Annotated in this window: 42 protein-coding genes and 4 pseudogenes (1 of these 46 only partly in view); 34 read left to right on the forward strand and 12 right to left on the reverse strand. The window is 60.4% G+C overall.

The genetic code is table 11. From position 1 onward, the window contains the following. The 5 genes and pseudogenes from H5P29_RS32090 to H5P29_RS32105 all read left to right on the forward strand — a co-directional run. Window positions 1–681, forward strand: the 3' portion of a protein-coding gene (locus H5P29_RS32090; RefSeq protein ID WP_154386546.1) for a TniB family NTP-binding protein. The gene continues 249 nt to the left of window position 1, outside the view; the window shows 681 of its 930 coding nt (coding positions 250–930); the start codon falls outside the window, past its left edge; it ends in the stop codon at window positions 679–681. A 62-nt stretch (window positions 682–743) separates the two neighbouring features. Further along, window positions 744–1052: pseudogene (locus H5P29_RS33070) on the forward strand (hypothetical protein); the annotation flags it as partial. A 293-nt stretch (window positions 1053–1345) separates the two neighbouring features. Next, window positions 1346–1852: a hypothetical protein gene (locus H5P29_RS32790; RefSeq protein WP_246670852.1), complete on the forward strand. Its 507-nt coding sequence runs from the start codon at window positions 1346–1348 to the stop codon at window positions 1850–1852. A 369-nt stretch (window positions 1853–2221) separates the two neighbouring features. Then, entirely contained in the window at window positions 2222–3262 is a 1041-nt protein-coding gene (locus H5P29_RS32100; protein ID WP_154386543.1) for a DUF1403 family protein, read from the forward strand. Window positions 3263–3264: 2 nt separating this feature from the next. Next, window positions 3265–3987, forward strand: a complete 723-nt coding sequence (locus H5P29_RS32105; protein WP_093037012.1) for an SMC-Scp complex subunit ScpB — start codon at window positions 3265–3267, stop codon at window positions 3985–3987. 929 nt (window positions 3988–4916) lie between these two features. Here the strand turns inward: H5P29_RS32105 and H5P29_RS32115 are convergent. Further along, window positions 4917–5207 carry a hypothetical protein gene (locus H5P29_RS32115; RefSeq protein WP_139274564.1) on the reverse strand — a complete coding sequence of 97 codons (291 nt, stop codon included), beginning with the start codon at window positions 5205–5207 and terminating at the stop codon, window positions 4917–4919. Window positions 5208–5281: 74 nt separating this feature from the next. Between H5P29_RS32115 and H5P29_RS32120 the strand changes: the two genes are divergently transcribed. From H5P29_RS32120 to H5P29_RS32125, 3 genes and pseudogenes are all read left to right on the forward strand, one after another. Then, the gene (locus H5P29_RS32120) at window positions 5282–6070 is read left to right on the forward strand and encodes a MaoC family dehydratase (RefSeq protein ID WP_093037332.1); all 789 of its coding nucleotides are present in this window, start codon (window positions 5282–5284) and stop codon (window positions 6068–6070) included. 155 nt (window positions 6071–6225) lie between these two features. Continuing rightward, window positions 6226–6498 (forward strand): hypothetical protein, encoded by a 273-nt coding sequence (locus H5P29_RS33075; RefSeq protein WP_245414195.1) that lies wholly within the window; start codon window positions 6226–6228, stop codon window positions 6496–6498. Continuing rightward, window positions 6498–6994, forward strand: a pseudogene (locus H5P29_RS32125) (aldehyde dehydrogenase family protein). Before H5P29_RS33075 ends, H5P29_RS32125 begins: the two are co-directional and overlap by 1 nt. A gap of 233 nt (window positions 6995–7227) precedes the next feature. On the opposite strand, the gene H5P29_RS32130 reads toward H5P29_RS32125, so the two are convergent. Next, window positions 7228–8028, reverse strand: coding sequence for a FadR/GntR family transcriptional regulator (locus H5P29_RS32130; protein WP_217649894.1), 801 nt, complete (start codon window positions 8026–8028; stop codon window positions 7228–7230). Window positions 8029–8405: 377 nt separating this feature from the next. On the opposite strand from H5P29_RS32130, the gene H5P29_RS32135 reads away from it, so the two are divergent. Continuing rightward, entirely contained in the window at window positions 8406–8720 is a 315-nt protein-coding gene (locus H5P29_RS32135; protein WP_093037020.1) for an EthD family reductase, read from the forward strand. Between the two features lie 534 nt (window positions 8721–9254). Here H5P29_RS32135 and H5P29_RS32140 read toward each other — a convergent pair. The 4 genes and pseudogenes from H5P29_RS32140 to H5P29_RS32155 all read right to left on the reverse strand — a co-directional run bounded on the left by H5P29_RS32140 (window position 9255) and on the right by H5P29_RS32155 (window position 13820). Continuing rightward, window positions 9255–9686: a heme-binding protein gene (locus H5P29_RS32140; RefSeq protein ID WP_093037026.1), complete on the reverse strand. Its 432-nt coding sequence runs from the start codon at window positions 9684–9686 to the stop codon at window positions 9255–9257. A gap of 4 nt (window positions 9687–9690) precedes the next feature. Beyond that, window positions 9691–11883: a malate synthase G gene (locus tag H5P29_RS32145; protein ID WP_093037335.1), complete on the reverse strand. Its 2193-nt coding sequence runs from the start codon at window positions 11881–11883 to the stop codon at window positions 9691–9693. A 45-nt stretch (window positions 11884–11928) separates the two neighbouring features. After that, window positions 11929–12352 (reverse strand): annotated as a pseudogene (locus tag H5P29_RS32150) (FAD-binding oxidoreductase); the annotation flags it as partial. A 250-nt stretch (window positions 12353–12602) separates the two neighbouring features. Then, complete coding sequence (locus tag H5P29_RS32155) at window positions 12603–13820, reverse strand: CaiB/BaiF CoA-transferase family protein (protein WP_093037338.1); 1218 nt, start codon at window positions 13818–13820, stop codon at window positions 12603–12605. A 242-nt stretch (window positions 13821–14062) separates the two neighbouring features. Between H5P29_RS32155 and H5P29_RS32160 the strand changes: the two genes are divergently transcribed. The 11 genes from H5P29_RS32160 (at window position 14063) to H5P29_RS32210 (ending at window position 28857) form a co-directional block, all read left to right on the forward strand. After that, the gene (locus tag H5P29_RS32160) at window positions 14063–15181 is read left to right on the forward strand and encodes an ABC transporter ATP-binding protein (RefSeq protein WP_093037028.1); all 1119 of its coding nucleotides are present in this window, start codon (window positions 14063–14065) and stop codon (window positions 15179–15181) included. Window positions 15182–15390: 209 nt separating this feature from the next. Then, window positions 15391–16740, forward strand: coding sequence for an ABC transporter substrate-binding protein (locus H5P29_RS32165; protein ID WP_154386605.1), 1350 nt, complete (start codon window positions 15391–15393; stop codon window positions 16738–16740). 58 nt (window positions 16741–16798) lie between these two features. Further along, window positions 16799–17671 carry a carbohydrate ABC transporter permease gene (locus tag H5P29_RS32170; RefSeq protein ID WP_093037034.1) on the forward strand — a complete coding sequence of 291 codons (873 nt, stop codon included), beginning with the start codon at window positions 16799–16801 and terminating at the stop codon, window positions 17669–17671. Between the two features lie 3 nt (window positions 17672–17674). Beyond that, a complete protein-coding gene (locus H5P29_RS32175; protein WP_093037037.1) occupies window positions 17675–18625 on the forward strand; it encodes a carbohydrate ABC transporter permease in 951 nt (316 codons plus the stop codon). Window positions 18626–18700: 75 nt separating this feature from the next. After that, the gene (locus tag H5P29_RS32180; RefSeq protein WP_093037040.1) at window positions 18701–20350 is read left to right on the forward strand and encodes a GMC family oxidoreductase; all 1650 of its coding nucleotides are present in this window, start codon (window positions 18701–18703) and stop codon (window positions 20348–20350) included. Between the two features lie 88 nt (window positions 20351–20438). After that, window positions 20439–21821, forward strand: a complete 1383-nt coding sequence (gene gorA, locus H5P29_RS32185) for a glutathione-disulfide reductase (RefSeq protein WP_093037043.1) — start codon at window positions 20439–20441, stop codon at window positions 21819–21821. Between the two features lie 797 nt (window positions 21822–22618). Then, window positions 22619–22885, forward strand: a complete 267-nt coding sequence (locus H5P29_RS32190; RefSeq protein WP_139274565.1) for a hypothetical protein — start codon at window positions 22619–22621, stop codon at window positions 22883–22885. A 270-nt stretch (window positions 22886–23155) separates the two neighbouring features. Continuing rightward, window positions 23156–24808, forward strand: coding sequence for an FAD-binding oxidoreductase (locus H5P29_RS32195; protein WP_093037046.1), 1653 nt, complete (start codon window positions 23156–23158; stop codon window positions 24806–24808). Between the two features lie 13 nt (window positions 24809–24821). After that, entirely contained in the window at window positions 24822–25511 is a 690-nt protein-coding gene (locus tag H5P29_RS32200; protein WP_093037049.1) for a glutathione S-transferase N-terminal domain-containing protein, read from the forward strand. Between the two features lie 269 nt (window positions 25512–25780). After that, window positions 25781–27295, forward strand: a complete 1515-nt coding sequence (locus H5P29_RS32205) for a class I adenylate-forming enzyme family protein (RefSeq protein ID WP_093037052.1) — start codon at window positions 25781–25783, stop codon at window positions 27293–27295. Between the two features lie 125 nt (window positions 27296–27420). Next, on the forward strand, window positions 27421–28857 hold the full coding sequence (locus tag H5P29_RS32210; protein WP_093037055.1) for an aldehyde dehydrogenase family protein: 1437 nt from the start codon (window positions 27421–27423) through the stop codon (window positions 28855–28857). A 332-nt stretch (window positions 28858–29189) separates the two neighbouring features. Here the strand turns inward: H5P29_RS32210 and H5P29_RS33080 are convergent. Beyond that, window positions 29190–29324, reverse strand: a pseudogene (locus tag H5P29_RS33080) (hypothetical protein); the annotation flags it as partial. 50 nt (window positions 29325–29374) lie between these two features. Between H5P29_RS33080 and H5P29_RS32220 the strand changes: the two are divergent. From H5P29_RS32220 to panC, 4 genes are all read left to right on the forward strand, one after another. Further along, entirely contained in the window at window positions 29375–30535 is a 1161-nt protein-coding gene (locus H5P29_RS32220; protein WP_093037061.1) for an iron-containing alcohol dehydrogenase, read from the forward strand. A gap of 109 nt (window positions 30536–30644) precedes the next feature. Beyond that, entirely contained in the window at window positions 30645–30905 is a 261-nt protein-coding gene (locus H5P29_RS32225; RefSeq protein WP_334155710.1) for a thioesterase family protein, read from the forward strand. 441 nt (window positions 30906–31346) lie between these two features. Further along, a complete protein-coding gene (gene panB / locus H5P29_RS32230; RefSeq protein ID WP_093037064.1) occupies window positions 31347–32192 on the forward strand; it encodes a 3-methyl-2-oxobutanoate hydroxymethyltransferase in 846 nt (281 codons plus the stop codon). Further along, a complete protein-coding gene (gene panC / locus H5P29_RS32235) occupies window positions 32189–33055 on the forward strand; it encodes a pantoate--beta-alanine ligase (protein WP_093037067.1) in 867 nt (288 codons plus the stop codon). Before panB ends, panC begins: the two co-directional genes overlap by 4 nt. Before the next feature lie 71 nt (window positions 33056–33126). On the opposite strand, the gene H5P29_RS32240 is transcribed toward panC, so the two are convergent. Further along, complete coding sequence (locus H5P29_RS32240) at window positions 33127–33702, reverse strand: SOS response-associated peptidase family protein (RefSeq protein ID WP_093037070.1); 576 nt, start codon at window positions 33700–33702, stop codon at window positions 33127–33129. A gap of 751 nt (window positions 33703–34453) precedes the next feature. Between H5P29_RS32240 and H5P29_RS32245 the strand changes: the two genes are divergently transcribed. The 5 genes from H5P29_RS32245 to H5P29_RS32265 all read left to right on the forward strand — a co-directional run bounded on the left by H5P29_RS32245 (window position 34454) and on the right by H5P29_RS32265 (window position 42262). Next, on the forward strand, window positions 34454–34639 hold the full coding sequence (locus H5P29_RS32245; RefSeq protein WP_093037073.1) for a hypothetical protein: 186 nt from the start codon (window positions 34454–34456) through the stop codon (window positions 34637–34639). Between the two features lie 283 nt (window positions 34640–34922). Further along, window positions 34923–35915, forward strand: coding sequence for a DUF3991 and toprim domain-containing protein (locus tag H5P29_RS32250; protein ID WP_154386603.1), 993 nt, complete (start codon window positions 34923–34925; stop codon window positions 35913–35915). Between the two features lie 115 nt (window positions 35916–36030). Continuing rightward, window positions 36031–36633 carry a DUF1419 domain-containing protein gene (locus tag H5P29_RS32255; RefSeq protein WP_185910483.1) on the forward strand — a complete coding sequence of 201 codons (603 nt, stop codon included), beginning with the start codon at window positions 36031–36033 and terminating at the stop codon, window positions 36631–36633. Between the two features lie 12 nt (window positions 36634–36645). Further along, a complete protein-coding gene (locus H5P29_RS32260; RefSeq protein WP_154386601.1) occupies window positions 36646–37044 on the forward strand; it encodes a DUF3085 domain-containing protein in 399 nt (132 codons plus the stop codon). Window positions 37045–37129: 85 nt separating this feature from the next. Next, window positions 37130–42262, forward strand: a complete 5133-nt coding sequence (locus tag H5P29_RS32265) for a helicase-related protein (RefSeq protein ID WP_185910475.1) — start codon at window positions 37130–37132, stop codon at window positions 42260–42262. A gap of 27 nt (window positions 42263–42289) precedes the next feature. Here H5P29_RS32265 and H5P29_RS32270 read toward each other — a convergent pair whose 3' ends face one another. From H5P29_RS32270 to H5P29_RS32280, 3 genes are read right to left on the reverse strand one after another with little or no spacing between them, the layout of a single operon-like run. Then, window positions 42290–42865, reverse strand: coding sequence for a hypothetical protein (locus tag H5P29_RS32270; RefSeq protein ID WP_154386600.1), 576 nt, complete (start codon window positions 42863–42865; stop codon window positions 42290–42292). A 49-nt stretch (window positions 42866–42914) separates the two neighbouring features. Continuing rightward, window positions 42915–43868, reverse strand: a complete 954-nt coding sequence (locus H5P29_RS32275) for a ParB/RepB/Spo0J family partition protein (RefSeq protein ID WP_185910476.1) — start codon at window positions 43866–43868, stop codon at window positions 42915–42917. Further along, window positions 43861–45468, reverse strand: coding sequence for a DUF2130 domain-containing protein (locus H5P29_RS32280; protein ID WP_154386598.1), 1608 nt, complete (start codon window positions 45466–45468; stop codon window positions 43861–43863). Before H5P29_RS32280 ends, H5P29_RS32275 begins: the two co-directional genes overlap by 8 nt. Window positions 45469–45585: 117 nt before the next feature. On the opposite strand from H5P29_RS32280, the gene H5P29_RS32285 reads away from it, so the two are divergent. After that, window positions 45586–45774, forward strand: a complete 189-nt coding sequence (locus tag H5P29_RS32285; RefSeq protein ID WP_154386597.1) for a hypothetical protein — start codon at window positions 45586–45588, stop codon at window positions 45772–45774. Between the two features lie 34 nt (window positions 45775–45808). On the opposite strand, the gene H5P29_RS32290 is transcribed toward H5P29_RS32285, so the two are convergent. After that, window positions 45809–46459, reverse strand: coding sequence for a hypothetical protein (locus H5P29_RS32290; protein ID WP_154386596.1), 651 nt, complete (start codon window positions 46457–46459; stop codon window positions 45809–45811). A gap of 429 nt (window positions 46460–46888) precedes the next feature. Between H5P29_RS32290 and H5P29_RS32295 the strand changes: the two genes are divergently transcribed. From H5P29_RS32295 to H5P29_RS32310, 4 genes are all read left to right on the forward strand, one after another. After that, window positions 46889–48610, forward strand: coding sequence for a ParB N-terminal domain-containing protein (locus H5P29_RS32295; protein WP_154386595.1), 1722 nt, complete (start codon window positions 46889–46891; stop codon window positions 48608–48610). Window positions 48611–48703: 93 nt separating this feature from the next. Then, on the forward strand, window positions 48704–49177 hold the full coding sequence (locus H5P29_RS32300; RefSeq protein ID WP_154386594.1) for a hypothetical protein: 474 nt from the start codon (window positions 48704–48706) through the stop codon (window positions 49175–49177). Continuing rightward, window positions 49174–49806, forward strand: a complete 633-nt coding sequence (locus H5P29_RS32305; protein ID WP_154386593.1) for a hypothetical protein — start codon at window positions 49174–49176, stop codon at window positions 49804–49806. The genes H5P29_RS32300 and H5P29_RS32305 overlap by 4 nt, the downstream gene beginning before the upstream one ends. Next, window positions 49803–50189, forward strand: a complete 387-nt coding sequence (locus H5P29_RS32310; RefSeq protein ID WP_185910477.1) for a hypothetical protein — start codon at window positions 49803–49805, stop codon at window positions 50187–50189. Before H5P29_RS32305 ends, H5P29_RS32310 begins: the two co-directional genes overlap by 4 nt. Window positions 50190–50641: the final 452 nt, after the last annotated feature.

Here is a 50641-nt window from a genome sequence, read left to right on the forward strand (position 1 = left end):
GCGCATCCGCCCACATTGTGTCAGTCGACGGGCGTGACCAACAGGCCGGTCGTCGTGGCCCAAGTACCCTCGGAGCCGGTCGAGCGCGACCTCTATCGGGAACTGCTGGCCAGCCTGCAGGCTCCAGCGCTCGTCGGCGGCGCGCTTGCCCGGGAGAAAGACATCTGCCGCTCGCTGCTGCGCACCGTCGGCGCCAGAATGATCGTGCTCGACGAGGTCAACGGCATGCTGGCGGGGACCTATCGGCAGCAACGGATTTTCCTGAATGCGCTGCGGTTTCTCGCAAACGACCTCAGAGTGCCGCTTGTCTGCGCCGGTACCGACCTGGCGCGCCAGGCCTTGCTCACCGACGCGCAGCTTGCCGAGCGCTTCGAGGCGTTTCATCTCAAGCTCTGGAAGAACGATCACGCCTTTGCGCGGCTCTTGAAAAGCCTCGCTGGCATCCTGCCGCTGCGCGCTCCGTCCGATCTCGAAACGGACGCGGTTCGTGAAAGGATCCACACGCTCACCAGCGGCGTCACGTTCAGGATTTTCCAGCTGATCGAGACGGCAGCCGAGGAGGCGATCCGGTCGGGGAAGGAACGGCTCGACCTGATGAGCTTCGGCGATGATCTTGTCCTTCCGCTTGTGTCGATGACGCAATCGGCACGCCGGCGGATGCCGCAGCCGGCGGCCGGGTGATGGAGCCGGATCGTCTGCCCGTGGCGCCGCGGCCCTTTCGCGACGAATTGCTGTCCTCCTGGATGGCGCGGGTGGCATGCCGCTACGGCCTTACGGCGCAGCAACTAGCCGGCTATTTCAGTGGCCTGTCGTCACCCCTGCCGATAGACGACGGGGCTCCGGCGGCCGGGCAGACGAGGGTTTGGGCACAGATCTGCAGTGTCGACCCCGATCGGTTGCATCGCCTGTCCCTGAGCTGGCGCTACCCGCGACGCGCTCGAGCCTGGTACGTAAGCAGGGGACCGGAATGGACGCCGTCGGCGATGTCCGGGTCTATCCCAGTCTGTCTCGCTTGCTTCGCTGCCGATCGCGCTGCGGGCCACGACGCGCATCTTCGAGCCGGCTGGATGCTCGCCGAACGCTGTATCTGCCCAACTCATGGCGAGTTGCTGCACGATCACTGCGTATCGTGCCACTGGCGTCTTTCCGTGGCTTTCCACCTGCACGACGGAAGCGCGCGGCCTGTCTGCAGCCATTGCGCGCGGCTTCTCACCGATAGGGGAGGGAGGGCGGTCAGCCACAGGATCCCGCCCTCCTGGCGACGGCGCTGGCCACCCAGCAGCGGATCACGGCAAGCGTCAACGGTGAAAATCCCGAGGGCGACAGGCTCGAGAAGGCGCTCTCAGTGCTCTGGGCGCCGCTCGACCATCCGGCAGCAGCGCGGCCGGTGCTGGCGCTGTGGTTCAACGAAGCCGGCTGGCGCTGTCCCTATGAAGCCAGGCATGCCGTCGGCGCCAAAACTCCGCTCGGCCAGTTGCCGGTGCGCTGGCGCTTCCTGACGCTGCTGGCTCTGGACGACGTTTTCGGTACCGATCCGCGCGTGGACGGTGCAATGCCGCCTGTCGCCGCTCATCTCGCCCGGCGGGCCGCGCCACGACCGATCCGCCTCTCAAGGCCAAGCCGACGGCCGCACGTCCAGCTGCTGAAGCGCTCGGCGGCCGAGTACGAGCGCCTGGCACGTCAAATTCTGGCTGATCCGAACTGGACCGCAGCGGAAGAGCTGCCCCCGCGAAAGCGAGAGCGTGTCCGGGCTCGGCTGATCGATGCTGCGCTTGCCGGGAATCCGGCGTCACCCGGGGCATGGTTGTCGCCCAAACTATCGAGCGACGAGCAGGCGATTCAGAAATGCTGAGACTGCGTGCTGCGGGGCGTAGTCTCACGAATTTCGATTCATCCGGCCGTACAAGGATGCACGAGATTTCGTCCGCAAGCCCGATTGACGTCGATATCGGCATTCTGCTCGACGAGAGAGGCTGCCCGCTGCCGCTGTCCGGGGATTAAGCGCAAACCCGGTCCGCTCAATGAACGCGAATTCTCGTCGATCTGACGCCTAAAGGAGACTGTCCGCCGGTGAAAAGCGAGCCACAAGGCCATTTTTTAAGGGGTCTCACAAAACGAGCGATAATGCAAGATTATCATTCATTATTGTTTGCCGACAGGCAGGGCGCTTTAGGCATATTATCGTTGTCAAAAGCGCCGCCGTGATTCATCCTGCTTTTCGATGATTCTGCGGCCCAAACTCCTCTCGCGCCACCCCGGCAAGCTTCTTGACGCGGTGGCCGTCGCTCCGTGGGCCCTGGTCCCGGCCTGGCTGCGCCGGGCAATCCCGGATGCGCAAAGCGTTGCGGGAAAGGAAGTTGAGGAGGTCGCGCTTGCTGCCGGTGCTGCTATCGGCGCCCTCGATGCGGTAGTCCGCCGGCAGGAACGGTGGGCCGGGGTCTGGCGGCAGCGCCTGGCGCTTGTCGCGGCCGCGGTGACGGCACGACAGGCCGGCCGCGTCGAGGATTCTTTGGCATTGCGCGACGCCGTGCTGCTGACACGCCCCGGCGATTTTTTGTCCGTTGGCCCGGCCGGGCTTTTGCTGCTCGCCTGGCGCCGGTTGGTCGACACGCCTGCCGAGAAACTGCTGACCGAGCGGAGCATCGGCGCGGTGTTGGAAGAACTCGGCTACGCCCCGGATGAAGAGGTGGTCAGCGCTCTGGTGGGGGAACTCGGTCAGATCGGCGGCGGGGCAGAGACGGTCGGGATGCTGACCGGTGCTTTTGTGGCCGCCGAACGCTATGGTTTTGGGCCGGCTTTCGGCGCCTGGCTCGCCGACGGTCTGCTGGCGCAGCGGCTGGCGTGGCCGCATGCAATACCGCTGCTGGGCACCGAAGCTGCTTTTTTTGGCATGCGTGCCGGGCATTCACGTCGGGCGGCGACCGGTATGGCGGCAGCGGGCCCTGAGACAGAGCCGGAGCGTGCCAAAAAACTGCTGGCGGCACAGGCGCGGGCGGCGCTGCGCGCCATCGATCTTTTTGCTGAGCTCGGCCGCCGTGCCGAAAAACTGCTGGCCGTCGCGCCGAAACTCAGGGCCAAGGGAGCGGACGCGATCGTCGACCGGTTGTTGAACGAAGACGCGCTCATGGCCTCGCGCGGGGACAAAAAAATGGACAAAAAGATGAGTGACCGGGGGCTACGCCGCCTGTTCGACCGGCTTCTTGTCCTGGGTGCCGTGCGTGAGCTGTCCGGTCGCCCGACCTTCCGCACCTACGGACTGTGACGATGGCGGCTCGTTCGACCAAAACTCGGCGAGACAATGGGGATGGGCAACGACCGTTGCTTGACCGGGAGCTGGATCACCTGCCGCCGGAGGCGCGCTGGCGCGAATGGATGCAGCGCGTTGAGGCAACCATTTTTGCCGCCAGCGAGCCGGTGACACGTAGTGTCCTCGCGCGGGTGGTTGGCGCGGATTGCAACCTCGATCTCTTGATCGACGACATTCGCGAGGAGCTGCGCGGGCGGCCTTACGACCTGGTCGCCGTCGCCGGCGGCTGGAAACATTTGACCCGGCCGACCTATGCCGACGCCATCCGCGCCGCTATGGGCGGCAGTGAGAAGGCGATGGATCTCACGCAATCCGAGGTGCTGGTGCTGATGTGCGTGGCGTATTTCCAGCCGATCACCCGCGCCGAGTTGTCGTCTTTCTTCGGCAAGGAGATCAGTCGTGATTTTATTGGTCATCTGCGCGGCGCGAAGCTGATTGCGTCCGGCCCGCGCAGCCCGACGCCCGGCGCGCCCTACACCTACGTGACGACCAAAGAATTCCTGTTGGAGTTCGGCCTCGACACGCTGCGCGACCTGCCGGATTTCGAGGCGCTCGAAGACGCCGGGTTGCTGTCGAAGGAGAAGCTGCTGGCAGGGGATATTCCGATGGGGATTGCGGGCGGTGAAGATGATGGCGAGGACGAGCAGCCGAGCGTCGGTCTCGTCGACGACGCGATGTGATGAACGGATCATCCTGGTTTTCCTGCGCCCGCCGATGAGAACTCATGACCATGACGACTGATCGTGCGACAGGCGATGACCGGTGAACCTACATGGCGTTGCCGTCAAGCAGGCTGGCCGGAAATAGCACCAACTTGGTGCCGCCGGCATAGCGTCGCGGCGAGAACAGGATGTCACGAAACCCTGCTGCTTGACCTGGTCGGCGGGCTTCCAGGAAGATTCTGATGCTGTCCCGTGTCTTCCTGACGACCAGCACGAAAGCGAATTTGCTCGTGCGAACAAGGCCGGTCTATGCCGATGCGTCGTCTGGCGGGGCAGTTCGCTTTGGAGCGGTTTGGTGATCGCTGAGGGTCTGGGAGAGACTGTGCAGCGCCCTCAGCAATTCTCCCATCGCCATACTGTGGGACAGCCCGTCTTTTTCGACGACCTTGATCAGCGCCTCGATATGGGCGCTGTCGGTATCCCACGGATTCGAAGAAGTTTTCATAAAGCATCGATTCAGGGGCAACGCGCGGGCGGCCAGGAGCGGGATGCCGCCCGCCGTGTTGCCTGATTTGCGTACTCGTTACCTGGCGCGAATCCCAATCTCGCTGATTATGGTTAAAATAGCATTACAGACTGCGTTTGAATCAGCACCGAAGCATGCCGCTTTGTCGGGCGGATGCAGCGGCACGAGGGCAATGCCCGTGTCGAACGGACACGACAGGATGGCCTGCTCGATTGTCAGAAACTGAAAGCGAACAGTAGATGTCGGTGTGATCGCCAGGACTGCTGAGCGACCTTACGGAATTCGAGGATTTCGGCTGCCCGCTTTGGCATCGAATGCTCGGTCGTGGTGATTGAGTGTGAAATCGCACCGAACAGTAACCCCGCGTCGAGCAGGATTTATCGACCTGATTTCATTGCGAAAATTAGAATTGTCCAAGGATCTAAGAAGGCGCAAATCGCAACCCTTCGAAAATCTGGGAAAGAGCAGCTGAATCAGACACTTGAGCATGCTGGTGCTTGGGGTTACTGTTCGGCGCGATTTCACAACGTGTATGCGAAACTGATAAAGGTGAAGGCCGCGCCACCTCGATGACAACCTTGTCCGCTACAATGTCGCTTGCACCTATTCGCTGCTGGGCGAGACTGATGGTGCCATCAAATTGCCGGAAATTTGCCTGAAGCAGTTTGGGACCGACATGAAGCAATGGATCAAAAACGACTCTCGATCTCATCCGGGATCATCCGGCAATCAGACGCTTTTAGCGCCGTATTGATGTCCGTCAGCAATGCTATGTTAGGAAGTCAAATGGCTGAGCCGCCCTATCGCGTCCAGGCGTTCAACAGCGCCACGCACTCCGAAAACAGGATGCACGATGATGCGGTGGCGCAAAAATATGGCTTCAGCGGCGGCCTGGTGCCAGGCGTCGATGTCTTTGCGTATATGGTCCACGTTCCGGTGGCGAAGTGGGGACGAGCCTTCCTCGAGCGCGGCCTGATGGAGGTGCGCTTCGCGAAGCCGGTTTACGATGGCGAAACCGTGGTGGTTACGTCCGAGCCTTCAGACGAAGGCCTAGCGATTGCGCTCAACGGCAGCGACGTTCGAGCTGCCGGCAGTGCCTCGCTGCCGGACGCGCCACCCCCGATCTCCGTTGGCGATTATCCCGAGACTGCGCCGGTTGCGGTGCGGGGGCCGGTCGATCTCAGGTCTTACCAGGTCGGCAAATGGCTCGGAACGGCGCCGCGCTCCTGGCCGGGCCAATCTGGAGCGGACTATCGGGCGGAAGTACGCGAAACCGATCCAATCTATGCTCGCGAAGGGTTGGTGCATCCCGGTATGGTGCAGCGGGTTATGAACCGGGTCTTGATGGAGAACGCTTTACTGGGGCCGTGGATTCATCTCGGCAGCCGCATGCAGATGCTGTCCACAGCTGCTTGCGATGAAGAGTTGGTCGCGCGGGCACGCGTTACCGCGAACTACGAAAAGAAGGGCAACCGTTTCGTGGAAGTAGATGCCGTTGTTGTTGCGAACGGCCGGAAGTTGATCGCCCACTGCCAGCACATCGCGATCTATCAACTTCGCGAACGAGCAGCGTGAGGCACAAGGCTGTCGAGCAGCATCGTCACCGGCGCACCCGGTTCTGCAGGCCGTCAAAACAGATAAGGGAACGCAAGACACGCACGTGACAATCGCTCCACCAGACGCGGACGGGGATTCTAGTCGCCTTTCAAGTTTGTCCCCCAGGACAGCCCGTGTCTGCTTCGGCGGCGCGGGCATCCTTACAACGAAAGCAATCAAAGATGCCCAATGCGGCGCTGGTATATCCCGATACGAAGCTCTTTATTGATGGCGAATGGCGTGAGGGTCGCGAATGCCGGACTATTCCGGTTATTGATCCGGCGACCGAGGAGACGATCGGCTCGGTTGCACATACCGCGCGCCGGATCTCGACGCCGCGCTGGCCGCCGCCGATCGCGGCTTCAAACTCTGAAGCTCAACCTCGGCGTTTGATCGGTCTAAGCTGATGTGCAAGGCCGCCGGCTTGCTGCGAGAGCGCGGAGATCGCATCGCCTGGCTCCTGACGCGCGAGCAAGGCAAACCTTTGGCAGAGGCCAAGGGCGAAGTGATGGCGGCGCCGACATCATCGATTGGTTCGCTGAGGAGGCGCGCCGCACTTGCGGCCAGGTGATTCCGGCGCGCGCGCGAAGAGCCATGCAGATGACGCTCAAAGCTGCCGGTCGGTCCGGTGGCCGCGTTCACGCCCTGGAACTTCCCGTCAATCAAACAGTGCGCAAGCTCTCCGCGGCGCTCGCCGCCGGCTGCTCGATCATCGAAGGCGCCGGCACCGCCGCCGGCGGCGCCTGCCGAGCTCCTTGGCGCCTTCGTCGATGCCGGCGTGACCGCCGGGGGTCGTCACTCTGGTCTCTGGCGCGCCGGGGGAGATCTCCGAGTGTGAAAATGCGCCGGCCAGTGACCCCGCGTCGAGCAGGATTTGTCGTGCTGATTTCATTGCGAAGATGAGTGTTGTCCTAGGGATCTCAGAAGGCACGATTGTGACCCTGCGAATCTCACAAAGAGCAGCTGTATCAAACTCTTGAATGTTCCAGTACCTAGGGTCACTGGCCGGCGCATTTTCGCAGCCGATCGCCTAATCAGATTCACGCGCTCGAAGGCGCACTGAGTCAGTCGGTCTGGTCGGCATCGAGGTATCGTCCCTCGGTTCATTACGCTTCGGCACCTTGGGGTCGATTGCACTATTTGGTAGTTTGTTCCGGCGCCGCGTGGAGAGTCTGCCATGTGGCCAGGGCTCGGGACAAGTGTCGGTCCATCATTCCCACTGCCAAATCGGTTCGACGAGCCTCAATGGCTTCAAGTATCTCACAATGATCGTCGTAAGCTTGCGTGCCCCGTGAGTAATCTGAAAAGTATATTATGCGACGCTGTTTTGAGAATTCATAAAATAATTTCACCGTGCGAAGCAGTACTCTATTCTGTGTTGAAGCGACGATTCCAAGATGGAACGCTTCATCCTCAGCCTCAATTGTCTTTTTGCTATCAATTGCAAGCTTCGTTTTGTAGAGGATTTCCCTCAGCCGATCTACGTCCTGATCCCGCCTTCTATCGCAGGAAATCCGTACGCCCTGCAGCTCCAGAATACTTCGCACTTCAAACACGTCCTTAGTCTCTTCAGGCTGAAACGGCAGGCCAGAAGACGCACGAAGAACGAGGGCCTCGATGCTACTTTCCTCAGAATTTCTAAGATAGATCCCAGAGTTAGGCCTTCGCTCAATCACACGCATCGACTCGAGAGCGGCCAAAGCCTCGCGAACCGCCCCGCGACTGACATTGAACCTGTCGGCAAAGTCACGTTCCGACGGCAATCGTTCGTTCGGCTCATAGCGACGCTCATCAATGAATGAGAGTATTTTCCCTACAACGTTCGGGACACCGGCAATCCTATCGCTTTCCGTCTTCTCAAGCATTTTTCGGTCTTTTTTCCAGCCGTCAGTCCATCCCAACCAGGTCCATCCCGATACGGAAGGGTCATAAATCATACGCGTTGCTTGGCAACTCGAACCCAAAGTACCAGTGAAACCCTAGCCGGTCTACCAAATTGGTTAATCCGGCTCCGCGCTGAAGCTGCCATATGCCCGATGGTTAAGCCACCCGTTCATTAAACTCCCCACGGCATGCCTTGCGCGTAGAGATGGCCAAGCGCGGCGCCCGGCCAACACCAAGCCGATGGCCTAGCCGTAAACGCCGTCCGCCGTTCAGGGCCTTCCTCTATCGCCACCGCACCCTCGAGACGCAGGTCGAAACTACCTTGCTCTCGTCAAACTCATTTCAGCTAAAATCTAGATGCAATTCATGGGTCGGTGACCTATAAATGCCCCCGGAACGCTCGGAGAGGCGTTCAGGTAGGAGCCCGACCATGATCAAGATGAGCGTCTACTATCCGGCCCATGGCGGCTCGAAGTTCGACCACGATTACTACTGTGCCAGCCACCTGCCACTGATCAGAGAACGAATGGGCGATGCCTGCCTGCGCTACGAGATCGAGAAGGGCCTAACGGGCCGCGAACCTGGAAGCGCGCCGGAGTTCGTCGCAGCGTGCCACATCTACTCACCGAGCCTGGGGACATTCCGGGAGGCGTTCGGCCCACACCGCGCGGAGATCGTCGCGGACGTCGCCAACTATACGGACATCGCACCCATCGTGCAGATCAGCGAAATCGTTGGAGCGTAAGGGCTTCGGTGCGTCAGGCTTGGCCGTTGTCCGGGATCGGCGTCGTGCTCGCCATGACCAGCTAACCGGTGCCGAACAGGTCCACGATCAGGAACGTGTCATTGCCATTCATGCGACAACTACTTTGCTCTCGTCAAGCGCGCTTCAGCCAAAATCTGGATGCGCTCTATGAACCGGTGAAGTAGACCGGCGCTGGCGAACGGTTCCAGAAAGCACCCGAAGCCTGCATCATTAACTCCATCTATCTTCGAAGTAGGGGTCAAAGTTCGGTCGTGCGGATACCCGCCGGGACCAGCGCCGCGTCGATCATTGCCATGACCATGTTCTGCGGGGCCTTGCCGATGTCGATGACATGTCGGCGGTGTCTATAGTGAGGGTGAACATGCGTCTCTCTCCTCACCTGCGAAGAGTAGAGCGAAGGTGCAGCCCGCTCACCGACTTGAGGCCAGCCTGCCGCAAAGTTCATCGGCAAAACCCGCTTCCAAGCACATTCCGCACGCAAAAGCCGTTTCACGCTTTTGCTTGGAAATGGGGTTAGCCCTTGTCCGCGGCCAGGCCTACCTGTTCGACAGCGTGCGCCGCGCAGATTTCGTCGTTGTCCGATGTATCGCCGGAGATTCCGACAGCACCGAGGGTTTCGCCCGCTTCCCCGCGTATCAGGACACCACCGGGAACCGGCACGATCTTCCCGCCGGAAACGCCGGACAGGGCTTGGACAAAATGAACACGCTCGGCGGCGGCCGCGTTCAGCCAGCGGGAGCCCGAGCCGACCGCCAGCGCGCCATAGGCTTTGCCAAAGGCGATCTCGAAGCGGAGCATGGAAGAACCATCCTGCTTCTGGAATGCGATGAGGTGGCCGCCTGCATCGAGCACCGCGACCGAGAGCGGCTTCAGGTTGAGCTCCCGCCCCCGATCCAGCGCGGATTCGATGATGCGATTGGCGACATTCAACGTGATGGTATTCATTGTTTTATCCCGTTCCGAGAACGTTCTCGCCTGCCCCACTGGCCTTCAGCTCCAACCGGCGGGCGTGCAGAACCGGCTCGGTATAGCCGTTCGGCTGGGCGCGGCCCTGCAGCACCAGATCACACGCGGCCTGGAAGGCGATCGAATTCTCGAAATCCGGGGCCATCGGCCGATAAAGCGGGTCGCCCTCGTTCTGCCGGTCGACGACCGCCGCCATGCGCTTCATCGTCTCCATCACCTGATCGCGCGTACAAACGCCATGATGCAGCCAATTGGCGATGTGCTGCGAGGAGATGCGCAGCGTGGCGCGATCCTCCATCAGGCCGACATCGTTGATGTCCGGCACTTTCGAGCAGCCGACACCCTGGTCGATCCAGCGCACGACATAACCCAGGATGCCCTGGGCGTTGTTGTCGAGTTCCTTCTGGATCTCTTCGGGCGTCCAGTTCGGCCGCAGGGCGACGGGGATCGACAGGATGTCGTCGAGCTTGGCCTTCGGGCGGTTTTTGAAACCTTCCTGCACGGCGTGCACATCGACCTTGTGGTAGTGCGTCGCATGCAGCGTCGCGGCTGTCGGCGACGGCACCCAGGCGGTGTTGGCGCCGGCCTTCGGGTGAGCGATCTTCTCAACCAGCATCGCCGCCATCAGGTCGGGCATCGCCCACATGCCCTTGCCGATCTGGGCATGACCGGCAAGCCCGCACTCCAGGCCGGTGTCGACATTCCACGCTTCATAGGCGGAAATCCACGCCGCCTGCTTCATGTCGCCCTTGCGGATCATCGGGCCGGCTTCCATCGAGGTGTGGATCTCGTCGCCGGTGCGGTCGAGGAAGCCGGTGTTGATGAAGACGACGCGTTCGCGGGCTGCACGGATGCATTCCTTGAGGTTGACCGTGGTGCGGCGTTCCTCATCCATGATGCCCATCTTCAGCGTGTTGGGCTGCATGCCGAGCGCCTGTTCGACGCGGCCGAAAAGCTCGACAGCGAACGACACCTCCTCCGGCCCGTGCATCTTCGGCTTGACGATATAGACCGAGCCTGTCCGCGAATTGGCGCGGCGGCCATTAGGGCCGACATCGTGCAGCGCGATCAGGCTGGTGATCATCGCGTCCATGATGCCTTCCGGAACCTCATTGCCGTCGCGGTCGAGGATCGCCGGGTTGGTCATCAGGTGGCCGACATTGCGCACCAGCATCAGCGAGCGGCCGGGCAGAGTCAGTTTGCTTCCGTCGGGTGCCGTATAGTCGCGGTCAGGATTGAGCTTGCGCGTGAACGTCTTGCCGCTCTTCGAGACCTCTTCCTCTAAATCGCCCTTCATCAGGCCGAGCCAGTTGCGGTAGACGGCGACCTTATCCTCGGCGTCGACCGCGGCGACCGAGTCCTCGCAGTCCTGGATGGTGGTAATGGCCGATTCCAGAATAACGTCTGAAATTCCAGCCTCGTCTTGGCTTCCGATGACGTGTTGATCATCAAGGATGATTTCGATGTGAAGGCCGTTTCTCGATAAGAGCAACGAAGACGGATTGTCGACGTCACCTAGGTACCCCGCGAATTGTGAGGGATCGCGCAACCCACCCTCCGAGGAGCCCGTCATCAGTCGAAACTGACCATCTTTAATTTGAGAACTGGTCATGTTTGACCAGCTGTCTGTCTTCAACGGCACGCTGTCATCTAAGAATGCTCGCGCCCACGCGATGACTTTCTCGCCGCGCTTGGGATTGTAGCCATTGCCCTTTTCGGCGCCGTCGGTCTCGGGAATGGCATCGGTGCCGTAGAGTGCATCATAGAGCGAACCCCAGCGCGCGTTGGCGGCATTCAGCGCATAACGGGCATTCATCACCGGCACGACGAGTTGCGGACCGGCGACGGTGGCGATCTCCGGATCGACGTTTTCGGTGGTGACCTTGAAATCCGGACCTTCGTCCAGCAGGTAGCCGATCTCCTTGAGGAAAGCCTTGTAGGCCGCCATGTCGGACGGCGCGCCATTTTCGCGATGCCAGGCGTCGATCTTCTCCTGAATCTCGTCGCGCTTTTCGAGCAGCGCCCGGTTCTTCGGAGCGAGGTCGCGAACGATCTTGGCGAAGCCGGCCCAGAACTCTGCGAGCTTGATGCCGGTGCCCGGCATCGCGCGCTTGTTGACGAAATCGTAGAGCCCGCGATCGACCTGCAACCCGCCGACTTCGATTCGATTTGCCATGTCCAAAGCTCCGTTATGGCGCCCCCACAGGCGCGTATCGTTTCGCGGGTTCGGTGCATAGAAAAACCCTTCCACTTCCAGCTCTGCGCTGACGGAAAGGTTCGTGACGCCGGTCTGAACCCTGATGAATCGGTTTGCGGTATCAATCTCGCGAACATCCCGCACCACGCTATCGGCCGTCGGAAGTGCGCCGCCTGCCAACGATGTCTCCGCACCGCGCGGGATAACCGGAACCCGCAGATTGTGGCAAATTCTCATCGCCGCCGCTACCTCCTCGGTGGTGCGAGGCAGAACCACGGCGAGCAGCGGACATCGGTACGCCGTCAAACGCGTCGCATTCATATGCCTGGGTTTCCTCCGGGTCCGAGACGATCGCGTCCGCGGGCAGGACGGTACTCAACGCGGCGACGATCTCGGGCTTATGGGCGATGATCGCGGCGTCGGGAACGGGCATGGCGATGCTGGACATTGGCTCAATTCCGTCTGACCGAAAGCAGTGAATAACCGGACGCTCCTTCGCGCTCGCCTTCATCGAAGGCACACGAGATGCGCAGGCTCGCGACAAGCAGACTCACGAGCATCACAGCTATTTCCCGCGCGCCGCGCGAGAATCCGGAGCGAAGGGGAAGCGCGATATTCGCTGCGGCGGCTCGCCCGCGATGACCTTGGCGCGTCGAACGGCTGAGACCGAATCCGGAGCGCACGCAGCCGGCCCTGAATCATCCGCAATAGATAATCTTGTCCTTCTCAAGTCGCGATATTTCATCGTCGCCGATGTTGAGGATTGAATTGAGGATGTGCTTCGTATGCTCCCCAAGCATGGGGGGGCTGATGGTGTACTCAATTTCTGTCTGAGAGAATTTGATCGGATTGGCCACGAGCGGCACGGTCTTGCCCGTGGTGTGGGGAAGATTGATCTGCAATTCGCGATGGACGACCTGCGGATGCACGAATGCCTGGTCGAGTCGGTTGATCGATGCGCATGGTACGCCGATGGGTTCGAGAAGCGCGATCCAGTGCTCGGTTGGTTCCTGGGCAAGGCGTTCGGCCACGATCGGGATCAGAGCGTCGCGGTTTTCCAAGCGATCCGTGTTTGTGGTGAAACGGGGGTCGTCGCAGAGCACTTGCAGCCGGGACGCCGTGCAGAACTTCCTGAACTGCTGGTCGTTCCCCACCGCAAGCACGAATGATCCGTTGCTCGATTTGAACACCTGATAGGGCACGATGTTCGGATGGGCGTTTCCATATCGGCGCGGCGGCTTCCCCGTGGTCAGATAGTTCAAGTTCTGGTTGGCCAGAGCGGCAAGCTGGACATCAAGAAGCGCCATGTCGATATGCTGGCCCTCGCCCGTCCGCTCGCGATGCAACAACGCCGACAGCACACCTGTTGCGCTATACATTCCAGTGAGGAGATCGGAAATCGGGACGCCGACCTTCTGAGGGCCGCCGCCGGGCTTGTCGTCCGCCTCGCCCGTGATGCTCATCAGCCCGGATATGGCTTGGATGGCCATGTCGTATCCGGCTACGTTTTTCATCGGGCCGGTCTGGCCGTATCCCGTAATGGAGCAGTACACGATGTCCGGCTTTATGAGCCGGAGCGCTTCATAGTCTAGCCCATACCGTTTCATGTCGCCGACTTTATAGTTCTCTATGAGAACGTCGGTCTTCCTGACCAGAGATCGAACGATGTCCGCGCCTGCTTGCGTGGCGATGTCCACGCAAATCGAGTGCTTGCCGCGATTGGCGCTCAGGAAGTAGGCACTCTCGGTTGTTCCATCAAGATGCGGTGGCCCCCAGTGGCGAGTGTCGTCGCCGGTGAACGGGCGTTCGATTTTCCAAACCGTCGCCCCTAGATCGGCCAAGAGCTGCCCGAGCCAAGGGCCCGCAAGAATCCTCGATAAATCGAGAATTTGGTATCCGCTTAACGGTCCTGCCATATCAACAACCCACATTCGAGATTAATAGCTTCTTTACAGAAGCTGTGGGTAATGCGTAACTGGAGTTACCAGATTGGTCAATCCAATTTTGGCGCCCACCCATCCGGGGCAATATCAAATCCACGTCGCAGACATTGACGAAACTGCGAATCTGGTCTATCCAAATTGGTCTACAACAAGGCCGCCGGGAGGGCGGCCTGCGATGCCCGCACTGGGGATCACGTTTAGGGAGGTTTTGCTGCATGGCGCGAATATCGCTCCAAAATGTCTCCAAGTCGTTTGGTGGCGACCAGGGCCCTTGGGCCGTTAATAAATTCTCCCTAGAGGTAGAAGACGGCGAGCTCGTTGTTTTTGTCGGTCCTTCGGGATGCGGAAAATCGACGACACTGCGGATGATCGCTGGCCTCGACGACACCACGTCGGGCACCATCACGATCGGCGGGCGGGATGTCACCGGTCTGCCACCGAAAGATCGCAATGTTGCGATGGTCTTTCAGAACTATGCGCTGTATCCGCAGAAGTCGGTCTACGACAACATGGCGTTCGGCCTACGGGTGCGCGGTGAAGCGAAGCAGGAGATCGACCGGCGCGTGAGGGCTGCAGCGGCCAGCCTAGACCTCGAATCCCTGCTCCACCGCAAACCGCGACAGCTGTCGGGCGGGCAGATGCAGCGTGTGGCACTCGGGCGTGCGCTCGTGCGGGACCCCGATGTTTTCCTTCTGGACGAGCCGCTTTCCAATCTGGATGCGAAGCTGCGCGTCAAGATGCGGGAAGAAATCGCGACGCTCCATGCCCGTCTCGGGGCAACGATGATCTTCGTGACACATGACCAGGTCGAAGCAATGACGCTTGGAGACCGTATCGTGATCATGCGCGATGGCCTGATCCAACAGGCTGGGAAGCCTCTCGAACTCTACGATCGGCCTGCAAACACGTTCGTAGCCGGGTTTATCGGTTCGCCCGAAATGAACCTGATCGACGGGCAGTTGTCCGACGCAAGCGGGCGGCTCGAGGTGCGATCGGGAGACCTTTCGGTAGGCATACCAGAAAAGACCTTCGCCAGGAGCGGACAGAACGTGACGCTTGGAATCCGGCCCGAGCACCTCGTCATCTCTAACGGCTCGCCGCTTGAGATGACCGTGAACTTGGTCGAGCAGATCGGAGCGCAGACTTATCTCATGGGCACGCTGGCCGGCCATAAGATGCGTGCCGTCCTCCAGCGTCGTGATGAAATCCGCGCCGGTGACAAACTCCCTATCGCCTTCCCGAGTGAGCGGCTTCACCTGTTCGACTCCATTAGCGGTGCGTCGCTGCGGATGGCGCAAACGGGCGGCAAAATCGGCGTAATGGAAAATGCGTAATGGCCCCCTGCGAGAGCGGCGGGTCAGGCTGATACTGCGCCCCTGGACCGTGGAGGGCGTCACCGGACTTCAGTAGGAGCTCTGTGTCGCGTCCTAACGATAGCACCTCTGGAGCGTCATAAAGGAGGGTCAACGCTATACTCGATACCGGCGACGTTAATTCTTGGCATTTGGCTTGAACTGACAAGTTAACAAGGGAGGAGCAGGAAATGAGCATTTACATTCCAGGTAGAGTGAGAATGGCGGTAGGCTTGTCCGGCATGACCCGCCGCAACTTTCTTAAATCCGCTGCCGCCGTCGGAGCAGCAAGCCTCGCGGCGCCTGCGGTGGTGCGGGCCCAGTCCGGCGTCACGCTTCGGTTTCTCAACAACGAAACTTCGGTCGCTAGTCAGGCAGCCCTGAAAAAAGCGTGCGACGACTACGAAAGCAAATTCGGCGTCAAGATAATCGTCGATTCGAGCCCCATTAGCGGCACGATGCAAAAAGTGATGGCGGCGGTCGCTGCCGGCCAGCCCTATGACATCATGACTTCCGGGTTCATCGCTGGAATCTTGGAGTATATTCACGCCGGCGCCATCGTCCCGGTGACCGACCTGGTCAAAAAGTATGACTGGGGCAAGAAGGCCGCATGGGAGTATCAAGGTGAGAACTGGTACTATCCGTTCGATTACAACCTCGTCGTAAATTATTACCGGAAAGACCTCTATGCCCAGAAAGGTCTGAAGATACCGGAGACGTGGGACGACTTCTTGAAGAACTGCCAAGCGCTTACAGTCGTTAATGGTGGAAATGTTGACGTCGGCGGCTGTGTCATACCTCTTGCAAGCGACAGCTCGACCAACTGGGCGAGCTTCGGCAATATGTTCGCCGAAGGCGCGGAGCTCTTTGACAAAGACTGGAATGTCGTTTTCGACCAGGGCGAGAACGCTGATCGTGCCACGCGCTTCTTGGATTTCTACGGCGAGTTGTACAAGACGATGCCGCCCGGCATGAACGCCGTGAGTTATGCTCAACTAATGAGTCTCTTCGCCACCGGAAAGGCGGCACACAGTGTCTATTCTGGTCGGTTGGTCGAAGCGCTTGAAGCGACTAACCCAGAACTCGCCGATAAGTACGGAATATTCCCCTCGCCTGGTAGTACCGGTCAAAAGGCACTTTCATATGCTTTTGACGGCTTCTGCGTAGGGAAGTCGAACCAAAGCGAGGAGGCGATTAAGTTCCTTCAGTGGTTTGCAGAAGAGCATTACGTCGATTGGCTGCTTTCAGCATGGATGAACAACCATCCGGCGCGCCTGGACATCTATGAGAACGAGCGTTGGAAGAGCCATCCCATGATCAAGAAGCATTGGAATACGATGATGACGATGAAGTCCTACATTGAAGGCGACAACATCAAGATCATGGCAATCGACACCAGCGGTCCTTCGATCGACATGCGTGCTTGTAACGTATTCATCGCGAATGTCATGCCGGAAATGCTCCAGCAGAAAGTCCTCGGCAACGCCTCGTCGGCTGATTGCGTCGCCGCGACTGCGCAACGCATTCGCTCCGTCATCTAACTGCAGATCGGGGCGGCCTCCGCTGCCGCCCCGATCGTTCGTTCAAGGGATGATTCTTATGGTTCAGGACCGGCGAATTGTTGCATTGTTTATTGGCAGTATCTCCTTGCTCGCATTTATTATTGGCGGCCCGTTGATTTACGCGGTTATGCTATCATTCTATTCGGCCCGTTCGTTTATGAGCGAACCCGAGTGGGTCGGCCTGAGCAACTACATCAAGGTATTGCAAGATCCTCTTTTCTGGAATTCGTTGACGAACGGCCTCACAATCGCGCTTTCGTCGATTGTCCTGCAGGTAGTTCTGGGCGTTGGAATAGCGATGGTGCTTAACAAGCGCTTTGTTGGCCAGACCATTGCACGTTCGATCGCTATTCTTCCCTACTTCCTGCCGACAGTTGTCGCCTGCCTAGTGGCCCAATGGATTCTCGAGCCAAACTACGGATTGGTAAAGACCGCTCTGGCATCCATCGGTGTTGGAATGCTCGATTGGAGTTCTCATGCCTTCACGGCCAAAGGCACAATCATACTCGTCAGTGTGTGGTTGTGGACACCTTTTGTCGTAACCTGCGTTCTAGCTGGTTTGCAGACGATCCCAACGCAACTTTACGAAGCTGCTCGCGTCGATGGCGCCGGTGCTTGGACGCAATTCTGGCACATCACGATACCAGGCTTACGCTCGGTTCTGATCGTGGTCATCCTTCTGCGTGGCATCTGGATGTTCAACAAGTTCGATCTGATATGGCTTTTGACAAAAGGCGGGCCGCTCAACCAGACAGAGACCTTGCCTACCTTAGCCTATCGGAAGTCGTTTATTGAGTACAACCTGGGCGGGGGCGCCGCTGTGGCAACGATCTCCTTCCTCCTGCTCTCAGGCGTCATTCTCATCTATCTGCGCCTGTTCCCCATCGATGATGCAAAGCAAGGGCGATAAGAAATGAAGAGCCATGTAGAGCGATTGCCCGTTGATTCCAGTCGCCAGATACCTGAGCGCGAACCGATTCGTCCGAGATCGTCGCTGCAACACGGGAGCAAGGTTCAGGAAAGCACTTTCTGGAAACCATTCAAAAAGCTATCGGCAAAAATTGCCCTTTATGCAACCGTACTCGTTATCTGTCTTTATTCACTCTTTCCGATATACTGGATGATCATTTCGAGCCTAAGGCCCGCGGAACGCCTTTTTCTCGATACATCTCTCGTTTTCTGGCCGCCGGACCTGACGTCTTACGTCTCCCTCTTCCGGCAGACGAATTATATCGTCAATTTTCTGAACAGCGCTCTGATGGCGGTTGCGACGATTACCGTCTCCCTCGTGCTGTCGGCATTTGTCGCTTACGGCGCCACCCGGCTGCGCTTTCGGGGCAAGACTATGCTCGTTGCATCGATGCTTTTTGCCTACATGTTCCCACCCCTCATGCTGGCCATCCCAATGGCGGCAGCTTTCCGAACGATCGGCCTCACCGACACACTGTGGGGGCTGTTGATCGCCCATCTCGCAATTTCGCTGCCGCTGGCGGTGTGGTTGCTCTGGGGTTTCTTCAAGTCAATGCCGTTTGACCTTGAGGAGGCTGCGATGGTTGACGGCTGTTCTCAGTTCGAAGCGTTCATCAAGGTCGTCTTGCCATTGTCCGCTCCCGGGCTCATCACTGTCGCCATCTTCTCGTTCCTTCTCTCTTGGGCCGACTATGTGTTCGCGCTGATACTTATTATGAGCGACCAAAGAAAGACGCTCCCCGTTGCTCTGCAGTCGTTGCTCGGCGCGCATGATTTGCGTTGGGGTGAAGTCTTGGCCGGCGCTTCGCTGATAGCTCTGCCTTTGTTTGTAATATTTATCTTTTGCTATCGGTACTTCGTCGCCGGGCTGTCAGCGGGTGCGGTGAAGGGATGATCCCGTCAAAAAGCGGCGGAAGATCGGTCGCGTTTTGATCTGGATTCCAAAAGCATCACCATCGGGAGAAGGTTTATGGCGAGCTACGACTATATTATCGTTGGTGCAGGTTCGGCCGGATGTGTTCTGGCAACTCGCCTGAGTGAAGACGCTAATGTGAGCGTATTGCTGATTGAGGCGGGCGGGGGGAAGTCGATGTTTGTCGATATGCCCGCCGGAATCAAGGTTCTCTATACGAGCGGTCGATACAACTGGCGGTTTTGGACTGAGCCGCAGCAACATCTAGACAATCGCCGGATCTATATCCCCAGAGGGAAGGTCATAGGAGGGTCGTCATCGATCAATTCCATGATCGCTATGCGCTGCAACCCGTGGGACTACGATTCGTGGGCGTCTCGGGGCATGCCTCAGTGGAGCTTTGCCGCGATGCTCCCCTATTTGCGCAGGATTGAGGATGCGAGCCTGGTCGCTGAACCTGATAATGGAACGCGTGGGCACACCGGGCCCATTAAGCTTTCCTACGGGCCACGGCGCCCGACCGCCCAGGCGTTTGTCGACAGCCTCCTCGCCGCCGGTTTACCAGAGAACCATGGATTCAATGGACCCTCGCAGATAGGCGCAGGTTTCTACGAACTTACGATAGCAAATGGAAAGCGGTCCGGCTCATTCAAGTACCTGGAACGCGCCAAGGGACGCCCGAACCTCACCATCCTCTCCAATAGTCATGTTCGTCGCATTAACGTTGAAAGAGGTGGTGCCCGTGGCATCGTCCTGGTCCAGAACGGCCGCGAGAAGACGATCAACTGCGATCGAGAGGTTCTGCTGACGGCAGGCGCGATCGGATCGCCGCAGCTTTTGATGCTGTCTGGTATTGGGCCTGCTGATCATATGAAGTCTTTCGGCATCAAACCCGTTCACGATCTTCCGGGCGTGGGCGAGAATCTTCAGGACCACCTGGACCTCGCGGTTCGCTTCGAGTCATCGCAACCGACGACGTTGACCCCCTATATGGGCCTCCTGAGGGGCGGCATGGCCGGCGCTCGGTATATTCTCAAAGGCGATGGTCCGGCCGCTTCGCAGGCCGTGGAGGCGGGAGCGTTTTGGGGCCCTGACCGATCATCTCCGTTGCCGGAGTGGCAGGCACACTTTGCCAACGTCCTCCGCAATCCGCCGGCCGGCGAGCGTATCGCTCACGGTTTCGCTGTTCGCGTATGTCAGCTCAGGCCACAAAGTCGCGGTACGGTAAGATTGCGAAGCGGAGACCCCGCCGTTCCACCGGCGATCGACCCGCGTCTTGCTTCCGAACGTGCAGACCTCGAGAGCCTGAGAGATGGCACGCGCGATATGTGCGATATGATGATGCGCGGACCACTCAAGAACTTCATAAAACGTCCGTTGGATGCGGAAGTGTTCGGCAATCTCTCCGAGCAGGAGGCTTTCCTGCGAGCGCGGGCCGAGACGGTGTATCACCCCGTAGGGACCTGTCGCATGGGCGCTGACGATGCATCGGTCGTGGACCCGAGCATGAAAGTCCGCGGTGTTGATGGTGTACGGGTGATCGACGGTTCGGTGATGCCAACGCTTCTAAGCGGCAATACGAACCTGCCGATTATGGCGATCGCCGAAAAAATCGCTGACGAACTCATCCACGGCGAAAGCGTTTCGCGTGATCACCCGATCGCTGGGGAGATGCTTGCGCACGGGCGCCACGCGCCCTCCTCCTGAAAGCCTCCGTTTATCGTCCGAGGAACGCTGTAGCGGTGCGAAAAGCGCCCAGGCTGTTTTCGCAAATTTTTTGAACTCGCAGGGTACGATGGCCGATTTTGATGTTGACTTGGCAGTAATTGGTGGTGGTTCAGGCGGGGTCCGCGCCGCACGGGTCGCTGCTAGCTATGGAGCCAAGGTCATCGTTGCTGAAGGAGATCGGGTCGGCGGCACCTGCGTTATCCGTGGCTGCGTACCAAAAAAGCTTATGGTCTACGCTTCAGATCTCCAGAAAGAGATCGGGAACGCGGCTGGCTTCGGATGGTCGGTCCCCCCAGCAAAATTCGATTGGGGAGTATTGACGGCAAACAGAAACAGGGAAGTCGCCCGTCTCGAGATGGCATATACGTCGACGATCGAACGTTCGGGAGCGCGCCTAGTGAAAGAGCGCGCAACGTTCCAAGACGCACGCACCTTGCGTCTTGCCAATGGGGAGACGGTGCGCGCTCGAAATATACTTATTGCCACTGGCAGCACGCCGAACCACGGGGAGGCAATACCTGGCATCGAGCATGTCATCTCGTCCGACAAGGTCTTTGAGCTTCGTGAACTGCCGCAGCGGATCCTAATTCAAGGAGGGGGCTACATTGCGGTTGAGTTCGCATGCATATTCGCCGGTCTCGGTTCGAAAGTGACCTTGGTTTGTCGCAGCGACAACATCCTGCGCGGTTTTGATGAAGACGTAAGGGCACATGTTCGTCGTGCTCTGGAGGAGCAGGGAATTCTGGTCGTCACCTCCTGCTGGATCAACAGGGTTGACAGGATTGACGAAAGCAGCGGGCTATTGAAAGCTAGTCTTTCAAACGCTGAACAGCTCGTCGCAGACCAAGTCATGTTTGCGATTGGACGAAAGCCCAACACGCAGGACCTAAATCTCCAGAATTCTGGCGTTGCGCTAAGCCCTGACAGCGGCGGCGTCGCGGTCAACGAGAACTCGCAGACCAATGTGCCCCATATCTACGCGGTCGGCGACGTGACAAACCGCGTAAACCTTACCCCTGTAGCGGTGCGCGAGGGCCAGGCCTTTGCAGATTCGGTATTTGGCGAGCGTCCCACGCAGGTCGACTATGCGGATATCCCGACTGCGGTTTTCTCGCGTCCGGAAGTCGGATCCGTTGGGCTATCAGAGGCACAAGCCTGTGCCCTGTTTGAAAGGGTGGACATCTACAAAACGGATTTTCGGCCCATGAAGGTCGCCCTCTCCCACAGCTCCGAACGAATGATGATGAAGCTCGTCGTAGATGCAGATTCCGGGAGGGTTGTCGGCTGCCATATTGTCGGATCAGGCGCGGCGGAGATCATCCAGGCAGTTGCGATTGCGATAAGAATGAAAGCCGTAAAGGAGGACTTTGATGCAACAATGGCTCTTCATCCAACAGCGGCGGAAGAACTTGTCACGATGCGGACACCGACCAAGCGCTGCGTTCGATAATGCATTTGTGTAGTCAGTCGGACTCTTCTTGCTTCACCTCAATGCGCTGGGAAGACCATGCTGAGGCGGTCGAACTTCGGTCTTAGGGGTGCTCGCAGCTCTCATCTTTGCTACCATGAAAGCTAATAACGGCTAATCACATGAACAGCCCCTCTAACCGCGTGTGGATAATAGTCAACGATGGATTCGAAGGCGTTGCGATAAGCTATTTGGACGTCTCAGCTGCTGGCAACTTCCAGCAGCCTTCAACTCATCCATTTTCACTCGTGAGAACAATTCGTCGATTTATCAGCAATTTATGTCGATCAGCATTCACGAGGACATATTAGCACATGCCTCTGTCGAGCCACGCATTTCCTAATCGAAGTGCTCTGAGTCAACCGCAGCACTCTGAATAGCCACAGGATCTCGGAGGCTCCATGTGCGGATGTATATGGACCCCGCCCAATTGCAACAGTCGGCTGGATCAGGATCGATGGTCACAACTGCTGATGTATATCCGGCTGCGTGATGCGGCTGGACAACGTCTTCGCCGCGAGCCTCGATGGGTTGATGGGTTTTCGCCGCTTCCACCTCAAAGCCCCGATGACATTGGTTAACGCCATGCCGGTCCACACATCAGGTTCTGGAAGCGACGGGGTGACCGTTTCGCCATCTCCTGCCATTGGCTGCAATTGGCGGGGTGGGACCTCCTTTAGTTATTGGCCGCTTCTATTCAGGCCGCCTTCACCGACAGCGCGGCCCCTTTGCGGAAGTCGACCGGCGTGCTCGCAACATAAACCGTCACGCCCGAAGGGATGCTTGAGTACGTTCAGCTGGCGTATCTGGTCTGGTCGGTGCAGGTGCGCCAGCGGACGCAGCTGATCGACGCTTTGCGCGGGCATCTTGCCGAACGCGGCATCATCGCACCACAAGGTCCGGCTCACCTGAAAACCTTAGCTGCCGCGATTGATGCCGCCGAACCAGCGATGCCCCAACTGGTCCTCGACCTTGGTCGCGTACCTCGAGCAGGTCGACCGGTTGAGCCGCGAAGATTGGAGAGCTGGAGAAATCCTTCGCCGTGAAGCCCCACGCGGGGAGGATACACCCACCTTCGGACCACGCCGGGAATTGGCCCGATCACGGCCATGGCGGTGGAAGCGTGTGCGCCCCCAATGGCGACCTTAAGCGAGGTCGCGACTATAGCGGTGGCGCAGTTCGGAGCGTGATCTGCTCCGAGAGCCATTGACTGAGAAAACTGGATATGCCAAATTGGTCAAACCAGATCGCGATGTTTTCCCAAACGATGCGCACCTGGATGGTTGGACGTCGAAAATCTCGAAGGAGGAAGCGCCGTGGCGAAGGAAAAGAGCGGCTACTATGGCACGCGAAGGAAATTCTGGTCGTGGGGATATGAAGGTGAAGATAACTCCCAGGACGAAATCCGTACCATGCGAGACCGCGTGGAGCAGCGGCTTGGGATTAAGGATATCGAAGTTCTCTCGGACCCGACCCTTGATGAGATTGAACTTTATCCGTCGCGCATAAAGATCCCGCGAACGCTGGAAGATTTCTGCACCACGGAAAAGTGGGACAGAGTTGTCCATACCTACGGTAAGGGTTTTAAGGACATGACCCTTATCTACCGGCGCGATTTCAAGAAGGCTCCGGACGTCGTGGCCTATCCGCGCGACGAAGAAGATATTGCCGCCATCTTCGACTGGTGTGGCGAAAACGGCTATGCATGCATACCGTATGGCGGTGGATCGAGCGTCACAGGAGGCTTCTGGGGTCCCGAGCGCGACGCCTTTCCCGGCGTGGTCGTTATTGACCTGGGCAACCTCAACCAGATTCTCGAAATCGACCCTGTGTCACGCTGCGCGCGGATCCAGGCAGGCATTCTCGGGCCGGCTCTGGAAGAACAACTGAAGCCGCACGGCCTCACCCTGCGCCATATTCCGCAATCGTGGGAATTCTCATCGCTGGGCGGCTGGATCGCAACCCGGTCGTCCGGTCACTATGCGACCCATCTCACGCATATCGACGACATGGTGGAAAGCCTGCGCGTCGTCACGCCAGCGGGGACGATCCAGAATCGCCGGCTGCCTGCCTCAGGTGCGGGACCAAATCCGGATCGCATGTTCATCGGGTCTGAAGGCACGATGGGCATCATCACTGATGCATGGATGCGTCTGCAGGGGCGTGTGAAATTCCGTGCGAATGCATCGATCTCCTTCAAGTCGTTCTATGAGGGTGCCAAGGCCGTCCGTCAAATCACCCAAGCGGGACTGTTCCCGGCGAACGCTCGCTATCTCGACGAGCAGGACGCCAAATTCTACGGCGCTGGAGACGGCACCGATTCCGTCTTGCTGCTGGGCTTCGAATCCGCCGACCATCCGGTGGACGCATGGCTGGAGCGTGGTCTCGAAATCTGCAAGGACTTCGGTGGCGTCGTGAAGCAGCGCGCGGGAACAGCAGACAACGCGCTGGAAACCAGCCGCAGCGGGCCGCAGGGTAACTGGCGGCACCAGTTCAGGTATCTGCCCCGGCTGATGCATACGCGCGCTGCGATGGGAATCGTGAGCTTCACGTTCGAAACCGCCTATACTTGGGATCGGTTCGAAGAAGTCGATACCGAGATCATGCGTCGCGTGCGAACGGCCCAGAAGGAACATCTTGGCGGTGGCATCGTCTGCCGCAGGTTCTCCTTCCTGTATCCGGACGGTCCGGCTCCATACTACTCGATCATGGCTCCTTCGACACATGCCAACAGCCTCGAAGCCTATTCGATGCTCCACGACGTGGCGTCGGACGCCCTAATAGAGCTCGGCGCCACCATCACGCACCATCATGCTGTCGGCAAATCGTTCCGTCCTTGGTACGACAAAGAAGTCGATCCGTTGTTCCGCCGTGTGCTGGCAGCCGCCAAGACCGAGCTGGACCCGAAGTGGATGTTGAATCCTGGGCTGATCGTCGACAAGCCCACAGGGCTCAAGATCGTCGGATAGGGGTTCTTCAGCGATGATTGATCTATACTTCTGGCCAACCCCCAACGGGTATAAAGCCGCTATAATGCTTGCAGAGCTGGACTTGGAGTACCGTGTTATTCCGGTTGATATAACCGCAGGAAAGCAATTTGAGCCGGAATTCCTGAAGATCAATCCAAACAACAAAGTGCCGGCCATCGTTGACCACGATGGCCCGCACAACAAGCCTTACGCTGTTTTTGAATCGGCGGTTGTTCTACTCTATCTTGCGGAAAAGTCCGGAAAGTTCCTTTCTCAGGACCCGGAAAAACGATACGATACGCTAAAGTGGCTTGTGTTTCAGAATACCACGATGGGCCCAATGCTGGGCCAAGCACATCATTTCATGGTGTATGCGACTGAGAAGATCGATTACGCCATCGAACGTTACGACCGGGAAGTTGGTCGAATATACAACATTCTCGAGAAGCGCCTTGCCGAATATGAATATCTCGCCGGCGAGTATTCTATCGCTGACATCAGCACATTCCCTTGGGTTCGCACGCGGAAATTGCATCGACGCGACCTGTCGGAGTACCCGAACATTGATCGTTGGTACCAGGCGATCAAAGACCGTCCGGGGGTTCGTGCGGGCATAGACACATTGTCCGACAGCAAGCAGTGGGAAGCGAAGCCGGGCACCGACGCTTGGAAGAATATGTTCGGAAAGAACGGCAGTTCGTAACAATCACACAAAATCCTCCCAGGCCTCAGGCGCGGCGGTCTATTCGTCGCGCCTGAGGCCGCGTAGGGGCAGTTGATGCAGGGCGGTCCCTATGGGGCTGGCGCAGGATCTTGGAAATTTTGCGCGGCCGAAATGCCGTTTGAAATCGCCCAATACGTGACCACGAACTCGGCTGATGGATCCACTATCTACTTGACAGCCAGTAAATTGGATGACCAAATTGGATATACCAATTGCCGCGCAGGCTATCAGGATTTGGGGAAATTGAGATGGATTTTTTGGCCGAGCTGCCTCGTCGCATTCATATGATCTTGGAGGAAGGGGCAACGTTCGGCGACTCCCGTATCGCCTTTACAGATGAAAACGGGATTGATTGGTCCTTCCGCCGGCTGATCGACACGGTCGCAGCTGTCTCTGATGAAATGCGACAACTCGGGGTTCGGCAGGGTGATCGGGTGATGATCATCTGCGAAAACTCGATCAGGGCTGTGGTTCTAATGTATGCAGCAAGCCGGTTGGATGCATGGGCGGTGCTAGCGAATGCCCGGCTCAGCAAGCATGAACTTGCCCTTATTGAAGAGGATTGCCAGCCGCGGCGTATATTTCGCACCGATTCCAACTTGTCTGCACAAAATGCGGACGACGGCAATGCTGATGTTCGGCTCTTTACTGATATCGGCGCCGTAACGGTTGGTCCGTTAAATGAGAACAGCCAGCCGGAAGAAGTTCACGAAGGATCCGCAGAGCAAGTCGCCGTTCTGATCTATACTACCGGGACCACGGGGCGCCCTAAGGGCGTCATGCTTAGCCATCGCAATTTGATTTTCGTCTCAAGCAGGGGAAGACGAACACAGTCTCTCGCTCCCGATGATGTCGCCCTGTGTGTCATGCCGATATCTCATTCGTACGGGCTCGTGTTGATGCAAGGCATGTTGTACGCTGGCGCGCGTATGAAAATTATGCCACGATTTTCACTACAGGAGGCCCTAGATGCTGTTCGCAGCGGAGAGTTGACGGTTTTCAACGCCGTTCCAGCCATGCTGACACGGGTGGTGGCACATGTTGAACAGACGGGCGAAAAGCTCACGCCAAATAACCTCCGGTACGTCTACACGGGCACCGCGCCGCTCGACCTGTCACTGCGTAAAAATGTCGAACGGCTGTTCGGCGTGGTCTTACAGAACGGATACGGATTGACTGAAACGTCGCCGACGATCAGCCGGTCTCACTATTCGATTGGCACCGACGACATCCATATTGGTCCACCGATAGAAGGGGTCGAGATCCGGATCGTCGGGCCTGACGGTCTCGATGTCCCAGAGGGAAAGCCGGGAGAATTGCTGGTCCGGGGCCCCAATGTGATGTTGGGATACTATCGCCAGCCGAAAGCGACCGCCGAAGTTATCGACGAGGATGGCTATCTTCACACAGGCGATATCGTCAGTCGCAACGAACGCGGCGAACTGGTTATTCAAGGCCGATCAAAGGAATTGATCATTCGCTCCGGCTTCAATGTCTATCCTCCGGAAGTCGAAGCCGCCCTGAATGCACATCCCAGCATTCTAAATTCCGCCGTGCTCGGACGTCCTGTTGAGGGAAATGAGGAAATTATTGCCTTCGTTGAAATGTTGCCTGAACGGCAGTGCGAGGTGGATGAGATTAAGTCCTTTCTGAAGAGCCGCCTTGCCCAGTATAAGCTGCCGCAACAGATTATCGTTATGCACGATTTGCCGGTCGCTCCGAATGGAAAGATAAAGAAGAACGACTTGAAGAAATATCTCTAGATAGTTTGAGCTGTCGGTTCGACACTTCCTTCCGAAGCGCTCTGGACCATGAGTCCGACCCATATAGTATCTCCGACAAGGTCCGCAATCCCGCAAAAAACTCGATATGGAGAACCCGCCTCGCCATGACAACCTTGCATGCTAACCTGATCGATGGAGCTTGGGTCGAAGGCGAAGCCGCGCCGAACATTAACCCCTCCAACACCAACGAAGTCGTCGGCACCTATGCGCGTGCTACTCGAGCTGACTCCCAAGCCGCGATCGCCGCCGCTAAACGTACGTTCCCGACATGGTCGCGCACGAGCCCTTTGGAGCGTCACGCGGTGTTGCGCAAGGCGGCAGACGAAATTCTCGCCCGCAAGGACGAACTCGGCCGACTTTTGTCGCGCGAGGAAGGCAAATCGTTGGCCGAAGCAGTCGGCGAAACGATTCGTGCGGCCCAGGTTTTCGATTACTTCGCGGGCGAAACGCTACGGCTGGCCGGCGAAACGTTGCCCTCTGTGCGTCGGGGTGTCGTGGTGGATGTGACGCGTGAGCCGGTCGGCGTGATCGCTATCATCACGCCGTGGAACTTCCCAATCGCCATTCCGGCGTGGAAAATTGCGCCGGCGCTCTGCTACGGCAACACTGTGGTATTCAAGCCGGCTGATCTCACCCCTGGCTGCGCTTGGGAGCTGGTTGACATTCTCCACCGCGCCGGGCTGCCAAAGGGCGTACTCAATCTCGTAATGGGCCGTGGTTCGGTCGTCGGCCAGACCATGCTCGATAGCCCCGACGTAGATGCGATAAGCTTCACAGGCTCAGTGGAGACCGGCCGGCGTGTGGCGGCCTCCTGCGTCGAACACGGCAGGAAGTTCCAACTCGAGATGGGCGGTAAGAATCCGCTGGTCGTGCTCGATGATGCGGACCTCAACGTGGCGGTCGACTGCGCCGTCAACGGTGCATACTTCTTAACTGGCCAGCGCTGCACGGCTTCCTCACGGCTGATCGTCACCGAAGGCATCCACGATCGTTTTGTCTCGGCAGTTACCGAAAAGCTTAGGAGCCTCGTCGTCGACGACGCGCTCAAGCCGGGAACGCAGATCGGTCCGGTGGTGGACGAGAACCAACTCAGTCAGGACGAGAAGTATATCGCCATTGGCCGTGAGGAGGGCGCTAAGCTGGTGTGTGGAGGCGAAAGGCTGAACCGTGAGACGCCCGGCTTCTTCTTGCAGCCTGCCTTGTTCACCGAGGCAACCAATAATATGCGCATCAGCCGCGAAGAGATTTTTGGTCCCGTCGCGGCGGTAATTCGTGTCAAGAATTATGAAGAGGCGCTGGAGACCGCGAACGATACGGCATTCGGCCTGTCCTCGGGGATCTGCACGGCCAGCCTGAAACATGCGACGCACTATAAGCGCAATGCCGACGCCGGCATGATTTTTGTCAATCTGCCCACTGGCGGCGTCGACTTCCATGTGCCGTTCGGCGGCCGCAAGGCATCGAGCTTCGGCCCTCGCGAACAGGGCCGCTACGCCGCCGAGTTCTACACGACCGTCAAAACGGCCTATACGCTGGCCTGACGGGCTAATGCCGGTCCGCTTACCAGCCCCGAGGTGCCCGCGCCGTGACGGCTTCGCCCATGGCGCAGGCCGCTGGAACGATCCCGCCGGGGCGACCTTGCCTCGCTCGGCCGCGCGAGAGTCGAATAACACCTGCCGCGATTGCCAGGCAGGTACTGGCGGCGCCAATTACTCAGGGAAGAAGCAGCTCGTGCAGCCGGAACGCTTCGTGAGGTCGAAGCATGCTCGGGATCTGCCAAATAATGCACTCTGCGATACTACGAGGTCGGCGCCTGAACTAGAGCAAGAGATGTTCCCACGGGCCTCCTAGGAAGCCGTGATAGCGGATCAACCACCAGTTCCTGCTGTTCGATCAGCCGGCGAAAATTCTGCTTGTGGACCAGACGGCCGGCATGCGCCTCCACCGCGCGCTGCTGCAACTGCAGCAGCGTAAACTGCGGCGGCATCAGTTTGAACACGCGTGATCTGGTCGAAAAGCCAGTCGTTCCGGCCGTCTGACTCTAGAGGAATTCGCCCGATGCAAGCCTTCACCTTCAATACGACCCCCTCGATCGTCTTCGAAGCCGGTTCGGCCAAGCGCTTCGGCGCGATCGCAGGCAAACGGCTGGGCCCGACGGTGCTGTTCGTGACCGATCCCGGCCTGCGCAAACTCGGCCTGTGCGACGCAGCCATCGCCTCACTGGAAAGCGTCGGAGCGTCGGTTGCGATTTTCGATTCCGTTGAAGCCGATCCTTCGCTGGCGACCGTGATGAAGGCGGTGGAAAATGGTCGTTCAGCCGGCGCGACCGGCGTCGCAGGCTTCGGCGGCGGCTCGTCGCTCGACGTGGCGAAAGTGGCCGCACTTCTTCTCGGCTCCGGCGAAGACATCGACGGCGCCTGGGGCGTGGCGCAGGCGAAGGGACCGCGCCTGCCTCTGGTGCTGGCGCCCACCACGGCAGGAACAGGCTCGGAAGTCACCCCGGTTTCAATCATTACCGTCGGTGACGAGGAGAAGCGCGGCGTGTCCAGCGCTATCATCCTGCCGGACATTGCGGTGCTCGATCCGGAACTAACGCTGGGCCTGCCGCCGGCAATCACCGCAGCCACCGGCGTCGACGCGATGGTGCACGCAATCGAAGCCTATGCCTCGAAGAACGCCAACAACAATCCGCTGTCGAAGATGCTGGCCAGACAGGCCCTGCAACTCATCGGCGCCAGCATCGAAAAAGCGGTGCTTGACGGTAAGGATGTCGAGGCGAGGGGGGCGATGTTGCTCGGCTCCATGCTCGCCGGTCAAGCCTTCGCCAATTCGCCGGTGGCCGCCGTCCACGCGCTTGCCTATCCGATCGGGGGGACGTTCCATGTCCCGCACGGCCTCTCGAACGCACTTGTCCTGCCGCATGTCCTGTGCTTCAACGCGCCCGACGCCGCCCATCTCTACGCCGAGATCGCCACGGACGCTTTCCCACGTCTCGCACAAGAGGAAGGTGTGCAGGGGCGCTGCGCGGCGTTCATTGAGGAACTGGCCTCGCTATCGAAAAGACTTGGCCTGCAGCCGCGCCTGCGGGATGTCGGCATCGGCGAAGAGCATCTGAAAAAGATGGCGGCGGATGCGATGAAGCAGCAGCGGTTGTTGGTCAACAATCCGCGCAATGTCTCGGAGCCGGATGCGCTCGCCATCTATCGCGCGGCATGGTGAGACGATGAGCGAGCGGTCTTCACCCACGTCGCGCAATGCCTACAACGCGTTTCGCACAATCACCACGGCTGGATGGATAACGACATCTATGGTGACATGAACAAATGCGGTGCATTATTCGCTGTTCGACACTGCGGTGAATGGCTGGCTGATCGGCGAGGGCCTGCTGGACATCCATGGCGGCGACCAGATTGGGCTCGTCGTCGAAACCGGGTGCCGCTATTTTTCTGAACTTGCTTTCCCCGATAAGGTAACGGCCGGTATCCGCGTCGCCAGGCTCGGAACGTCCTCCGTTCGCTATGAGGTTGCCCTGTTTCGGAATGAAGAAGAGATCGCCGCGCTGAAGGCTTCTTCGTCCACGTCTAGCTAGGGAAGGAGGTCGGCAACGCTCCTCACTGTGCGGTCAGAATACCGGCACCAGGGAGACATCTCCAAGACGCCGTCAGCTTGTCAGCAATCAGTCTGCTTGCCGTCCCCGGGCCCAGCAATCGCAGAAGCTACCCCACGCTCCAGTTTACCCGGAATGGCGCTGTTGTAGGGGTCAGAACAAGCACCGCAATCAGATCCACGTTCACTTCGTGGCCCTGGTCCCGTTTTCTGGTTCTCCTCAGTGTTTTTGGAGGGAGTATCTTCCATTGCGTACGGCTTGTGTCCGAAGCCTCCGTCGAGGCTGATTGGTTCAACTTCCGACGAACGTGGACTGCCCCCGACCAGCCGTCAACGTCTCCGGCGACATGAAGTTTTTGTTCTTCGCATCTGCACAAAATTGTGCCAAACGCCCTCAGGCGGTTAACGTAAGGGAAGGAATGCCATGAGCGCGACAGGTGAAGTGAAGGCCCTGACGCCCCCCGATATCGTGTCACACAAGGGTGGGACGCCGCTGGTTTGTCTCACTGCCTACACGACACCGATGGCGAGGCTTGTCGATACCACCTGCGATATCGTGCTTGTCGGTGACAGCGTTGGCATGGTGCTGCACGGCTTGCCGTCCACGCTGGGCGTCACGCTCGACATGATGATCATGCACGCACAAGCGGTGCGCCGTGGCATCGAGCGGGCACTGATGGTTGTGGACATGCCGTTCGGGTCCTATGAGGAAGGGCCCGAACAGGCCTTTCGCAATGCCGCCCGGCTGATGGCCGAGACCGGCTGCGCCGCCGTCAAGCTCGAGGGCGGCGAGAGTATGGCGGAGACGATCCAGTTCCTGGTCGCGCGCGGCATTCCGGTGATGGCGCATGTCGGCCTGACACCACAGGCAGTCAATACTTTTGGCGGCTACAAGGTGCAGGGGCGTGGCAACGATGCGGAACGCATCTTGCGCGATGCCGACGCGGTTTCAAAAGCCGGCGCGTTTGCCGTTGTGCTGGAGAAGGTGCCGGAAGCGCTCGCTCGCAGGATTACCGCCGACATTGCCATCCCCACCATCGGTATCGGCGCCTCGTCAGCCTGTGACGGCCAAATCCTGGTGGTCGACGACATGCTTGGCATGTTCACGGACTTCCGGCCGAAATTCGTCAAGCGCTACGCTGAACTCGGGGAGCGGGCACAAGCCGCGATCGCAGCCTACGCAAACGAAGTGCGCGAGCGGCGCTTTCCAGGTGCAGAGCATGTCTTTCGCGATCAGCCCAAAACGATCAAGGGTGGAGAAGCGGCATGAATGTTCCGATTGTCAGGGCCGTGGCGGATCTTCGCACGATCGTTGCGGGATGGCGTCGCGAAGCAGCCAGCATTGCTGTGGTGCCCACTATGGGTGCCTTGCATGAAGGGCATCTCAGCCTGGTGCGTGCCGCGCTCGAAAAGGCCGACCGGGTGATCGTGACGCTGTTCGTCAATCCAAAGCAGTTCAACAGCGCAGCCGATCTTGCCGCCTATCCGCGTACCGAGGTGGAGGACGCTGCAAAGCTGGCGCCACTGGGTGCGCATCTGCTTTACGCGCCGGACGCTGCTGAAATCTATCCGGAGGGTTTTGCCACCGCGGTTTCGGTCGGCGGCGTCAGCGAGGGCCTGTGCGGCGCGTTTCGGCCGGGTCATTTCGATGGCGTCGCCACCGTCGTCGCCAAACTGTTCCTGCAGACCGGAGCCGATCTCGCGTTTTTCGGCGAGAAGGATTTCCAGCAGCTTCATGTGGTTCGCCGCATGGCGCGGGATCTGGACATTCCGATCACCGTCATCGGCTGTCCGACAGTCCGCGAAGAAGACGGGCTGGCGCTCTCTTCGCGCAACGTCCGGCTCTCACTGGCGGAGCGACTGGCTGCACCGAAGCTCGCGTCGATTCTGCACACAGCAGCCGGACAGATCGCCAACGGAGCGCCGGTCAGCCTGACACTGGCTGAGGCGCGCGCTGCCATCCTTTCGGCAGGCTACCGGGAGGTGGAATATCTGGAATTGCGAGCAGACGCCGATCTTCGGCCTTTGAACGCACTTTACTGTCCCGCGCGTCTGCTGGTGGCCGCCTGGCTCGGCAACACACGACTGATCGACAATGTCGAAGTTGTTCCCCTGCTGTCGCTTAGCAGTTAACCGAAAGAATGCGCCGGTTTGGTTCGGGTTGACCATTTAATCATGAGAATATGGGCTGCGGGATTCTCAAATTAACTGCAATTGCAGGGAAGGCCTCGGCCGGTGGGCTTGAGCAGTTCGCCCTGCGGCTTGGTTAAACGGAGCCAGTCCGCCCAGTTATCTGGCTGGAGCACGACCACCTGACGATCATGGTAGGGCGCGACGTCCGGCCCTGGACTCGTCGTCAGCATCGTGAAGGAGGCTGGGTGATTGCCCTGGGCCTCACGCCATAGCCCGGCGATGGCCATGAAGGGGGCTCCGATCAGGCTGAAGCGATGTTTGGTTTTGGGGTACTTCTTGCCGGTGAATTCGTAGAATCCCGATGCCGGGATCAGGCAGCGCTTGCTGTCGGCGAAGTCTCGCCCTTCCGATCTAAAATTGAAGACCGGCCCACCCCTGGGCCCCGATGGCGGGAAGCTGAAGTTCATCTGGACGAGTTCGATCATGTCGCCGGCCGCACGCATGACCGGTCCCATATCGTTGATCCTGATATCGTCCGCCTGGGGCAGATCGAGTTCTGTCTGTTGCGTTGGTATCTCCAGCTCCAACGCCTGCATCATCTGGCAGTATTCAACCCAGCGAACGTGTTGCTCATAGGCATTGCACATCCGGTAAGGATAGCGTGAACTTCAAAATCTTTCGAGGGGTGGGGCGTCTTCCTCCGGAACCGGACTGTCGGCGAAGCTGAAGCCCCGCGGTGCGGGTCTTCACCCTCCGGGCGTCCATCCCTGACGCGGGCAGGGGCATTCGTGCAGTTGGGGGGAGTGCTTCTGAGATGCTGAGGGCGATTTTGGCGTGGGTAGAGAGGCGGCGTGCGATCCGTCGCCGATGGCGGGAAGACGCCAGGCGCCTCGTCCGTCTCCACGGCCCGACTGCCTATTATGAGGCACAACGGCTTGCCGCAACATCCCGCGCGATCGAAGACGGCCAGTTCCTCCACTGGGCAAAGGTAGCTGCCGAGGTGGCGCGGATAGAACCGTCGGCCGAGATGGATATCGACGTCGTCCGGTCGATTGTCGATCACGAACTTCGTCATCGAGTTCATTCGGATCCTGAGCCATGACACGAAGAGGCGGGTCGCCGCGACAATACTGAGGGCACGTCAAGCCCGGTCTCTGCAATGGCTCTCTGCTACCGGGAAGGATGCGACTGGGTGCGGATCCATCCACGCGCAGGTCCGCCCCCGCTTGCTGTGCTGGCTTCCTGGTCCAGGTCCGTCCTCCTCCAATCAACCCACAAGGGGTCCGCTACGCGAGCGTGCGGCCGCTGCGGCTTCGCCTGCGCGGTGATTGCGGCCGGGCCCCGGACCCGACGGGCACCAGAGCGGGGATCGGCCCCGCCCATGGACGGAGCCCTTCAATGTCGCACGATCTTTCACTCGCACAGAACCATGCCTGGAACCTCGCCCGCACCCTGATGGTGCCGGTTATTCTCTTCAAGGTCGACGACGAATACGGCGTCATGCCCGCCGACGAACTCGACGACGCCGAAATCGAGCCGCTCTTCGAATACGATCCCTACCAGGGCGGTCGGCCGGCTCATTGAGCCGGCCTTCCTCGCGCGCCAAGCGCCCGGCCGTCTGAAGGCCGGGTTGCGCGTCGCATCGTCCTTTCCCTGCTGGTGGCGGGACGCCACGAGCCCTTATTGGGACGAGGTTTTGCCGCTTGCGCCGGGAAGCCCGCAAGGGAGGCTGCGCCGCCCCGGCAAGCCGGTGCGCCCCTGCGGCCTTCCGGCTTCGCGGCCGACCTCGAGGCCTGCCGGAAAGGTAGACAAACAGATCTGGACAAGGAAAGGGCCGGACGCCCCGCGGCGCCGGCGGGATTGACCCATGGAGCAGCATGAAATCGAGACATTGCGAGACAAGGTGCCCTGCGCCGCCGTGCTCGAGCGCGAGGGCTGGACGGTGGACGTCAAGGAGAGCACCACACGCGCCGTGAAGTACCGGCGCGGGGCAGGCGAGATCATCATCGTCATCCACAATGGCAGGGGCTGGTTCGATCCACTCTCGGATGCCAAGGGCGACGTCTTCACCCTCGCCGGTCACCTGGCCGGTATCGCCTTTCCGGCGGCCGTCGAGGCGGTTCGCAGTCTCGTCGGCTATGTTCCGGCCACGCCGTCCTGGAATTGCCCGAAGCGCACAGGCATTCCACTTTCGATCACCGACCGATGGCGGCGCCGACGACCTCCAACCATCGGGTCTCGCGCCTGGCGATATCTGGCAGATGAGCGTGCGATCCCAGTATCCATTCTGCAGGCCGCTATCGCACAAGGCCTGCTGCGCGAGGGGCCGAGCGGCAGCATCTGGACGGCGCATGTCGACCAAACCAGGCAACTGATCGGTTGGGAAGAACGCGGCCCCCAGTGGCGCGGCTTCTCCACCGGCGGCAGCAAGCAACTGTTCCGTCTCGGCAACGAGGCTGCGCTTCGGCTCTGCGTCACCGAGGCGGCGATCGACGCCATGAGCCTTGCCGCACTCGAGGGCATGCGTGCCGACACCCTCTACGTCAGCACCGGGGGCGGGTGGTCGCCCGTCAGCGATAACGCGATCCGGTCGATCGCCTCGAACCCCGACATATTGATGGCCGCAGCCACCGACAACGATCGGCAGGGCGAGATCTATGCCCGTCGTTTGCAGGAGATCGTGCGTGAGACTGGGTGCCGGTACGAGCGGCTGCGGCCATCCACGCAGGACTGGAACAGCGATCTGAAAGGACAGGGGAAAGGAAACCCGGGAGTGGAAGGGGATATCAGAGCGGAATCGCTGCCGCATGCCCGGCCGTCGCGTCAAGGGAAGCTGCGCCCGGCTGGCGCCGGCCCTTGACCCGCCGGACCGGAGAGGCGGCCGCGGGAATGGGTGATGAGAAGGCATGAAGGTGATGATCCGGTCGGATGGACAGGATCGCGCTTGATGCCGACGGACGACAGGAGCCGCCATGATCACCCAAACTTCCTTCCGCAAGGTCTTCGAGGGCGTCGCCACGCGCCAACAGATGTTCCATATGTTCGATCGCCATGGCCCGGCGCCGATGAGCAAGGCACGCCTCACCGGCCGCCTCTATGACGGCGAGTGGTTCGAGATCGGCCGGGCCGAGCACGACTACATGTTCGAGATCCTGCCGCCGCTCTGGATTCGCGGCGACATGTTCGCAATGCGCGAGTTCATGACCGGCTCGATCACCAGCGTCTTCTTCGCACTCTCGATCGATGGGCGGCCACGCTACTTCCACGCCTATTGCGATATGTCGGCCAAGGGTTCGGCCGAGCGCATGCGCGATGTGATCATCGAGCGGGAATCCCGCCCCGTCCGTGCCATGACGCGCGCGGAGCGGCTCGACCATATCTGGAGCACGACCCATGCCGACTATCGCGGTTATGCGGGTGAGCGGTGGCCCGAGGCCGACCAGGACAAGCGAACCGTGCTGGTCTATGGCGGCGGCCAAGGGACGGTCCTGAAGCTTCTGGACGATCTGACCGCCCCCGAGATCAGCGCCAAGCTGCCGGTCCATCTCCGCTACCTGCCCGCCGCGATTGCAGCCTGATCGGAGGCTGTCATGTTCACATTTCCTATTCTCGGCGTTCGCAAGGTCATCGAGCGCGGCATCGCCGATGCCGCCGTCAATGGGGGATTTCGCAATCCCTACTACGGCATCAAGCCCGGTAAGGATGAAAAGCCGGGACTTTGGCTGGTCGGCGATCAGGGCGTCTATCTCCTCTCCAACGGCAAGCTCGCCGAGGGTGAGCGCGCCCTCGTGATCTATTCGGATGAATGCCACCCGGTCGGCAATCCCGACTGGTGGCACTACAAGAACCGGCATTTTGGTGGTGACGACGGCATCGAGTTCCTCGACGCTGAAAGACTGATCCCGCTGTTCGACCGGAACACGCGCTGCACGCATCTGCGCGTGCAACTGACCGAGACGGACGTCTCGCTGTCGCTGATCGCCCGCTAGCCCATCCCACAACCCCGTCAGCGTTTCGCGCGGCCGCACACGCGGGTCGCGTGATCGCGCTCGCCATAATCCCAGGAGATATCCCGTGTCCCACGACGACCCCTTCACGCTCGACCTGTTCGGCAATACCGCACTTTCCTCAGGTCTCGGCCTTGGCGTGACCGCCTTTTCCGACAGTGCGGCCAACGATCCGGACGATGACGACCCGGCCCCGCATTCTCCCACGCCTGCCGTGCCCGCCACGGCGGATGCTCAACTCTTGCGCCGGGCGCCCAATGGCGAGAACTTCCATCTCGCCGGCACGCGCGGTCTCGCCAAATCCTGGCGGGAGCGCGCCCGCGACAACATCGCGGCGATCCGGCTCGCCGCCTCGATCGTCGATGAGCAGCGTCCGGCCTCGGTCGACGAGCAGGCCGCGCTGATCCGGTTCACCGGCTTCGGCGCTTCCGAGCTCGCCAACGGCGTGTTTCGTCTCCCAGGCGAGCTTGAGTTTCGCGAGGGCTGGGCGGACATCGGCGCCGACCTCGAGGACGCGATCGACGGCGGCGACTACGCGTCGCTCGCCCGCTGCACCCAGTATGCGCACTTCACCCCCGAATATATCGTCCGGGCCATCTGGTCGGGCCTGCAGCGGCTCGGCTTTCGCGGCGGCCGTGTGCTCGAGCCCGGTGTCGGCACCGGACTGTTTCCGGCGCTGATGCCGGCGGCGCTACATCCCGTCACCCATCTCACGGGCGTCGAGATCGATCCGGTTACCTCCCGGATCGCCCGTCTGCTGCAGCCGCGCGCCAAAATACTCAATCAGGATTTCGCGCGGGTCGATCTGCCGGCGCATTTCGACCTGGCGATCGGCAATCCTCCCTTCTCCGACCGCACCGTGCGCAGCGACCGCGCGTTGCGCGCGCTCGGCCTGCGCCTGCATGACTATTTCATCGTGAAGGCGGTTCGGGCGTTGAAGCCCGGCGGGCTGGCCGCCTTCGTGACCTCGAGCGGCACCATGGACAAGGCCGATGGCCGTGCACGCGGGACGATCGCGGCTGCGGCCGATCTTGTCGGCGCCATACGTTTGCCAGGGGGCAGCTTCCGTGCCGATGCCGGAACCGATGTCATCGTCGACGTCCTCTTCTTCCGCAAGCGCAAGGACGGAGAGGTGGCGGGCGATCAAGGCTGGCTCGATCTGGCGGAGGTGCGACCACTGAGCGAGGACGACGGGGGTATCCGGGTCAATCGCTGGTTCGCCGAGCACCCCGATATGGTTCTTGGCGAACATGCGCTGCGGCGCGGCATCTACGGTACCGACGAGACCTATACCTGCCTACCGCGCCCGGACGTCGATCTCGACGCCGCGCTCGCGACCGCGATCCAGGCGCTTCCAGAAGCCATCTATGACGGCAAGCCGGAAGACTGCGGTCCCGACGTAGACGACAGTGGCGACGACCCGGCATCAACTGCGACTATGCCGAACGGCGCGACCGCTCGTGAAGGCAGCTATTTCATAGGCAAGAACGCCGCCCTGATGCAAATGGTCGACGGCGAGGCCGTGACCATCACCGTCAGGAAGGGACGGGGAGGGGACGGCGTCTCCGACAAGCAGGCCCGCATCATTCGCAAGCTGATCCCGATCCGCGACGCCGTGCGCGAGGTGCTGAAACTCCAGGAATTCGACCGGCAGTGGAAGCCGGCGCAGGTCAAGCTGCGCATTGCCTGGTCGAACTTCGTGCGTGAATTCGGGCCGATCAACTTCACCACCGTCTCGACCACCGAAGACTCAGAAACCGGCGAAGTGCGGGAGACGCATCGCCGTCCCAATCTCCAGCCCTTCCTCGACGACCCCGACTGCTGGCTGGTAGCATCCATCGAGGACTACGACCTCGAGACCAATACCGCCCGGTCCGGCCCGATCTTCACCGAGCGCGTCATCGCGCCGCCGCCGCCGCCGATCATCACGTCGGCCGCCGATGCCCTCGCCGTCGTGCTCAACGAACGTGGCCATGTCGACGCCGATCACATCGCGGAATTGCTGCATCGCGATGTCGCCGATGTCGTTGACGAGTTGGGGCAGGCGATCTTCCGGGATCCGACGTCCGGTTCCTGGCAAACCGCCGATGCGTATCTCTCCGGCGCCGTTCGCTCCAAGCTCGCTGCCGCCGAGGCCGCCGCTGCGCTCGATCCAGCCTTTGCCCGCAATGTCGAAGCGCTCAAGGGCGTCCAGCCCGCCGATCTCAGGCCCTCCGACATCACCGCCCGCCTCGGCGCACCCTGGATTCCGGCGACCGACATTGTCACATTTGTCAAACAGACGATGGATGCCGACATCAGCATCCATCACACGCCCGAACTTGCATGCTGGACGGTCAGTGCGCGCCAACTCGGCTGGAGCGCCGCCGGCACGACCGAATGGGGCACGCATCGTCGCGATGCCGGGCAGCTGCTGTCCGACGCGCTCAATTCCTCCATCCCGCAGATCTTCGACACGGTGAAGGACGGCGACACCGAACGGCGCGTCCTCAATACCGTCGAGACCGAAGCGGCCAAGGAAAAGCTGCAGAAGATCAAGACGGCGTTCCAGAAATGGATCTGGAGCGATCCGGATCGCACTGACCGATTGGCGCGGCTCTACAACGACACCTTCAACAACATCGCGCCGCGAAAATTCAACGGCGACCATCTCCTGCTTCCAGGCGCCTCCGGCGCCTTTTCTCTTTATGGGCACCAGAAACGGGCGATCTGGCGCATCATCTCGGCTGGCTCGACCTATGTCGCCCACGCCGTTGGCGCCGGCAAAACGCTCTCGATCGCGGCGGCGATCATGGAGCAACGCCGCCTCGGGCTGATCAACAAAGCCATGCTGGTCGTTCCCGGCCACTGCCTGGCGCAGGCGGCCCGCGAGTTTCTGGCGCTCTATCCAAATGCCCGGATTCTGGTCGCCGACGAGACCAATTTCGTCAAGGAGAAGCGCCATCGCTTTCTGTCGCGGGCGGCAACCGCAAATTGGGACGCGATCATCATCACCCATTCGGCGTTCCGCTTCATTTCGATTCCCTCGGCTTTCGAGCAGCAAATGATTCAGGACGAGCTCGAGGCTTACGAGGAGTTGCTGACCAAGGTCGACCGCGAGGACCGGCTTTCCCGAAAGCGCATCGAGCGCATGAAGGAGGGGCACAAGGAGCGGCTGGAGGCGCTGTCGAGCCGCAAGGACGATCTGCTCACCATCTCCGAGATCGGCATCGACCAGATCATCGTCGATGAGGCGCAGGAGTTCAGGAAGCTCAGCTTCGCCACCAACATGTCGACGCTGAAGGGCGTCGATCCCAGCGGCTCGCAGCGGGCCTGGGACCTCTACGTGAAATCCCGATTCGTCGAGACGAGAAATCCGGGCAGGACGCTCGTGCTCGCTTCCGGCACGCCGATTACCAACACGCTCGGCGAAATGTTCACCGTGCAGCGGCTGATGGACAATGCTGCTCTCGCAGCGCGCGGACTGCACGAGTTCGACGCCTGGGCGTCCACCTTCGGCGACACCTCGACGGAACTCGAGCTGCAGCCGTCCGGCAAATACAAGCCGGTCACGCGCTTTGCCCAGTTCGTCAACGTCCCCGAGCTGATCGCCATGTTCCGGTCCTTCGCGGACGTGGTGCAGCCCGCCGACCTGCGGAAATATGTGAAAGTTCCGGAGATCGCCGGCGGCAAGCGGCAGATCATCACGGCGGAGCCGACCACTGCCTTCAAGGCCTATCAGCGTCACCTCGATGATCGTATCAAGGCCATCGAAGAGCGCGAGGGTCCGGCGCAGCCCGGCGACGATATCCTGCTCTCGGTCATCACCGATGGCCGCCATGCCGCGATCGACCTGCGCCTGGTCATGCCGGCCATGGACAATGAGGATGACAACAAGCTCAACGCGCTTGTCCGAAACACCTTCCGCATCTGGCAGGAGACGGCCGAGAACGAATATGTCCGCAAGGACGGCAAGCCCTTCGACAAGTCCGGCGCCGGCCAGCTCATCTTCTCCGATCTCGGCACCATCAATGTCGAAGCCTCCCGCGGCTTCTCGGCCTATCGCTGGATCCGCGACGAGCTCGTCCGCCTCGGTGTGCCGCCGTCGGAAATCGCCTTCATGCAGGACTTCAAGAAGTCGGAGGCCAAGCAGCGGCTGTTCAACGAGTTCAATGCCGGCAAGGTCCGCATCCTGATCGGGTCGTCCGAAACCATGGGCACCGGCGTCAATGTGCAGGCGCGGCTGAAGGCGCTGCACCATCTCGACGTTCCCTGGCTCCCCTCCCAGATCGAGCAGCGCGAAGGCCGCATCATCCGCCAGGGCAATCAGCACGACGAAATCGGACTCTATGCCTATGCGACGCTCGGTTCACTCGACGCCACCATGTGGCAGAACAATGAGCGCAAGGCCCGGTTCATCGCGGCGGCTCTATCGGGCGACACGTCCATTCGCCGCCTCGAGGATATGGGCGAGGGGCAGGCCAACCAGTTCGCCATGGCCAAGGCCATCGCATCGGGCGATCAGCGCCTGATGCAAAAGGCAGGGCTTGAGGCCGAGATCGCCCGTCTCGACCGGCTCCATGCCGCCCATATCGACGACCAGCACGCCATCCGCCGCCAGGTCCGCGACGCGGAGCGCGAGATCGAGCTTTCGAGCCGGCGCATCGCCGAAATCGGAACGGACATCGCGCGTCTGGTGTCGACCGCTGGCGATGCCTTCACAATGACCGTCACCGGAACCTCCTTCACCGAACGCAAGCTCGCCGGCCGCGCCTTGATGAAGGAGATCCTCACCCTTGTTCAGCTCAGCCAAGAGGGCGAGGTCGTCATAGCCGCGATTGGCGGCTTCGACCTGGAGTTCTCAGGCGAGCGCTTCGGCCGGGACGGGTATCGCTACACCACGGTGCTGATGCGCTCCGGCGCCGACTACGAGATCGACCTTGCCGTCACGGTCACGCCGCTCGGCGCGATTGCTCGCCTCGAGCATGCTCTGTCGAACTTCGAGGGCGAGCAGGATAATTATCGCTGTCGGCTGGAGGATGCCCGCCGGCGTGTAGCCTCCTATCAGCCACGTATTGGCGAAACTTTCGCCTTCGAGGCCGAGCTTGAACTGAAGCGGGAGCAGTTGGCCGATCTCGAAGCCGATCTCGCCGCCAGCACGGATGACGGTCCCGGCGTTGTGGTAGGGGCGGCTGATCATGCGACCCGCCAGGCGGCATGAATGGAAACCCGCTTTCCCGCCCTAAACCTAAATGCGGTTCTTGAGATCTTCGAGGCTGGCAAGCTGCTGGCGCCTGCTGGCGACGGCTTCGCCAAGCAGCGCCCCAAGCTTGTCGTTGTACGCCTCGATCTGCTTTGTCGAGGTTTCCACATATTCGCGCAAGAGCTGCTCCTGGCGATCGATCTCCCGCTTCAACGTCTCGGCGTCGTTCCGACCTGACATGCCGATAATGACCCGCCGGTTGCTGATTTCGCCATGAGGCAGGGTGGTTGAGTATGGATTGGTCCGCAACCTAAACAGGCCAGGGTCGCCGGAGAACGCGAAGCTACGAGTTGCACGAACTCCGTCGATCTCCACCATCCCGTCAAACATGTCGTGGACCCGCACGCGTGCCTCCTGCGCGTCCTTTTGTGGATTGTCGAAGTCCACCTTTAGCGGGGCGACACGAGCCTCGGGCAAAAGGGCGTGCACGATCTCCGCGTCAGACTTGATCAAGTCCACCCTGCTGACTTTCTGGCGGACGTGGTTGCCGACTGCGCCCTCCTGTGCGCGCAGGTACCGGTCGAGCGACTCTTCGAGAAACAGTACGTTGCCGATGATCATCGGACCTCCTATAGGCGCCGCGTAACGCGTGTTGCAGATTGATCGGGACTCACGAAAGCGCCTTGCGCAATGATCGAAGGAGCGCCTCGGCGTCATCGATCTTTTTCAGGATGTCGGGGTCGCCCTTGAGATCCTGCAACGTGGTCCAGGGTACCCCCTTCATCGCTTCAACCGCGGCCTCCAGATCCCCGGACAATCCGCCCTTTGGCTTCTTCTCGGTGGGTCCCAGACGCAACATTGCAGAATCGAGATCCCCCGCGTCGCTGAGGAAATGCGCGCGTGCCACCGGATCGGGGAGGATCGATCGTAGTTTGCGCAGGTCCTTGGAGTTGGTTATGCGCTTGTCGTTCACCTTCTTGACGACGGCGTCGACGATGCTGGGAGTGAACAGCTTCTTGCTGACGCCCATCATCTCACGCGCCCAGGTGATGGCGGCGCTTGGGTCGCGAAGGCTGGTGAACTTCTCCGACAGCTCGAAAATATCGACCAGTTTGTCCAGTTCCCGAACGGTGATTCCGAGTATGTTCGCGGCGCTGGCGCGTCCCATCAGGTCGACAAGGCGGTAGGCCACCATTTCCTTCTCTTTGGCGTCCCATTCCTTGCGCTGCCGATGGATATAGATCCACGCGCGAAGCCGATCCTCGTCACTCAGTGTGCGGTCGGTAACCTCGATGGGAAGCTGGCGGAATTCTTCTTTCCCCTGTTCTACCAAGGCCCGCGAATTCGTCCACCGGCGATCGCCATCGATGATGCGAAACTTTCCGGGGAAATCGGGATGGGGTTCGACGAGTAGTGGCTCGAACAAACCGCCATTGGCTTCGATCTGCCGTTGCAGTTCTTCGTCAACCTTAGGCCCGAGCCTCGGCTGCTTGTCATTGGGAAGGATGGAGTCGATGTCAGCCTTCGTGCGGTACGTCCGAAGAACGGTACGATCGAGCCGGCGCTCCTGGAGGTTAACGACGTTGTCGCGTTCGCGACCCGCCATCGGGACGGGGTTATTCATTATCCTGCTCCCACACCCCCGCCGTGCCGATGATCGTATCGATCTCATTACTCAGCTCAGCGCGCACTTTCTGCACCGACCGAATGAGCTCGCCCTGACGCTTCCAGACAGATTCGTGCGCCTTCTTTTCCTTTACCTGGATGTCGAGCAGGTCGTCCGTGTGAGTGTCGATCCGGGCAATCAGATCGGTACAGCGCTCCGAGGTAATGAAGTCATAGAGCGCAGCCGTCTTCTGGGTCTTCTCCTCACCGCTCATGCGCAGAATATGGGTCTGCACGATGTGGTGGCGGATCAGCTGAACCAGAGCGACAACGCGGGCAGGATTGGCTAGCAGAACGCCATCCTGATGGTGCAGCTGCCGCGCGCCGGCGGGAAACTTGCTCGTCGAAAGAATGGCATGTTCCGCCTTGGCTGCCATTTGGTCGGTTGCAAGCTTGCTGACGAAGTCGTTGCGCCATGCGCCATGGTTCTTCGAGTCGTAGATGATGGTGCCGCACTCCTTGCCGTTGTGAATGACGACATGGATAATGTCGGCACCGGGCTGCCCTTTGTTGACGCGGTCGATCCTGTCGCCCTCGAACTCAGCCTTCAGAGCTTCGAACAGATCGACCTCGGCGCCCTCGCCAAGCTCCTCGTTGGTCTTCTTGTCGAGAGCCCGAGTCAGCTCCGCCACCTTCGCGGACAGCTTGAGCTTTTCCTCAAACGCGAGAGCCTTCTCGGCATTGACGGCCGCAGTCTGAGCGAGCTCGAGCGCCTCGCGCTGTTCTTGGAGGCGCTGATCCAGCAGGGCTTGATGATCGGCGAGCTGCTTCTCGACCGTAGCCGCTTTGGCTTCCGCGTTCTTCCTCGCCTCTTCAAGCTCAGTGAGCCTGCTTTGGGCGGCCACAGCGGCAGCCTCAGAAGCTTCCGAACGGATTTCGATCTCGCGCGCCGCTGCGGACTCTGTCAGCGCCGTGATCTTCGCTTCCGTTTCAGCTGTAATGGTGTCGAGCTGTGCCTTGAGGCTCGTCCCGGCCTCTTCAGCCTTCAGCCTGGCGGCCTCCGCAGACGCGACCCGCTCGTTGGCCGCCGCTTCAGCGGCGACCTTGGCCTCTGCCCGAATACTGTCCTGCTTCGCAAGGGCCTCCTGCCGGACCGCCTCGATAGCGGCGCCGCGCTCCTGCTGTTGCTGGGCAAGCCGCTCCTCGAGAGCGACCCGCATCTGTTCGGCATTCTGCTTTTCGGCCTCCGCTTGCGTCACGCGGCTCAACAGGAGATCCTGAGCCTCTTTGCTTGCGAGTACCGTCGCCGCGATCGCCTCCTGGGCTGCGGCCTCGGCGGCCTTGCGGCCCTCTTCGCGGGCGAGGACGGCTTTGGCGGCGCCGTCCTTGTTGGCCTTGTCAACGGCATCGGCCTTCTCGCGGGAAAACTGCTCCTGAAGGCGAGCCGAGAGTTCCTCCGCAGTTTTCTTCTGCCGCGTCTCGATCCGCGCTTTAATCTCATCCATCTGGTCGTGCGGGATCTGCTGTTCACACAGCGGGCAAACCTCGTCGTGATCGTGCAGGAACGACGACGAGGGAACAGGAGTCGCCTTTAGAAGGGGTGATGCTGACGCGGCCACATTGACCTCCGGGGTTGCTAGAAACTGGGACCTATTTTCTCCTACTTGATCCTGAAGTCAAGTACTGATATTTTGTTGGATGTGGGCTCGCATCAGGCGCGCTCCGGAAAGGCAATCATGACAAAGACTTTCAAGCCGGGGCATGCTGCCCCGCGTTCTGGACAATACGGGATTCTCGGGCCCCGTGGTGGAGACACCGGCAAAGAGCGCACCGTTACGCGCGGCGAGCCGATGCCGCCGACGCCGAAGTCCGGCCAGACCTACAAGTTGGTCGATGCGACCCGGAACAAGAGCGGTCGCCCGTGATCCGAAAAGAACGGCGACCTTCTTTGGTCGCCGTTCATGCTGCCTTCGCCACGCGCGGGTCGAGGTCGAGACCGCAAACCCAGTTCGCCCATGATTTTGCGAAATGGAGGAAGGCTTCCTCAGTCGTCACCAGAACGCGATAGGTTTCAGCCTGCTCGCGTTGTTCAGGTGTTTCCTCGTAACGGGACAGGAAGGCCATATAGACCATCCGGTTTCCAGCAATCTCCTGACCGTTCTTGTCGAGATAGATGATATTGCCGTGCGCCAAGGCGTTGCGAAGCACGCGAAGAACCTCGCCGGCCTTGCGATTCTCGATGGTGTTCGCATCATCGGAAAGTGGATGCCTTCCTTCCTGATCGTGCCAGCCATGCACTTCATCAACGGAATTGACGATGCGCGATTGCCGCCATGCTCCTACGTCCGGCGCAGACTGCCAGAACGGCGCCTCAAAGAATTTGGTTTTTTCGAGCGTCTTGAGGCTTTTCACCAGATCGACGTCGCGCTCTCCATCAACCAGGACATGCGATGCCCGCATACGTTCGTAGGGAATTGTAAGGATCGCCGCTGCCGCCAGCAGACCGAACGAGCCGAGCAAATCGTGCTTGCGCGCAGGTTCTTCCAGCAATTCGATCAATTGTAATGCGCGTTGCGGATATTCGATGGCAAATCTGTCCGGTACGCCCATGTGTCCTCCTAGCCAAATGGCTTGCGATCGTAGCCGCGGAAATTCGCTAAAGCAGCCGTTCCGTTCCAGGGATCTGATGATCGCTTCTAGCGTCCTGCTCATTCCAGAAAGCGACAGGAACGGCGACATTCTCGGTTCTTGCGAGACGATCAGCAAGCAGCCGCAACCAATTGGCAAAATAGGGAGGGAAAGAAACCCTCCTCGCGGATCGGCCGCACCGCTGACGCCTGCGCTCAACCGCCTGGCTCGCGATCCCGGCCGCGTCGTCCTTCGCAGGGCTGATTAGCCCCGCTTGGCTTGCCGGGCAGGGATGCTCGACAGGCAGTTGCACCGGCCCGTCCGCTCCGCGGGCCGGGGGATGTCTTCAGAAAAGAAGACGGAGAAGGACCCGCGATCGGCGGTGTCCGCAACCCGAAACGGAGCATCCCAATGGAACTGAAGTTTGTCGATCCGCGCGCGCTCAAGGAGAATCCCGACAAGGCGCGGCGCTCCAAATCGAGCCCGCAGGCGGACGCCCTGTTGCTGGCCACGATCAAGGTTGTCGGCATCGTGCAGCCGCCTGTCGTCGCCCCCGAGACCGAAGGCGGCAACGGCTTTGTCATCGATGCCGGGCATCGTCGCGTGAAGCAGGCAATCGCGGCGGGCCTCGAGGAAATCGCCGTGCTGGTGATCGAGCGCGCGGAGGACGGTGGCGCCATGCGATCGCTGGCCGAGACGCTCGCCCATGAGCAGCTCAATCCCGTCGACCAGTGGCGGGCGATCGAGCGCCTGGTTGCGCTCAACTGGACCGAGGAGGCGATCGCCATCGCGCTGGCATTGCCGGTTCGCCAGATCAAGAAGCTGCGGCTTCTGGCGAACGTCCTGCCATCAATGCTCGATCAGATGGCCAAGGGCGACATGCCCGATGAGCGCCAGCTTCGCACCATCGCTTCCGCCGCACTCGAGGATCAGAAAGAGATCTGGAAGAAGCACAAGCCATCCAAGGCCGACCCGCAGGTCTCATGGTGGGCTGTCGCGCAGGGTCTGACCAAGACCCGCATGTTCGCAAAACATGCCAGTTTCGGGGATGATCTGGCACATGCCTACGGAATCGCCTGGGTCGAGGATCTGTTCGCCCCGGCAGACGAGGACAGCCGTTATACGACCGACGTCGACGCCTATCTTGGCGCCCAGCAGGAATGGATGGCCAACAACCTTCCCAAGCGCGGCGTCATCGTCGACGCGGGCCAATGGGGCGACGCCAAGCTGCCACCGAAGGCCGAGCGAGTTTATGGCAAGGCCGGCAAGTCCGATCATACCGCGATGTATCTCGACCGCGAGGGCAAGGTGCAGACGGTCGCCTATCGCATGCCCGAGGCAAAGAAGCCGAAGGGCAAGGGTGATGCAACCGACGCCGCAGGTACAGACACGGGGCTGGTCGCTCCCAAGGCCCGTCCGGACGTGACGCGCAAGGGGATCGAGATGATCGGGGACTTCCGCACCGATGCGCTGCACGAGGCGCTCGCCCGCGCGCCAATCGAGGAGGACATGCTGATGGCGCTGCTCGTTCTCGCCTTCGCGGGCAGGAACGTCTCCGTCGATTCCGGTTCCTCGGGCACGGTCTACGGCCACGCGCGGCTGGAGCGTCATGCAGCCCTTCTTTTCGGGGAAGACGGCAGGCCCGTATACGATCGTGAGACGCTCAACCAGGTCGCGCGTAAGGTCCTGATCGACGTCCTCTCATGCCGGGAGAACAGGACCAACAGCGGCATCGTCGCTCGGGTCGCCGGCGATACCGTCGGCGCCGACGGCTTCCTGCCGAACATGGGCACGGACGAGTTCATGTCGTGCCTGTCGCGGCCGGCGCTGGAGGCGTCCTGCAAGGACACGCCAGTCCTGCCGCGTGCCCGCGTCAAGGACACGCGCGCAGCCCTCGTCGAGCACTTCAAGGAAGGCCACTTCGTCCATCCCTCGGCCCTGTTCGCGCCCGACGTCGCCGAGCTGACGAGCTGGACGGCCCGGTACGCCGCGCCGGACGAGGCTGACGACGACACCGCGCGGGAAGTCGATGAGCTCGACGGTGATCAGACCGGGGCGACGGCAAACGAGCATCCGGTCGATGACGGCCACACCGTCGAAGAAACTGAAGCCTGGCGCGTCGCCGCCGAATAGGCCGCCAATCCACTTCCTCCCAACCCACCCCGCCGCCGGCAATCGCGCCGGCGGCGGTTCTGTTTTCATCAACAGCACCACTGGAGAAACAATATGTCCGCTCAATTGATCTACGATCTCGTGCCGCTCGGTTCCATCATCCGCTACTCCGACGGCACACCGCGCCCGCCCGAGCGTCATCGCAAGAAACTCTCGGCATGGGAGAGCGCCAATAGCGGCGGCCGCCTGATCCGCAAGACGCCAGCCCGGCAGACCGGGCAGTATTCGTCGCCCGCGCATTTCACGCTGCATGAAGGCGATTATGGCAGCGGCGGTGTCATCGTCCTGCGCGTCCACAAGAGCTTTTCGGTCGATTGCGGCTCGAAGTTCGTGGTGATCTCCCGACCCGCACCGGGCTCGGTCCAGGTCTTCGATCGCGCCGGCGAGGGTGCCGAACTCGTCTATCTCGCCGCCAACCGGCAGGACGCGGAGACCTGGCTGCAATCTCATCGGTATCCTAACGCGGTGCTCGAGGACGTATCGGCCGATACCGCGGCGGCCGACGCCGTCGAGGGGAGGGCGGCATGAACGCGACTGCTCAAACCGAGGCAACGATCGACAACACCTCCGGATTCCCGGAGGTGTATTACGGGCGAACGAGCGATGGCCTCTTCGCGGCACTGGTTGGGGAGAACGCTTTTGCGATGATCCCTGCCTACAATGGCGGACGCTATCTCGGCCATGCATGGAAGCTGCCTCTGCCCATCTCCGAATGGAAACAGTCCAGCTTCTATGGTCACGGCGGGCAGCTCGACGGCAAAGCGGCGTTCCGCGCCCGTGTCGAGGAGAACGCCCGACATCAGGCACAATTGCGTAGACTGGCCCGCCGCAGCATCCCGGCTCGGCAAGCAACCCCATGGGGGCTCTCGGATCATGCCACGCACTATGCCGAAGGCGTCGTCTGCCATTCGACCCCGAGCCATGGCGGGTTCCATCTCGACCCCGACCGCAATGCCCACATCCATCCCCTTCTGAGAAGCGCCGACGGCTTCTACGAGGAGGATTGCTGCTGGGCGGCCGTTGCGCAGGCCTTTCCCGATCTTTTCACCGATTTCGAGAAACGTTGCGCCGAAGAGACCATCCGGCACTGGTATCCCGAGGCCTGGCCGCGATCCCTCACGTCCACACCTAAACGATTGCGGGAGGCCGCCTCATGACGATTGCAGAGCACATCGCCATAATGGCGCGCATGGAAGCTGCCCGCCGGGAGACGCATGCCCATCTCGGGCTGATCGAGCGGCAGATTGCGGCGCGCGCGGAGCGCCTGATGACCACCTTCCGCGCCAGATCACGCGATTACCGGAAGTCCAGGTCGACATGGAGCCATGCCGACGAGCAGCTCTACCGGGCCACGCTATCGGAGCTGAACTTTTCCCGTCACCGCGAGGTCGATGGTCTGTCGCGCAAGCTCGCCCGCCAGGATGCGGCGATCGCCGCCTTCCGTCGCCGGCACGGGTTCTCGGAGGTCGATCCGGAGCTGGATATGGCGGTCCTCCGCGGCCTGATCCTTCGCAGCGCGTCTCCATGCGCGGTTTCGTGAGCCCCGACCTGCGATCAGGAGGGCAGCCCTGTCCGAAACCGTGTGGCGGGCTGTGCGGGTAACGGGGCAATATCCGGGTAGGGCCTGCGGCGACTGTCCGGCCGTGATGCCGGCGAAGCGGATTGATCTGTCGCACTTCCTCGCGCGAGCCAATTCATGGAAACGACCCCGTGCCGGTCTTCCCGGCGGGTTTGCTGCGGTCTGAACCGGCGGCTGACCCCTTCAAGGCCGCTTTGCGCCGCGATGCGGCCGGAGCCCGCCGGTCTCGACAAGGCTGGCCCGCGTTCCGCGCAGGGCTGTTAGCCCCGCTTGTCCGCAAGCCAACCTTGCTCGCCTGGCAGGCCCCGGACCCTGAAGCGTCCAGTTTCCGCCGGTTCTCTTTGACCGCACCCGCAGGGAAGACCGGCACGGGGCCGGATCGCCCGAAGGGCATCGCTAGAAAGGATTGCTTC

It is taken from the genome of Aminobacter sp. MDW-2, assembly GCF_014250155.1.
Lineage (GTDB): Bacteria > Pseudomonadota > Alphaproteobacteria > Rhizobiales > Rhizobiaceae > Aminobacter > Aminobacter ciceronei.

Excerpts from the sequence above, each read along its gene's own strand:
- H5P29_RS32100 (WP_154386543.1), top strand. The coding sequence starts at position 2,222 with ATGATTCTGCGGCCCAAACTCCTCTCGCGCCACCCCGGCAAGCTTCTT.
- H5P29_RS32105 (WP_093037012.1), top strand. The coding sequence starts at position 3,265 with ATGGCGGCTCGTTCGACCAAAACTCGGCGAGACAATGGGGATGGGCAA.
- H5P29_RS32115 (WP_139274564.1), bottom strand. The coding sequence starts at position 5,207 with ATGAGATCGAGAGTCGTTTTTGATCCATTGCTTCATGTCGGTCCCAAA.
- H5P29_RS32120 (WP_093037332.1), top strand. The coding sequence starts at position 5,282 with ATGGCTGAGCCGCCCTATCGCGTCCAGGCGTTCAACAGCGCCACGCAC.
- H5P29_RS32130 (WP_217649894.1), bottom strand. The coding sequence starts at position 8,028 with ATGATTTATGACCCTTCCGTATCGGGATGGACCTGGTTGGGATGGACT.
- H5P29_RS32135 (WP_093037020.1), top strand. The coding sequence starts at position 8,406 with ATGATCAAGATGAGCGTCTACTATCCGGCCCATGGCGGCTCGAAGTTC.
- H5P29_RS32140 (WP_093037026.1), bottom strand. The coding sequence starts at position 9,686 with ATGAATACCATCACGTTGAATGTCGCCAATCGCATCATCGAATCCGCG.
- H5P29_RS32145 (WP_093037335.1), bottom strand. The coding sequence starts at position 11,883 with ATGGCAAATCGAATCGAAGTCGGCGGGTTGCAGGTCGATCGCGGGCTC.
- H5P29_RS32155 (WP_093037338.1), bottom strand. The coding sequence starts at position 13,820 with ATGGCAGGACCGTTAAGCGGATACCAAATTCTCGATTTATCGAGGATT.
- H5P29_RS32160 (WP_093037028.1), top strand. The coding sequence starts at position 14,063 with ATGGCGCGAATATCGCTCCAAAATGTCTCCAAGTCGTTTGGTGGCGAC.
- H5P29_RS32165 (WP_154386605.1), top strand. The coding sequence starts at position 15,391 with ATGAGCATTTACATTCCAGGTAGAGTGAGAATGGCGGTAGGCTTGTCC.
- H5P29_RS32170 (WP_093037034.1), top strand. The coding sequence starts at position 16,799 with ATGGTTCAGGACCGGCGAATTGTTGCATTGTTTATTGGCAGTATCTCC.
- H5P29_RS32175 (WP_093037037.1), top strand. The coding sequence starts at position 17,675 with ATGAAGAGCCATGTAGAGCGATTGCCCGTTGATTCCAGTCGCCAGATA.
- H5P29_RS32180 (WP_093037040.1), top strand. The coding sequence starts at position 18,701 with ATGGCGAGCTACGACTATATTATCGTTGGTGCAGGTTCGGCCGGATGT.
- gorA (WP_093037043.1), top strand. The coding sequence starts at position 20,439 with ATGGCCGATTTTGATGTTGACTTGGCAGTAATTGGTGGTGGTTCAGGC.
- H5P29_RS32190 (WP_139274565.1), top strand. The coding sequence starts at position 22,619 with ATGCTTGAGTACGTTCAGCTGGCGTATCTGGTCTGGTCGGTGCAGGTG.
- H5P29_RS32200 (WP_093037049.1), top strand. The coding sequence starts at position 24,822 with ATGATTGATCTATACTTCTGGCCAACCCCCAACGGGTATAAAGCCGCT.
- H5P29_RS32205 (WP_093037052.1), top strand. The coding sequence starts at position 25,781 with ATGGATTTTTTGGCCGAGCTGCCTCGTCGCATTCATATGATCTTGGAG.
- H5P29_RS32210 (WP_093037055.1), top strand. The coding sequence starts at position 27,421 with ATGACAACCTTGCATGCTAACCTGATCGATGGAGCTTGGGTCGAAGGC.
- H5P29_RS32220 (WP_093037061.1), top strand. The coding sequence starts at position 29,375 with ATGCAAGCCTTCACCTTCAATACGACCCCCTCGATCGTCTTCGAAGCC.
- panB (WP_093037064.1), top strand. The coding sequence starts at position 31,347 with ATGAGCGCGACAGGTGAAGTGAAGGCCCTGACGCCCCCCGATATCGTG.
- panC (WP_093037067.1), top strand. The coding sequence starts at position 32,189 with ATGAATGTTCCGATTGTCAGGGCCGTGGCGGATCTTCGCACGATCGTT.
- H5P29_RS32240 (WP_093037070.1), bottom strand. The coding sequence starts at position 33,702 with ATGTGCAATGCCTATGAGCAACACGTTCGCTGGGTTGAATACTGCCAG.
- H5P29_RS32245 (WP_093037073.1), top strand. The coding sequence starts at position 34,454 with ATGTCGCACGATCTTTCACTCGCACAGAACCATGCCTGGAACCTCGCC.
- H5P29_RS32250 (WP_154386603.1), top strand. The coding sequence starts at position 34,923 with ATGGAGCAGCATGAAATCGAGACATTGCGAGACAAGGTGCCCTGCGCC.
- H5P29_RS32260 (WP_154386601.1), top strand. The coding sequence starts at position 36,646 with ATGTTCACATTTCCTATTCTCGGCGTTCGCAAGGTCATCGAGCGCGGC.
- H5P29_RS32270 (WP_154386600.1), bottom strand. The coding sequence starts at position 42,865 with ATGATCATCGGCAACGTACTGTTTCTCGAAGAGTCGCTCGACCGGTAC.
- H5P29_RS32275 (WP_185910476.1), bottom strand. The coding sequence starts at position 43,868 with ATGAATAACCCCGTCCCGATGGCGGGTCGCGAACGCGACAACGTCGTT.
- H5P29_RS32285 (WP_154386597.1), top strand. The coding sequence starts at position 45,586 with ATGACAAAGACTTTCAAGCCGGGGCATGCTGCCCCGCGTTCTGGACAA.
- H5P29_RS32290 (WP_154386596.1), bottom strand. The coding sequence starts at position 46,459 with ATGGGCGTACCGGACAGATTTGCCATCGAATATCCGCAACGCGCATTA.
- H5P29_RS32295 (WP_154386595.1), top strand. The coding sequence starts at position 46,889 with ATGGAACTGAAGTTTGTCGATCCGCGCGCGCTCAAGGAGAATCCCGAC.
- H5P29_RS32300 (WP_154386594.1), top strand. The coding sequence starts at position 48,704 with ATGTCCGCTCAATTGATCTACGATCTCGTGCCGCTCGGTTCCATCATC.
- H5P29_RS32305 (WP_154386593.1), top strand. The coding sequence starts at position 49,174 with ATGAACGCGACTGCTCAAACCGAGGCAACGATCGACAACACCTCCGGA.
- H5P29_RS32310 (WP_185910477.1), top strand. The coding sequence starts at position 49,803 with ATGACGATTGCAGAGCACATCGCCATAATGGCGCGCATGGAAGCTGCC.